Here is a 57,671-nt window from a genome sequence, read left to right as displayed (position 1 = left end):
GTTTCAGCGACATTCGCGTTAATATGACCGCCGGCCAACCCGAAATTGCGATTTACTTTGACCATGATCGCCTTGCCGCTTATGGTCTTACCGCGCCAGCGGTGGCGGATGTCGTTGCCAGTCAAGTCGGCGGTAACGTGGCGACCCAATACAACTTACGCGATAGAAAAATTGATGTATTGGTACGCAGTCAAGCAGAGAACCGCGATAGCGTCGCCGATATGCAACGATTGATCATTAACCCCGGTCAAGCACAAGAAATCAGTTTGGCAGCGGTGGCTGATATTCGTGTTATCAACGGCCCCAGCGAAATTACCCGCATCGGCCAGCAACGTACCGCGATTGTCGAAGCCAACTTAAATTATGGTGACTTGGCAGCAGCCGCCAGTGCGACCGAGCAATTACTTCAACAGTTGACCCTACCGAGCACCGTAAAAGCGAGCATCGCTGGCCAAAACGAAGAAATGCAGCAGTCGTTCCGCTCACTTAAGTTTGCACTAGCGCTAGCGGTATTTTTGGTTTATTTGGTGATGGCGTCACAGTTCGAATCACTGTTACACCCATTGTTGATTCTATTCACCGTACCCTTAGCCGCAGCAGGCTCGATACTCGGCTTAGTGTTAACCAACACCCCGCTCAGTATCATCGTATTTATCGGCCTGATCATGCTCGCCGGTATTGTGGTAAACAACGCCATCGTGTTGGTCGACCGTATTAATCAATTGCGCCAACAAGGCGAATCGCGCTGGCAAGCCGTTTACCAATCGGCAGCGAGTCGCCTACGGCCGATTTTGATGACGACGCTTACCACTGTACTGGGTTTGTTACCACTAGCCATTGGCGGCGGTGACGGTGCCGAAATTCGGACGCCGATGGCAATTACAGTCATCAGTGGCTTGCTGTTTGCGACCTTATTGACGTTATTTTTAATTCCCGCTTTATATCTGCTGGCTGACCGTAAAAGCGACAGTAATTCAGCACCCTCAATGCATCCTCAAGGAGTGAGCCATGACTAGCAGCAATTTTGCCGCGCGCCTAGCGCAGGCGGCGTTGGCGCGGCCGGTGACCACCCTCATGCTGGTGCTGTCGTTTTTGCTACTCGGCGCTATTGCCAGCCGTTTACTGCCGCTGGAAAAGTTTCCGGGTATCGAAATTCCCGAAATCATGGTGCAAACCCCCTATCCTAATTCCACACCCGCCGAAGTGGAGCGCTTGATCACACGCCCACTGGAGGAGGGTTTAGCCACTATTTCAGGGATCCGCGAGATACGTTCTAGTTCGACCGAGAATGGCAGCAATATCAGTATTCAATTTGACTGGGATGCCGCCATCAATGCCAAGAGTATTGAAGCACGAGAGAAGATCGATAGCGTGCGACACCTGCTACCCGACGACTTAGAGCGGGTGCATGTGTTCCAATTCAACACCAATGATTTACCCATTTTTCAATTACGTATTTCTAGTAACCGCGATCTGCGTTACGCCTACGATTTACTCGATCGTAGCCTGCGTAAACCGATTGAACGAGTCGCCGGTGTTTCCAGCGCTATTCTATATGGTGTGCAAAAACCACAGATCATGATCCGCTTGCAACACGAAAAACTGATCAGTCACGGCTTGAATAGCGATACTATCGTTGCCCTACTACGCGCCAGTAACTTTGCCAAAAGTGCCGGCTATGTGCGCACCGAACGCGATAAGATCCGGGTCAATCCGGTTGGCGAATTTCGCTCGCTGAATGATATTCGGCAGCTGCCAATCGGCTCGCAACTGCGACTGGCAGACATCGCCGAGGTCAGCATGGAAAGTCCGCGCGCGATTGAAGGCCGTCATCTTGACCAGACTTTCGCCATCGGTATGAACGTGTTTAAAGAGTCTAACGCCAATTTAGTCGACGTCTCGCAACGGGTGATGGCTGTCATTGACGAGGTCCGCAACGATCCGCAATTTAACGGGATTAATTTGTATGTGATGGATGACTTGGCAAACGGTGTCACGACATCGCTTAGCGATTTGTTAAACGCCGGCTTACTCGGTGCATTACTGTCTTTTGTCGTGCTGTATGCATTTTTGCGTAACATCACCACGACCCTCATCGTTGTCACCAGCGTGCCGATTGCGATTTTCATTACGCTCGGCATGATGTACCTGCTCGGTTATAGCCTCAATATTCTATCCTTGATGGGCTTAATGCTAGCGGTAGGTATGTTGGTTGATAACGCGGTGGTCGTCACCGAAAGTATTCAGTACGAACGCGACCAGGGTTACGACGGTGAGCAAGCCACACAACGCGGTATTAGCAAAGTCGCGATGGCGGTTATTGCGGGCACGTTGACGACAGCCATTGTATTTTTGCCTAACATTGTCGGTGAAAAAATCGACGTGACTATCTTTTTAGAGCACGTCGCGGTGGCGATTTGTATTTCGCTGCTAGCCTCGCTCATACTATCGCAAACGCTTATTCCGCTACTGGCCACACGCTTACTCAAACAGCGTCAAACCAACACCCAGCAAGCACCAGCACAACATCGCTGGTATCGGCGCAGTTTGGCGTGGACCCAGCGCCACCGCAAAGTCACTACCCTTCTGGGCTTACTCTTGTTCGGCAGCATCGTTATCCCGCTGCAGTTTGTTAGCGGCGATCAAGATAATGGTGCTTTTAACAATCGGCTATTCATCGACTATCGCTTACAAGGACAATATCGTTTGGCTGACGTCGAGGCCGAGGTGACACGTATGGAGCAATACCTATATGCTCACCAACAAGATTTCGGCATCGACTCGGTGTATAGCTACTACAACAGTACCGAAGCCACTTCTACCGTGATTTTGGTCGAGCCTATGCGTGAACCCGTGGCGCAGCTGATGGAACGAATTCGCGAGGGCTTTCCAGCATTATCGCGCAGTAAGCCACAGTTTGGCTTTAACGGCGGCAGTAACGGTAATGTGCAAGTCACGCTAAGTGGTCCATCGACCGATGTCTTACAGCAACTCAGTAGTACAGTGGAAGCAATGCTAGCCGGTATTGATGGTTTAACCGATGTGCGCTCAGAAATGGCAAGCGCGCAAAAGGAACTACAAATTCATATCAACCGCCAGCAAGTACACCGGTTAGGCTTGAGCAGTGCCACGGTTGCAGCCCAAGTCGGCACCGCTTTACGAGGCCAGCGTTTACGTTCATATCGAGCCGATGCTAATGGTGAAATTGATATTTATGTCGCACTGGATAAAGATTTTGAAAGCTCATTACGACGCCTGCAAGGGCTAGTCATCGACCAGCAACAGCAAGTGATTACTTTAGCAACCGTAGCTAATTTTGTGGTCGCTCCCAGACTCGGCGAGATCCGCCGCTTAGATCGACAAACCTCAATCAGCATTGGTGCTAACCGTGGCGATATGCCACTAGCTGACGCCCGCCAAGCGATTACCGAGGTGCTATCACAACTGCAACTACCCAGCGGCTATCGTTGGAGTTTAGACGGCGCCTTTAAACGTCAACACGAAGCCGAAAATGTCATGCAGGTGAATATGTTACTGGCACTTTGCATGATTTATATTGTGATGGCGGCGCTATTCGAATCCGTACTGCTGCCTACCGCGGTTTTAAGCTCGTTAATGCTCTCGGCCACCGGCGTCTTCTGGGCCTTGATGTTAAGCGGTGAATCAATGTCAATTATGGCGATGATTGGGATTTTAATACTAATGGGCATAGTGGTGAATAACGGCATTGTGCTGGTCGACCGAATCAATCAGCTGCAACAGGAGGGTATGACCCTGCACGAGGCTGTCATAGAGGGTTGTGCCAGCCGACTAAGACCGATTCTGATGACTGTCGCGACCACCATATTGGGGCTGCTGCCGCTGGCTTTTGGTAGCACTCAAATGGGGGGTGACGGCCCTCCTTACGCTCCCATGGCGATCTCCATTATCGGCGGTTTGTTATTTTCAACCATCACCAGTTTATATTTAGTACCGCATAGTTATGTGCGTTTAATTGCCTGGCGTGATGGTTGGCGGCAGCTACAGCAGCGTAGCCGTCGTCAGGTCAGCCGGATATTGCACGCTGCCGACCAGGGAAATAGTATGTAGTCAATCGATTAATTCCGGCGAATGTCCGTAAACTGACTGAAATTTGATCTTAACTCCGTTATAATGCGGCGCTTTATTCTCAGTCCGCTGAGTATTGTTGATTGATTAGAATACAACCTAATGGTGAGCTTCTTGGTCGATCAACGCACAGCCAGCAACGCGATTTAAAGGTGAGTTAGAGCCTATGCAGCAAGTTATTAACGTACAGCCGCCGGAAATAATGCCACGCAAGTTTAAGGTTTATCAGCATCGTCAGTTAGATAAAATCGAGGCTTTGCAACGTGTACCCGACGACATGCGCTTTGAAATGAAAGTGGTCGCCAATGTACTACCCTTTCGTGTCAACGAATACGTCTTTAACGAGTTAATTGACTGGGAAAACGTTCCTAACGATCCAATATTTCAGCTAACCTTTCCACAAAAGGATATGCTCGACCCGTCGGCCTACCAACGGATGGCCGATTTGATGTCGGCTAAGCACAGCACTAACGATGTGTTTGATCTGGCGACACAATTACGCGAGGAAATGAACCCGCATCCAGCCGGTCAAATGCAAATGAATGTGCCGCATGTCGATGGTATTCCGTTACCCGGTATGCAACATAAGTACCGTGAAACGGTATTATTTTTTCCTTCGCAAGGCCAGTATTGCCATTCTTATTGCACCTTTTGCTTTCGCTGGGCGCAGTTTGTCGGTAAAGCGATGCGCTTCAACTCTAATGACGCCGAACTATTGCACCGCTACTTAGCTTCGCACAAAGAAATCAGTGATTTGCTGGTTACCGGTGGCGATCCGATGGTAATGCGGACGCGGAAATTGGCACAGTATCTAGAAAAGCTGACCGAGCCTGAGTTTGAGCATGTTCAAACCATTCGTATTGGTACTAAGTCATTAACCTTCTGGCCTTACCGTTATTTGACCGATCCTGATGCCGATCAATTACTGGCACTACTCGAGCGCTTAGTCAACGCTGGCAAGCACGTCTCGATCATGGCGCACTTTAATCACCACCACGAAATGCGTACCGACGTCTGCCAAGAAGCCATTCGCCGACTGCGCAAAACCGGCGTACAAATTCGTTGTCAGGCACCGCTTTTACGCCATATCAACGACGATGCCGACGCTTGGGCGACAATGTGGAACCAACAAGTGAAACTGGGTATGGTGCCCTATTACATGTTTGTCGAGCGCGATACCGGCGCTAAACGTTACTTTGAGGTGCCGCTGGAACGCACTTGGGAGATCTTCCGTGACGCCTATAAGCAGGTGTCGGGTATTGCTCGTACCGTACGCGGTCCGTCAATGAGTGCAGGACCGGGCAAGGTCGAAGTACAGGGTGTGACCGAGATTGCCGGCGAAAAGGTATTTGCACTGCGCTTTATTCAAGGTCGTAACCCCGACTGGGTTCAGCGCCCATTCTTTGCTAAATACAATCCTGATGCCACTTGGTTGCATCATTTAGAGCCCGCTTTCGGCGAGAAAAAGTTCTTTTTCGAAGACGAGTATGCACAAATGTCGCAGATGGATTAAACGCCATCGACATCACTAAAAAAGCCCGGTGAAGCGTTTTCACCGGGCTTTTTAATCAGTCACTAGCAAGCTTGTTCCTCACTACCTACTGTTTTATCTCACTACCATCCCCTGCTTTTGGCGAGTTGGATAGCATCGCTTAAATCATCAGGCGTATCGATGCCTGCCGGTGGCGGTAAAATAGCCTCGGCGACATGAATGCGTTCGCCATGCCACAACACTCGTAACTGTTCCAGCGACTCAATACCCTCAATAGGGCTGGCACACCAGTCAGCATAACGACCGATAAAACCTGCACGATAAGCATAAATGCCGATGTGACGGCGATAAATGTCGCTATCTAAAACACGTTGCTTGGCGCCCTGCTCAAACCCGCCACGTTGCCAAGGAATCGGTGCCCGACTGAAATACAGCGCATAACCAGCGGCATCGGTGACCACTTTCACGCAATGCGGGTTAAATAATTCAGTGTCGTTGCTGATCGGCACAGCCAAGGTTGCCATTGGTGCCAAACGTTGATTAGCGAGATTATCGGCGACTTGGCGAATGATTTCCGGCGGAATGAAAGGCTCATCACCTTGTACGTTCACCACCACTTCTTGCTCCGCCAGCGCTAATTGTTCGACCACTTCGGCTAGACGCTCGGTGCCGGACTGGTGCTCGCTAGCGGTCATCATGGCATGCCCACCAAACTGCTGTACCGCATCGAACACACGCTGATCATCGGTAGCAACGATCACTTCAGCGGCGCCGCTAGCTTGCGCCCGCTGATAAACATGTTCGATCATCAACTTACCGTTGATGTCAGCCAACGGCTTGCCCGGTAATCGACTTGAGCCATAACGTGCCGGAATAACAACGGTAAAACTCATGATGGCACCTGCGCAAGTTCGGCCTGATCTAAATGCCGAGCTTTACTCGCCATGAGCACCGGAATATCGTTTTCAATGGCGTACGCCAATTGGTCTCCACGACAAACTAATTCTTGTTTTTCGGCATACCAAACCAATTTGCCCTTGCATAAAGGGCACGCCAGTAATGCCAATGTTTGTTTATCAACGGCCATAAAAAGTCCTTGTACTTACTCTTGATGAGAATATTTACGCCGTAACGCGGTATTTAGTTCGGTCAACAAATCGTCAGGTAATTGCGCCTCGACCGGCAAATAATACCAGTGAGATGGCGCAAAACCCGCACACTTAGCCGCGTCTTTTTCGGTCATTACGATCGGGTAACGACGATTAAAACGCTCAAAATCGACCTGACTGTAGGCATAATGATCGGCAAAAATACCGGTTTCAACGATCTCGATGCCTTGTTGCTTTAGCGTATTAAAAAAGCGCTGGGGGTTACCGATGCCCGCGATAGCGATAACGGCTTCGCCGTCCGGTAGTTCGATTTCGCGGTCATCTTTTACCCGCCGCCATGGCAACGCTTGCAATTGCATCTCAAAGCGCGCAAACGGGTGCTGCGCAGAGTTTGCCACCACCCATTCGGCTTGCTTCAAACGCGCCGCAGGCTCGCGTAATGGCCCAGCTGGCAGCAATAAACCATTACCCAAACCGCGTTGAGCATCAATAATGATAATTTCGGCGTCGCGTGACAGCGCATAATGTTGCAGACCGTCATCACTGACGACGACATCGATGTTCGGGGTTTCTTGCAGTAAATGCTCAATCGCTTGGCGACGTTTTGGAGCAACGACTACCGGCACTTGTGACCGACGCTGCAATAGTTTGGGTTCATCGCCGACCGCGCTGGCCGCGCTGGTGGCACTGACGGTTTGCGGAAACGGCCCCTGCCCACCGTAGCCCCGGCTAATAATAGCAGGCTGCCAGCCCTGTGACTGTAATGACTTCACTATCGCTAGCACAGCTGGCGTCTTACCGGTACCACCCACCGAGATATTACCAACCACCACCACCGGCAGCGGCGCTCGATAAGGCTTCAGTATACGCAATCGATAAAGGTTACGGCGTAACGAACTGAGTAACCAAAACAATAACGATAACGGCAATAATAGATATAAAAATGGCGCTAAACGTGGTCGATACCAAGCTTGTTCTAGCCACTTCATGACATCACGCCGCCATACTGCAAACTGTGTAACTGATAGTAAGCGCCCTGCTGTTCAATCAGGGTTTGGTGACTGCCACGTTCAACCACTTGGCCATGATCCATGACCAAAATCTCATCGGCATTTTCAATGGTGCTCAAACGGTGAGCAATGACAATCGAGGTACGGTCTTGTCGTAGCGCATTAAGCGCTTCTTGAATATGGCGTTCAGACTCGGTGTCTAATGCTGATGTCGCCTCATCTAAAATGAGGATCGGTGCGTTACGTAATAGCGCCCGAGCGATGGCGATACGTTGTCGCTGTCCGCCCGAGAGCATCACGCCATTCTCGCCGACAATGGTGTCTAAGCCTTCACTCAGATTATCGGTGAATTCGGTTACATAAGCTTGTTCAGCAACTCGACGAATATCCTCAGGGCCGACATCGCTGTGAGCGCCATAAGCAATATTGTTAGCAATACTGTCATTGAATAACGTGACATGCTGCGAGACCACGGCAAATTGGCGGCGTAAACACTTTAATTGATAATCACGAATATCGACGCCATCGAGTAGAATTTCGCCGTCCTGAATATCGTAAAAACGGGTCAATAAATTAGAAATAGTCGACTTACCGCTGCCTGAACGCCCGACTAACGCCAGTGTTTTACCGCTATCAACAGCAAAAGAGACATCGGCTAAAGCGGGCTCTTTATCGTCGTTATACCAAAATCTTACGTGTTCGAAGCGAATATCACCTTTTGCCCGTTGAATCGTTTTAGTACCGTTATCGATTTCGGCTTGTTCATCGAGCACGTTAAAAATACTCTGCGCAGCCGCTACGCCGCGCTGGAAATCACTGTTAACACTGGTTAACTGCTTTAACGGCCGCAACAACATGATCATCGACGTCAACAACACCGTAAACGCCCCCGCTGAGAGGGTTTGCAGCATTTCCGGAAAGCTAGCAATAATAAACACCGTGGCTAAGCTTAGCGAGGCAATGAATTGGATCACCGAGGTGCTGACCGCGCGCGTGTGCACCAGCTTCATATTTTGGTTACGGGTGACATTGTTCACTTCGGCAAAACGCTCGGCTTCACGCTGCTGCCCTTCGTGCATCATAACCACTTTGTGACCGTTGATCATTTGCTCGGAAGTACTGGTGACATTACCCATTGCCACTTGAATTCGACCACTGACCTTGCGAAAACGCTTAGACACGCTGGCCACCACCTTGGCAATCAACGGCCCGATCACTAAAAACACCAACGATAGTTGCCAGCTTTGATAAAACATCAGAAAAATTAGGCCGATAACAAACGCCCCTTCGCGCACCAACACAAGTAGTGCACGGCTACAAGCTTCCGCAACTTGCTGCGAATCGTAAGTAATTTTTGAAATCAGATCGCCGGTTGAATGTTGATCGTGAAACTTAACCGGTAGCCGCATCATGTGCTCAAACAATTGCTGACGCATGCTCATCACAACCCGAAAACCGACCCAGTTAAGCAAGTAGTTAGAAGCAATGTTCAAGATGCCACGTACAATAAAGAACACTGGCACGATCAAACCGGCATAAAATAGCACCGAGGAATTTTGTTCGGTAAAACCTTCGTCGATGAGAGTCTCGATTTGTGAGAAGAATAAAGTATCAACCGCGGCGTATCCCATCATTGCTAAAATGGCGCCAATAAAGGCTGCGCGGTAAGGTTTAATGTAGCTGAGCAAGCGTTTAAATACTTGCTGTTTTTGTTCTGTAGCGTCCATGTAAAACGTCGTTACGTTAATGATGTCGGCTATTCTACCTGCTTTGTCACAGGTGTGGCTAGTTTAGCCGACGCCATCGCCGAGTTTGACTCGCGTAAGGCAACTGCAATTGCCAACGATAGCCATCGCTGATCACGCTTAATTGACCCCAACGCGCGGTATCGGCCACGACTACCGATTGCTCCGCTAAGCGCTGCAATACGGCGGCGTGTGGAAAACCATAACGATTATTTGCAGCTCGGCTAAGCAGTGCTAAGGACGGTTTGACCTGCCGTAGAAAAGCCTGGCTAGAGGAACTACGGCTACCATGGTGTGGTAACACCAACACGTCACTATCGAGTTGTTGTGGTCTAGTTTTGACCAAATGCTGTTCTGCTGTCCGCAGCAGATCGCCCGGTAGCAGTAACTTAAATTGATGGAAGCGTAATGCTAAGACGCAAGAATCATCATTCGCGGCTGGGTATTTTGCTTGCTGCGGCCACAGCACTTGCCATTGTACTCCGCGCCAAACACCCGCCTGCCCTTGTTGACAAGGATGTTGCTGGTCGCCAGACCAGCGCAACTGAGGATATTGTTCAGTTAAGCGTAGGTAACCACCTGCATGGTCGCGATCATGGTGCGATAACCAAGCTACCTCGGGTTGCAACTGCCGCTGTTGTAAAAACGGTATGATAACCGCGGCGGCCATACTAAAGCCGGAGCCATAAGCAATCCCGGTATCGACCAACATGGCTTTGCCTTGGCGTTCAATCACCAAAGCCTGACTTTGCCCCACATCCAAGACATGAAGGCGCAGATAAGGATCGCGCTCGCGCCGATAAGTGATACTCAGCTGTATGACGCTAAGTAAGGTCAACATCGCTAAACGCAAACGCCAGTTTAGCGGCATGGCTAGCACCACTATCGCAGCACTGGCCAGCCACAACGACGGTTGCTGAGCCAGCGGCCACCAACTCCATGGCTGCTCGGCAACATGACTTAGCAATGGTTGCAGATAAATCATCGGTTGTTCAGCCAACTGCCAACAGAACTGTGCTGCAAGCGGTATTCCAGCCAACGCGAGCAAGCTACCAATTAACACTAACGGCACTAACCAAAAGCTAAATAACGGCACCCAAAGCAGATTAATCCAAGGCGCCAGCGGCGATACCCCATGGAATAAGCTGTTCTGCAAAGGCCATAAGCCGAGTAATAAAATAAATTCAACGCGTAGCAAGGCCAACACCGGTTTAAACCATCGCCAACTAGCGCTCGATGACTGTTGTTGCCAGCGCCAATGACTCCACATTAGAGCGATGACTGCAGTCAGTGATAACCAAAAGCCGCTGTCGAGCCATAACCAAGGGTCTAGCAGCAACAATAGGCTAAGTACTACCAGTATGAGTCGTACCCGAGTGAAGGTTAAACCGAGCAATTGCGTAGCAAACAGTACGGTCCATAACCCCATAGCTCGCAGCACCGATGTCGGAAACCCGGCTAAGCCAGCGTAAAACCACCCCATCAACCATGCCAGTATTAGCGTGTAACGCCATACTTGGCTAACTTCCTGCGCCGCACGACGGCGGCCACTTAAACGTCGTAATAACCATCGCAAGCCATAACTGACGCCAATAGCGACCAATCCCAGATGCAAGCCTGATATCGCTAATAAATGTGCAACCCCGGTGCGTTGCCATATCGTCCAAGTACTGTCATCAATATCGCCACGATAAGCGATGGCTAACGCTGCAACCAACCACGGCAGCTTTAAATCAGCTTGTTGCAACTGTTGATAAAGACGTTGTCGGAGCGTGTTAGTGGCCGTCGGTTGATGCAGTAACACACCTTCTCGAATGCTGCCTTGTGCACGAACTTGATGTCGCCAAAGATAACGAGGATAGTTAAAACCTCCTTGGTTAAACAGACCATCCGGAGCTTTTAAACGTACCTTAAAACGCCATTGCTGCCCTGCTTGAGGAGTTTGCGCCAAGTTTTGCTGATCAACATACCAAGTCAAACGTACGCGCGGCACACTTGCCCACCACGGCCAGCAAACCGGATCTTGTAAACGTCCGTAGATAATTAAACGACCCGGCTTTTTTGCTGGGATGTCATCAATTAGCAATGTTATACTTGCAGACTGCGCGTTGAGCATCGCCAAGGGTAACGGTGTCGCTCGCAACGTCTGCCATTGAATATAGCTAAAGCCTATTAGTGCGGCCATCATAAGCCAATAGACATGGTGAGGCAGTACTGTCTTACGAGCACAGCATGACTTGAGCTTGTAAGGCTTTAGCCAAGTAGCACGCTTTAGCCAAGCAGAAATTACAGTTAATGACAGTGATAATGACAGGCTATAAACCAATAATTGTGGTGCAGCGGGTTGGGTCGCTAAATAAAGTGCTAATGTAGCACCCACTAACCCAGCTAACAGGCATCGTTCCATCGATGTTAGGCCTACATATTAAGTCGCCGAGCCAACACCAGGCGTGAACCCGATTTGCCCGGAAGTGAGTTGAATGGCTAGAAAATTCATTCAAAAATTAATGCCCAACCACCAAAAAATTAAGGACAATAAGAACCTGCGGTTTTTTGGTCGTTTAACGCAAGACGCTAATTTATGGCATCTTAATCGGCGCTCGGCATCGGGGGCTTTTGCCGTTGGCTTATTTTGCGCGTTTATCCCCATTCCCTTTCAAATGGTGTTAGCAGCAGCTCTGGCTATTTTATTTCGAGTTAATATGCCGCTATCCATTGCTTTGGTTTGGGTATCCAACCCGATTACCATGCCGCCGTTATTTTACTTATGTTATGTGATCGGCACTTTAGTGCTCGGTAAACCCGCGCAGCATTTTGCTTTTTCTCCCACTTGGCAGTGGTTAGTTGAAAGTATTGGCAGCATTGGCCCGGCATTCTTAATCGGTTGTTTGGTCATGGCTATCAGTTGCAGCTTACTCGGCTACATCGCCATTCGTTTACTCTGGCGATGGTCAGTGGTGCGCTCATGGCGGCGGCGCCCACAATCGGCTAGCAACGACCTGATGGAACCCTAAGTCATCGCTTGCACAGGCAAACGATAGAGCGCTATTGGGTTACCGATGTAGTGCCTGTGCAGGTTGTAGCTGGCTCGCACGCCATGCCGGATAAAGTGTCGCCAGTAAGCTCATGAGCAAAGCAACGGCGGCGACTAATAGCACATCTAGCCAGCGTAACTGAGAGGGAATTTGTGCAATAAAGTAAATATCCGCCGCCAACAGCTTAACCTGTAGCGCCTGCTCAATAACCTGAATCACGTTGGGTAATTGCCAGGCCAGCAATACCCCGACTAGCACGCCACCAGCCGTTCCCCACAAGCCATTTTGCAACCCTTGCCAAATAAAGACCCGAATAACCGCTCGTCGCTGCATCCCCATGGTGCGTAGTATGGCAATTTGTGACTGCTTTTCTTGCACCGTCATGACCAAGGTTGAGACAATATTGAAACAAGCCACGGCCATCACCAGCACCAAGACAATATAAATGACGAGCTTGACCAGCATAATATCGCGGTAAACATGCCCCTGGCTGCGAGTCCAGTCGTCTAAATAGACAAAGTCCTGCACATGACGCCCCAATTCACGCGCGACTTTTGGCGCTTGGTAAGCATCGTTGAGGAGTAGCCGCACACTACTAACCTGATCGCCAAGTCCGGTTAATTGTTGCGCCGTCGCTAAACTGACATAAGCCTGCTGATAATCTAGCTGACCGCCAAAGGCAAAAGTACCCACCACGGTTAACCGCTGTCGGCGCGGTGCTTGCCAGTTATTAGCCGCGCCCTTAGCCGAACTTTTAGCCGCCGTTAACAGCGTGACACCATCACCCGGCGACACTTGTAAGCGCTCGGCTAAACCCTGTCCTAATAACACGCCATGGGTGGTTTCTTGCAAACGTCGCCAACTGGCTTGGTCGGTATAGCGGTGCAATTGCGTTACGGTCTGATTCTGCTGTAAATCGATGCCAGTCAATTGTAAACCGACAAACTCACTTCCTCGCTGAATCATACCTTGGGTATTGATGATAGGTTCAGCGGCAACTACCTGAGGGTGTTGCCGGCTGACTTGCAACAGTTGCGCGGCATGCTTTAATGGGCCTTCCACCGCACTAAACTCTACCTGCGGGACCAATTGCAGTAACCGTTCTTCCAAGGCTTTTTGAAAGCCGTTCATCATCGACAAAGCAGCAATTAATACCGCACAGCCGAGGCCTATACCTAAGGTTGAAGAGGCCGAGATGAAAGACAAAAAGCCGGTTTTACTGCGGCTTTTACGAAATCGCCGCGCCAGTTGCCAAGTCAGGCTCATGGCGCTACCTCGGTGACCGGCGCTAATTCCAACAGACGCCCCTGTTGCAGAGTTTCAATACGATCTAAGCGCTGTGCCAGTGCGCGGTCATGGGTGACAACCACAAATGCTGTGCGCAATTGTTGATTGAGTGACCGCATGAGTTCATAAATGGCGATCGCTGATTGATCATCGAGATTACCGGTCGGCTCATCGGCCAACACCACCTGCGGCTGATTAACCAGTGCCCGCGCAATCGCCACACGCTGTCGCTCGCCGCCAGAAAGCTGGCTAGGACGATGCTTGGCGCGATGGCTCAAGCCGACTTGCTCAAGCAACTCGCGCGCTCTAGTTGACGCTTGAGCAGGCGTTTGACCGGCGATAAGCTGCGGCATCGCAACGTTCTCTAGCGCACTGAATTCCGGTAATAAATGATGAAATTGATAGATAAAACCCAGTTCCTGATTACGCCACTTAGCAATATTAGCGGCCGACTGTTGATAAATCGCTTGCTGTTGAAAATAGACCTCGCCGGCTGTCGGGTTATCAAGCCCACCCAATAAGTGCAATAAAGTACTTTTGCCAGATCCCGATGAGCCAACAATAGCCAGCATCTCACCCGCTTGAACATCGATATCGACTTGCCGTAATACCGCCACTTCACCTTCGCCGTCCTGATAAATTTTACTTAATTGCCGGCCTCGCAATAACGGGCTGGTCTGCTCAACATCAGTCATAACGTAACGCCTCAGACGGTTTGATGCGCGCGGCGCGCGCGGCTGGATAGAGAGTAGCTAACAACGTCAGTAGCACCGCACCAACGCAGATGAATAAGACTTGTAACGGCTCAATTTTAATCGGTAGCGGTTGTTGGCTACCTTGAATGACTTCAACCCCTAAAAACGCCAAAATATCATTCAACCAAAACACGGTGATCAATCCTAATAGTAAGCCCAACAAGGTGCCCACCACGCCGTTAAACGAACCTTGTACTAAAAATAGCCGGCGCAACTGTGCTGGCGCCATGCCCATGGTCTGTAAAATGGCGATATCCTGACGCTTGTCGTTGATTACCATTACCAACGCCGACACCACATTAAAAGCGGCTACCGCAATAATCAGTGCCAGCATCAGCCAAATCATGCGTTTTTCCATGCCGACAGCATCGAACAAACGACCATAGCGCTGCCGCCAATCAGCCACCTGATAGTCGGCGCCTAATTGTTGCCGTAATTGCGCGGCGACCGCGGGAGCTTGAAACGCATCATCGAGAAACAAGCGTAGACTACTGACCTGGCCCGGCGCCATTCTAAATAAGCGTGCGCTATCGTCGCCATGTAGCAGCACCAATTGAGTATCCACTTCGGCATCCAGCTCAAACCAACCGACTAAAGTAAATCGTCGTTGCGCTGGCATCATTCCCAATGGCGTATAAACACCACCAGCGGCAGCAATCAGACGCACTTGGTCGCCTAACGCTAGGTTCATGCGGCGCGCTAACGGACGTCCCATCACAATGCCGTATTCGCCCGCTTTTAAATTATCGATGCGACCGCCCACCATCGCTTCCGCCACAATCGGATCAGCACTTTGCAACTGTGGATATATACCGTTAATGGCGACCGCTTGCAGACGATCGCCATGTTGCACCACCCCTTGCGCACTGACCAATGGCGTGGCCGCTTGAATATGTCGATTAGCGGGCAGTTGCTGACGTAACTGCTGCCAATTGTCGAGGCGTTGCGCAGCGGTACTAATAGTAACCTGCGGCACCACGCCTAAAATACGCTGCTTAAGTTGCTGTTCAAACCCGTTCATCACCGACATCATTACCACCAAGGCAAACACACCGATGGCGATGCCAATCAAGGCAAAACGATTGATAAAGGCGGTAAAAGCAGACCCCTGACGCGCGCGGCTATAGCGTAAACCGATGTAAAGCGCCGCTGGTTGAAACATGTTTTATTACCTTTATCAGAGGAAATTGCTACAGTAGGGGTAGCAGGATAATCAGTTGCGTTCGAGCTGACAAGCCAAAGCAACGCATCTGTTTAACAGAACAAGGTGAAGCATAAGGTGAAGCAAACTAGCGAGCAGTCCAATCAAGCGCCAATTGATGAGCAGCAATTACGCGAGCAATTTGACGAATATTTTATGGTGCAGCAGCCGTTCACGGTCACGCTTGAACCCGTTAACGCCGCGCAAGTACCTGCGCCACATGCGTTCATTGACGATATTCCCGAGGTGTTTATTTTAGCTAGCGATATGCAGCAAGGGGACCAAGCCACGCTCAGCCGGCTACGCTATGAAAACGAACGGCTTGCGCCACTGTTTGATATTGTGCAGCAACAAAGCCAACGCTTGAATATCATGTTGGGCTATTTACTCCGCCATCAGCAAGATGCTGCGCAGCAATATCAGGGTATAGCTTTCGGTGCCGGCGGTATTCGCGTACATAGCGATAAACCGCTTCAGGTCGGTGCCACTTTCCGTTGCAAGCTATTTATTCAAGAAGACGCTATCGCGTTGTACAGTTATGTCTATGTTCTCGATAGCCAAAGCGCCGATGAAGCGGGACTGTCGCAAACAGCTTTAGCCTTTGTTCGTATTCGTGAAGATGATCAGGAGCTGATCATTCGCGCCAGCTTGCACAGTCAGTCGCGTCAACTGAAGCAGCGTGCCGAGCAAAAGCGCCTGCAACAAAGCGATGCAGTGGTTGATGACAAGCATACCGAGCAACCGTTGAATAACGAAGAATAAGTTCGACTAACGATGAATGCTCGGGAGGCTGGCAAGGCATCCATTCGCGGCATTTTTTCGTTATAATAGCCTCTTTAAATGCCGTTACGAGATGTATCAATGAGCACAGCGTCGATTTTTACGCCGCCAATCGCACCGTCCGTTAATCAAGATATCACCTGGCAAAACCTGCATGGCAGTGCGCCAGCACTAGCCTTAGCCCAAGTCATCGCGCAGCAGCAACAGATGCTACTGGTGGTTACCGCCGACACGCCACAAGCGCTGCGGCTGGAACAAGAAATTAAAAGCTTTTTAGCGCATCAACCACACCTACGCGACAATGTGATGGTATTCCCTGATTGGGAAACGCTTCCTTATGACAACTTTTCCCCGCATCAAGACATTACCTCGGAGCGCTTAACGGTATTATCACGCTTGCCTGAAACTCACCGTGGCGCGCTGATTGTCTCGCTGAACACGCTGTTGCATCGTTTGTCGCCGGTTGATTATGTCGCCGGGCAGACGTTGCAGTTGGCGACCGGCCAGCGCTTAGATGGCATTGCCTTACGCCAGCGACTAGAACGCGCTGGCTACCGTGCCGTCGAACAGGTCATGGAGCATGGCGAGTTCTGCGCTCGCGGCGCGATCTTAGATTTGTTTCCGATGGGCTCACGAACGCCGCTGCGCATCGACTTTTTTGATGACGAAATCGACAGTATCAGACGTTTTGATCCAGAAACACAACGCTCTGAAGAGACCATCGACAGCGTTAATCTATTACCAGCTCGTGAGTTTGCTACCGATAAGACTGCGATTGAGCGTTTTCGCGCCAATTATCGCGAACGCTTTGATGCCAACAACGCCGCCGAGTCAATTTATCAACAAGTCAGCAAAGGTTTATTTCCGGCCGGCATTGAGTATTACTTACCGCTGTTTTTTGAGCACACCGCCACCTTGTTTGACTACTTACCCAACGATGCCTTGCTGGTCAGCTTTGGTAATATTCAAGGTAGTTTGGAGCGCCTTTGGCACGATATTAATTATCGCTACGAGCAACGCCGTTATGATATTCAACGGCCATTATTGACACCCAATGAGCTGTTTTTGGCCGCCGACCAAGTACATGCCGGATTTAAACGCCTGCAACGTATTCGGGCGATGGTACCCGAGCAACAGGCGCAACCCGGTAGCATTAGTTTTAACACTCAGGCCATCGACGATATCGCCGCCGATACTCGCAGTAAAGAGCCTCTCAAAGCGTTGCGGCAATTTATTGAGAGCAGTCTTGCTAAGCGCCAGCGTATTTTATTTTATGCCGAAACCGCGGGCCGCCGCGAAACCTTAAGAGAACTCTTATCGCGCATCCATATTAGCGCTCCCGAGTTCGAACATTTTTCCGCCTTTTATAACGCCGACGCCAGTATCGGTTTAACCATTGGTGCGGTAGTTAACTCATTCTTTAGCGGTAATGACGAACAAGGACAAGGCATTTGGGTTGTTACCGAAACCGAGTTGCTGGGCCAAAAAGTTGCGCAGCGGCGACGCCGCGAACAAAAGGCCAGCGTCAGTGCCGACACGTTAATACGCAACCTAGCCGAGCTACAACAAGGCCAACCGGTGGTTCATATCGATCATGGTGTTGGCCGTTACCAGGGATTAACAACGTTAGATGCTGGCGGCATTACCACCGAATTTGTCACCATCGAATATGCAGGCGGTTCGACCCTATATGTACCGGTGTCCTCCCTACACGTACTCAGTCGCTATAGCGGTGGCGAACAAAGTAGCGCACCACTGCATAAACTGGGTAACGATAGCTGGGAAAAAGCCAAACGCCGTGCTGCCGAGAAAATCCGCGACGTTGCCGCCGAATTACTGGATATATATGCCCGCCGGGCGGTCAAGCAAGGCCATGCCTTTGCCGTAGACGCTAATGAGTACCAACGCTTTGCCGATAGCTTTCCGTTTGAAGAAACCGCCGACCAACAACAGGCGATTCAAGCCACCCTTGCCGATATGCAAGCACCGCGGGCGATGGATCGCCTAGTCTGTGGCGATGTCGGCTTTGGCAAAACCGAAGTCGCCATGCGCGCCGCCTTTGTCGCCGTTAACGACGGCAAGCAGGTCGCAGTATTGGTGCCTACTACGCTGTTAGCACAGCAGCATTACGAAAACTTTAAAGACCGCTTTGCCGATTGGCCGGTGAAAGTTGAGGTGTTATCGCGTTTTCGCACCGCCAAGCAAACTCAACAAATTCTGGCGCAGTTAGCCGATGGCAAAATTGATATTTTGATTGGTACGCATAAGTTACTGCAAAAAGATATCGTCAGTCATGACTTGGGCTTGCTGATTGTCGATGAGGAACACCGCTTTGGCGTACGCCAAAAGGATGCCATCAAAAAACTGCGCGCCAATGTCGATATTCTTACGCTGACGGCAACGCCTATCCCACGTACGCTGAATATGGCGATGAATAACATTCGTGATTTATCTATCATTGCCACGCCACCAGCCAAACGCTTAGCCGTCAAAACTTTTGTCCGGGAATACGATAATGCGCTGATCCGCGAGGCGATTCTGCGCGAGATATTGCGTGGCGGTCAGGCCTATTTTTTACACAACAATGTCGACACTATTGATAAGACAGCGCGGGATATTGCCGAACTGGTTCCCGAGGCACGGGTGACCGTAGCCCACGGACAAATGCGTGAACGCGAGCTAGAGCGCATCATGTCAGACTTTTATCATCAACGTTTTAACGTTCTGGTCTGTACCACTATCGTTGAAACCGGCATCGACATTCCCAGTGCTAATACCATCATTATGGATAGAGCCGACCACTTAGGTTTAGCACAGATGCACCAATTGCGTGGCCGCGTTGGCCGTTCACACCATCAAGCATATGCTTATTTATTAACGCCACATCCGAAGCGCCTGAGCAAAGATGCCAGCAAGCGCTTGGAAGCGATCTCACAGCTTGAGGATTTAGGCGCTGGCTTCATGTTAGCCACCCATGACCTGGAAATTCGCGGCGCGGGCGAATTACTGGGCGACGATCAAAGTGGTCAAATCGAATCGATTGGTTTTACCCTTTATATGGATATGCTAGATGACGCCGTGGCGGCATTGCGCGAAGGACGTGAACCATCCTTAAACGGTGCGCTAAGTCACAAAGCTGAAGTTGATTTGCGGATTGCTGCATTATTGCCGGACGATTACATCGCCGACGTGAACATCCGCCTAAGTCTGTATAAGCGAATAGCCAGTTGTGAGGATGACGCTCAGCTTGATGAGCTGCAAGTTGAAATGATCGACCGCTTCGGGTTGTTACCGCAAGCGGCTAAGCAACTTATCGAAGTCACCCGTATTCGTAATCAAGCACAAGCGCTAGGTATTCGTAAAATTGATATGGGCAGACAAGGCGGGGCCATTGAGTTCGCCGATAAAACGTCAATTGAACCTCAGCACATCATTGCACTCATACAACAAGCGCCTAATCGATATAAGCTCGACGGTCCCAACCGCTTGCGCCTATCAATGGCAGTTGAAGATACTCAAGCTCGTTTAAAACTGATACAGTCACTGCTAGCCGAGTTTGATGCTAACAGGCAAGGAAACGCTGATTAATATGACCCTGACAATATCTACCCGACGGTTATGTTTAACGTTGCTAGTGGCAGCCAGTTCGCTGCTACTGCCACTAGTACCGGCTACCGCTAGTGCACAAAGCGCCGCGTCGACGACCCAACCAGCAACGCCCACCAATAACTGGCGCTGGTTTGAAGTTGAAGTACTGGTATTTCGTCACACTATCGGACAAACCGTTGCCGAACGCTTTCCACTCGCCATTCAGCCGCAAAAAATCAGTGGTAGCGACGATTTACTCAGCCCCTACTTTGAAGATACCTATCGCCGTGCGCTGTTGGCTGGTTTAGATGACTGCCAAGTGGCCGAGTTAATGTTAGAAACGCCACTACTGAGCTGCCGTTATCACGATGAGTTAGAGTTATTGCCTTTACCTGGCGCATGGCAAGGCGAAAAGCCCAGCGCTCTGCGTGGCCTTGCAAAAACTGACGTTGTCATCGACGGTGCCGGCGGTGATATCTATCAGGCTCAAGGGCCATTTTTGCTGCCAGCGGATAGCTTAGAACTCGATGATATGCGGCAGCAGCTGGTACGTTCAGGGCAGGCTGAACCCATTTTGCACCTCGCTTGGCGGCAACCGGTGTTTAATCGTAACAGCAACAATAAAATTCGACTGTTTGGCGGTGTCAATTTTAGCGAGGATTATGATTATTTAGGTTATCAACGAGATGATACCGATAACTTATCAACCATGGCTCAGCAAAACGGTGAGCAACCACTGACGCGGATGCAGCGTATTGATAAACTGCTCAGTGCCGTCGATCAGCAACAGTTGAACTTTACTCTGGGCGAACATAATTCAGCGCTGAACAGCCCTGCCTTACCGCCCAAACCGGCTTACCGTAGCGCTGGTTTACCACAACAAGTGTGGGAGCTAGACGGTTTAATGCATATTTTTCTAGTCGGCAACTACTTGCATATTGATAGTGATTTAAACTTACGGGAAGAAGCCTTTGCGACACCCGCAGCAGGCACGCTCGCCGAGCAAGCAGAACAAGCATTAGCTGGGCAAACAGCGCAGCAACGGTTCCTACGCGCTTATCATTTTGCTCAGCTACGCCGTGTGATCAGTCACGAAACGCACTACTTTGACCATCCCAAGTTTGGCGTTGTGGTGCAAATTCGTCGTACTGATTTATCCGCCAGACGTTAGTGTCAAGAATCGGCTTTGCGGGCTCATTCAGATCCATTCCTTAGCTTGCTGCGTAACACTAAGAGCAAGTTGTAAATCAATGGAAGGAGGAATGATGAGCAAGGGTAATCCATCAAGCAAAGTCGCAGGTTTTACTGCCCCAGGCATGAGCGATAAGGCTGCACAACAGGTCATTGAGTTATTAGATCAGCGCATGGTAGCACTGATTGACCTGCAATTGACGTTAAAACACATCCATTGGAATGTGGTTGGCCCTAACTTTATTGGTGTGCACGAGATGCTCGATCCGCAAGTAGAGACCATTCGTGAAATGACCGATACCGTTGCCGAACGCATTGCGACTTTGGGTGGTGTCCCAGTCGGCACACCAAAAGCGTTAGTCGAACGTCGTTCATGGCAAGACTATGAAGTCGGTAAAGGTTTGGTGAGCGAACACTTAACGGCGCTCGATAAAGTTTATAACGGCGTTAACGCTGACCATCGTCAGGCTATCGAGAAATTGGCAGAACTCGATGCGGTGTCGGAAGACATATTAACCGGCCAATTGGCTGATTTAGAGCAATTCCAATGGTTCGTGCGAGCGCACATTGAATCATCGTCAGGCCAATTAAAAGGTTAGTTAAATCGCCACCTATCAACACTAAGCCCGACCACAATGTCGGGCTTTTTTTTGCTTTTTTAGTGAGTGTCTGGGCGTCGACGGCAATAATGACGTCTCATAACTGCGGTAAGCACGACGATTAGTCCTCAAATAGTTGCCACGATAACCACTTTGCGGTTCACTTTTGCCCACTTTCTGGTTAAATTAGCCAGTATCGGACGCTTACTGGGTAAGCTTGTTAGCTAGGTTTAGCAGGTGGTGAAGGCAATGCAAAAATACGAAGAGCTGTTACTCGCATTGCGCAAAGTCATTCGCGCGATTGATTTGTACTCGAAGCAGTTAAATAAACACTCAGGCCTGACCGGTCCGCAACTGATGATCATGCGCGAAATTGACGCTCATGACGGCATTACCGCGAGCCACATCGCGCATACCATTAACTTAAGCCCTGCCACGGTCAGTAATATCATTGACCGCTTGGAACACCGCCAACTGTTGCAACGACAGCGTAGTAATCAAGATAAGCGGCGTGTCTCGCTACACTTAACCGAGGCAGGACAAGCGCTACTCAACAACGCTCCACAGCCGCTACAAGAGCATTTTATTGAGAAGTTCTGTGCGTTGGAAGAATGGGAACAGTCGCAGCTGTTGTCATCGATGCAACGTGTCGCGGCGATGATGGATGCCGAGCGACTGGAAGCTGCACCGGTATTAGAAGTCGGCAGTTATCAACAAGCTAGCACGCACAAGCCACAATAACAGCTATTAGTCACGGCAATGGGCTGCCAGCGACAGCCCCAATATGATAAATCCACTTTAGCGCTGGTTAATCATAGTAATCGGCGCCAAAATGCAGTTCAAACTCGATACCCAGCATCCACTTGGCCGAGCGATGGTCTTCAAATTCATAACGTGGCCAATGTAGCCCTGCCCACGTTTCGATATAGAACCACTCACGCCAAAGCTGCTGCCGGTGATTAACCCGAAAACCATAATCGTTAAGCGTTTCAGCCTCGTTATCGGTTTGCCCGTAGAGCCAAAACTCAGACGATATTGCGCGTTGTTCATCGTACAAATAAAAAATGGTATAGCCGTTGTACCATTCTAGGCCCTTAGTGCGTTCGGCAAACTTACCGTGTAACGACCAGCGCCCCAACCAGAGGCTAGAAAACTGCTGTTCGATATCAATATATTGCTCGACGCCAAAGCCGTCGCTATCACGCCAGAATGCATCGGAACGAGCACGTAATTGATGATTATCGTTAAAGGGTAAGTCGAAGCGATAACGCGCCCGAGTGTAAGGGTCTAAATGAATACCGCCACGCACACCGACACTGAATGAGACCGGATTGCCATCATGCAGATAAGGGTCAAAACCAAACCCCAATAGCCAGTCGTCGTCACGACTACTACGAACGACCGAGCGTCTAGCGCTGGAAGGGCCGCGCAAATCGTCCTCACCATCACTACCGAAGAAGGCACTGAAACGTTGCTCAGCCTGCGGCAAACGGACTTTCGCGCGTAAGCTGGTATCGACTTCGAAACCGTCGTATTGGTCCCATTGCGGCGCCACCGACAGACGCCCGGTACTGCCTTGGCTATCATCAAAGCTTCGTTTATCGCCAAAAAAATCGTCTAACCAACGTGCGGTGGCGTCAACACTGTTATTTAACCCACTACGAAAGTCATCCAACCACGCTTGATCGCCGTCTTTTTCCTGTTGTTGTTGATTATCAGTAGCTTTTTGTTGAGCGGGTTCGGCTGCAACTGCCGACGTGATTGTCAGCAGCCCAAACATGCAACCCGCCAGACTACGATGATCCATGTCGCTTCACCCGGCTACTCGCCTTTTCACCAGCGTCATCCATGCCAGTTCCTATTTTATTGTTATTGTTTAGGCCTGTTAACGTTTTAGCATAGCTGACGCAACAAAACGAGTAGCAAGTGTGATCATACTGTTAACTTTACAATTGCTGCGCGGCATCCATCTCGCGCTGCAAGCGTTCACCTTCATCGGCGCGCGGTTTACTAAAACGCGCTAACCATTGGTACAGCACAGGCGTCAGATAAAGGGTAAACAAAACCGCTAAACCTAAGCCACCAAACACCACCCAGCCTATGGCATTGCGTGACTCAGCACCGGCACCACTGGATAGAATCAACGGCAACCCACCCAAGATAGTGGAAATCAATGTCATGGTGATAGGTCGTAAACGAATCAACGCCGCTTGTTCGGTAGCGTCGGCGACACTGTATCCTTGGTCACGCAACTGGTCGGCAAACTCCACCATCAAAATCGAGTTCTTAGCCACTAAACCGATCAACATGACGAGGCCAATTTGCGAATAAATATTGATCGACGTGCCCGTCAAAAATAACGCATAAATTGCCGCTGCAATACCAAAAGGAACGGTCAGAATAACCACGGTTGCTGAGTTAAAGCTTTCAAACTGCGCTGCGAGCACCAGCAACACCACCAAAAATGCCAATACATAAGTTAATGTTAGCTCGTGCGCGGTATCTTCAAACGTCGCCGCCTCGCCTAAAAACACCACGCCGATATCGTCAGGCAACACTTGTTGACCGATTTCACGCAAGCCATCTACCGCTTGCTGAATAGGGACATCGCTGGGTAGCGACATATTGATTTCGATAGCACGACGCTGCGCATGACGCTCTAACTCAGCAGCAACGCCTTCTTCGACGATGCTCGTTAACGTCGCCAGCGGCACCAACTCAGCGCTGTTACTTTTAACATACAGATTCTCTAAATCACTCGGATCACGGATATTCATCCGTTCCGCCTGCACCATCACTGGAATCGCCTGATCACCCACGTTTAAGTCAGCCACGTCATAGCCATTAGTGACCGCTCGTAAGGTCGATGAAATCTCGGTCAATGGCACACCGAGTTCGGCTGCACGAATACGGTCAATATTGACACGTAATTGCGGCTGAGTCGGTTGATAAGAAATACGGGGTTGGTCTAACTCTGGCATTTGCTCTTGAATCGCTTGCTGAAACGTTAGCGCTGCCTGATAGATATCTTCATAGTTTTCGCCGGTTAAGGCTAACTCTAAGCCGCCACCTTGACCGCGAATATTCAAACTATTCGAACCAAAAGCACGCGCCGGTGCGCCAGCGATATCGTTTAATGGTGCACGTAGTTCACTGATGATTTGCTGTTGGCTCTTATCGCGTTCCGACCAATCGGCTAAAGGTGCCGTAATAAAGGTTAAGTTAGGGTCCCATTGGCCAACAACGGTAAACAATGACTCGATTTCACCGCTGTCTACATAAGGACGCAAGACATCCTCTATTTGACGCGCTTGACGGTTCATGAAATCTAAACCAACCCCGTCCGGGCCGCGGGCAAAGACATTGATGACACCGCGATCTTCATCCGGTAATAATTGATTATTAAGGTACTGGTAAGTGACACCGGCACCGACCGCGGCTAATAACGATAACGACACCACTAACGCCGGTACCTGTAGCACCCAACGTAGGCTGCGCCGATACAAACTTAAACAGCGCTCGCCAACATCACTCAAGCGATTGCGCCGTTCACTGATACGCAACTTCGAGGCGAAGGCAGGCACCAACGACAAAGCCACAAACGACGAGATGATCACGCTGGCGGCTAATACACCGCCAAACTCGCGGAACAGGCGACCAGCCGTTGATGGCAGAAAAGCAATCGGCACAAACACCGAGACTAATACCGCAGTGGTCGCGACTACGGCGAAGAACACCTCTCGCGTACCAATCACCGCCGCCGCCCGACGCCCTAAGCCCATGGCGCGGCGACGTTGGATATTCTCGGTCACCACAATAGCGTCATCAACAATCAAACCGGTCGCCAGTACCAACGCCAGCAGTGTCAAAATATTAATGGAAAAGCCAAACAGCCAGATTGCGGCTACCGCACCGACCAGCGCCACAGGAATACTTAACGCAGGAATTAGCGTGGCACGAAAAGAACCGATAAATAGCCATAAAGTGCCGATCACTAGCACGATGGTAAACGCTAACGAGGTTAACACCTCGCTGACCGAGCCGCGAATAAACTCAGCATCGTCATTGGTGATGGTGATCGACATTTCAGGAAAGCGTTCACGTAGCTGCTCAACCTTTGCCAATACCCGGTCAGAAATTTCAATAGTGTTCGAGCCCGCTTGACGAATGATGCCGAGACCAATAACCGGTAGCCCGTCCAGACGCACCAAACTACTGGCATCAGCCGGACCAAAATAGACTTGGGCAACATCGCCCACTCGAACATTATCGCGCAGAATGATTGCCGAGGCTTGCTCCGCGGTGACCGTGGTGGCATCGGCGCGTACAATTAACTGATGGTCAACCGATTGTAGATTGCCTGCGGGGACATCAAAAGGCGCCTGACGCATAGCCTCAACCACATCGTTAATCGACAAACCGTAACTGGATAAACGTAATGGATTAATGACTACCCGTAAGACCTGTTCGCGATCACCGTTTAAACGTACGTCGGCAACGCCGGATATGGATAAAAATTCCGGCGCAATATCGGTGTCGACGCGACGCGTTAACGCTTCGGTAGAATAAGCTTCACTAGAAATAGCCAAACTCACCACCGCCTCGGCGTCATCGTCGGCCTTGACCACCCCAACCTGTTCAATATCGTCCGGTAATTCGCGTTCCACCTGCGCCACGGCTTCGCGCATCTCTGATGCGGCGTCATCCAAATCGACGCCGGGCTGAAATTCCACCACAATACGGCTAGAGTTTTCTTCACTGGACGAGCGAATCGATTTAACCCCGCTCACTCGCGCTGCTGCGCCTTCCAGCTTACTACTGACCTCAGCATCCATGGTTTCTGGCGATGCCCCAGGTAACACCGCCCGTACCGTTACCATTGGCCGATCGACGTCAGGCAGTTCACGCACTTCAACGCCAAATACTGCAGCAAAACCCGCTAATACAATCAGTAAGTTAATAACGACAATCAAGATTGGTCGACGAATCGACAACGACGGTAAGTCGGTCAGGCTTTGATTGACTAAACCTTTGTCGTCATGCTGCTTAGCCGTGCTCATTGTCGTGCTCCCAAAGACGCCTGTGGTTGCGAACTGTCGGCGCTGTTGTTACTTTCCAGCGCCGCTTCGCTATAACGAATCGGCTGACCATGGCGTAAGCGCTGCACCCCTTCGACAATTAATAAATCATCCAGAGCAATATCACCGGCGACCAACACATAGCCCGCCTGACGCTGCTGAATTTGCACATCGACGCGCCTCGCCTGCCCCTTTTCAACCACCCAAATATAGGGTGTCCGCGGCCCCCATAATAGTGCCGACTCCGGGATTGACGCGTATTGACGACCTTTGACTTGCAGGCGAATACGAAAACTCATACCGGGGATCAACTGTTCATCGGGGTTTTGCAATTCGGCGCGGGCGCGAATGCTACGCGTATCGGTGTTTAAACGGGAGTCAACTTGCACGATTTCAGCCGCAATCTGCTGTTGGGGACGTTGCCAAGGAGTCACCATTAATGATGCGTTGTCCGTTTGTAACAGACTCAAAGCCGACTCTGGGGCAACGAAGTCGAGCAATAACGAAGACCGATCATCAATGCTGGTAATAACGGTTTGCTCGTTAATACGATCACCCACTTCAATATCGGTAATGCCGACCACCCCATCAAAGGGTGCGCGTACATAGCGATCCTCTAACTCGGTTTGCGCGCGCTGCAACTCGATTTCTGCCATATCCCGCTGCGTAATGGCATCGTCTAATTCTTGTTGGGGGATGGCGCCCTCACCGGGTTGGCGACGTAAACGTTGCAAGCGTTCAACGCTGCGCTGAGCGTCGGCTAATTGGACTTTAGCCAGATTTACCGCTACCTGTTGCCGACGCGAATCCAGCTCGACCAGAATATCACCGGCTTGAACGCGTTGCCCGGCACTAAAATTAACGTCAACCACTTTATCGGCAACGGCTGGATAAATGGTCACCGAGCGTTTTGCGCGCGCCGAGCCTACCGCCTCGACACTAAATTGCTCGGGTTTAAATTGTACCCGTTCAACGGTCACTTTCAGACGTTGATCGGCTCCCTGCTGAGCCTGTGTTGGCGTGACCCACAACGTAGTCAGCAACGTTAAGCCAAGCGCTACACTGGCATGAACAATGGTGGTCAACGAACGTGAAAGCATGTCTGGCATGTTAAAATCCATCAATAAACGGTGTCTTATACGGCTTCAGCTAGCATAACCGAGTCGATCTAGGCTACGTAGTCAACAATGTGTCAGATCAGTTTACATTTGTTAATAATGACAAGAAGTGTGAAGGGTCGTGAATAAAAAAGCCGCGGTCAATGCCGCGGCTAAAGGTTACGCAAAGGTCGAGTTTTAGGCTCGCCAATTTAGCTCCTGCGCTCGTGCAGCGGCCATCGCCGGCACGTCGGTCTCGACGAAATGGTGATGTAGAACCTGCACGCCAAGCAGGTGGTTGATAACCGCATCAAGCTGCACTTTTTCTTCACTAGGCACATCCGGGTCTTCATGCCGTGCAAAGGTACGTACCACCTCATCGTAGTCCAATAGTCCGGCGGCCTCGACCGCTTCACGGTTAAGAAACTGCTCAGCTAACAACTCGACCGCTTTCCACTTTTCTGGATCGGTATGCGCTGGTGGCGCCATAAAGGCAAACTTTTCGCGCTTATAAAGCGTCTCGGGTAACAGACCTTTCATCGCCTCACGTAACACGTACTTTTCTTTATTACCCTTAATACGTAAATGTGGTGGTACGGTAAACGCATACTCGGCTAAGTGATGGTCTAAAAACGCTGGGCGTGCTTCCATTGAGTTGGCCATATCCACGCGGTCACCGCCCCAGGTTAAGATTTGCCCTTCTAACATGGTTTTTATCCACACATATTGCGCGCGGTCGAGCGGATGTCTGTCACTTAACATGTCAGCGTCGAGGGTATCGGCGATGGCTTTACCGGCATCGTAATGTTGCAGTTTCTCGCGGTGTGATGCCGACACTAATTGCAACGCTACCGGCGAACACGAGAGCCACGGCTGTACACAACTCGGAGTAAAACCCATTTTTTCGTTAAAGGCTTCGCTGACGTACTCTTCGCGCGCCAACATAGCGCCCTTAAACAGTTGATTGCTCTCTTCCAAAATGGCTTGCTCCCCCTGCCGTTCATGCTCAGGTAAATGGTCCAAGCCGTGTAAGAACATATCCTTACGGAACGCCGGATAACCAGCAAACAACTCGTCAGAACCCTCGCCAGTCATCACCACTTTATAACCGGCTTGTTTCACTTGCTGGCTCATCAAATATTTTGCCACACCCAAAGTGTTATAGATGGTGCGCTCGGTGTGCCATAGCGTTTGTACAAAATGATCGTATAAATCGTTCGCCTTCAGCGCCATGATATGATGGTCAGCGCCGGTCGCCTCGGCCATTTCGCGAGCAATCGGCGTTTCGTCATAGGCATCAGAATCAAAACCGATGGTGAAGGCTTTCACCGAATACTGGGTGGCCGCCGCCGCTAACCCCAAAATTGAACAAGAGTCGATACCACCGGATAAATAACAACCCACCGGCACGTCGGCCACCATGCGTTGCTGAACCGCGTCAAGCAAGTGTTCGCGCACACCGTCGATGTATTGCTGTTCATCGACCTCATCACCAGGATACTCGTTAGCAAGCGGGAAGTTTACATCCCAATATTTACTCGTATCGATATTTAAGCCGTCTGCTGTCCGGGTAATTTTGACTACATGCCCGGGCATCACCTGCTGTACCCCCTCAAAAGCGGTCGAGCCTGGCACCATGACCTGTATTAACTGATGGTATAAACCCTCGGCCGAGAACTGGCGTTTCACCGCAGGATGTGCAAACAACACTTTGAGTTCAGAGCCGAATACCACGCCTTGTTCGGTTTGTGTCCAATACAGCGGTTTGATACCAAAACGGTCACGCACTAAGTACAAGGCATCCTCTTGCTTATCGTAAAAGCTAAAAGCAAATTCGCCTCGCAGATGCTTAAGCGTTTCGGTAAGGCCATAACGTTGATACAGGTGGATGACAATTTCGGAATCACTCTTACTCTGAAAACGCGTACCCTGCGCGGTTAAATCGGCTCGAATGCGCTGAAAATCGTAGAACTCACCATTATGCGCCAACATCAGCTGCTCATCCGCTGACATAAAAGGTTGCCGTCCGCGCTGTTCGTTTAAATCAATGATAGATAAACGCGCATGGCTAAAACCAACGCCGTGTTCATCCAAAACCTGGTAACCAAAACCATCGGGACCACGATGGTGCATGATCGCGGCCATATTGACCAATGTCTGCGCGTCGATCGGGCTGTTTGACTGCTGATTAAAAACGCCTGCAATGCCACACATAGGCTACTACTCTCCCTTGATGAATCTTTGCGTGAAATATTTCACCGGTTAAACCACGTCAATGACACGCTCAGCGCGTTGTACCATGCAGGTTAACAACGCCATGCGCAAAAATACCGCGCCCCGTGCCTGGCTGAAGTACCAGTTGTGTGGGGTTTGGTCGAGGTCACACGACAACTCATCGCCGCGCGCCAATGGGTGCAAAATGATGGCGTCATCTTTTAACGGTGACGCCGCCGATAGCTGAAACTCGCTGCCATAGGTACTAAAGGTGTCGCCCTCCCAAGAGATGGCATTAATGTACACCACATCTAAACGAGGCAACTCGGCATTCATGTCTTGGCTGGTACTAATACGGATACCTGCCGACTCCAATTGTTCACGTTGATCGGCACCAAAGAGCTCATCCGCGTTACCTTGCGCATGAATCACCACCAACTCTTCAACGGCATCGGGAAACTTCGATAAGATTTTTAAAAAGCTGCGCACAGTACGCATTTTGTTGGGCACACCCACCACACCAATGCGGATCTTTTGCTTTTGCTCGTCATCACTGACTAACTCGGGGCGCCATTTAAACAACGCGTACATATCCGCCATGGCTTGGGTCGGATGCTCATCGGCACCATTACCCGCGTTAATGATCGGAATTCGCAGCGAGCCTAACATTTCTTCGATGGAATGCTCGTTGTTATCGCGTAATACCACACAGTCGCCATAATTATTAAACATTTCGGCAACATCAGAGAGACTCTCGCCCTTGGCAATACCGGTCGTGGAGCGGTCGGTGATTGACATGATATCGCCGCCTAGACGATGCCAAGCACTCTCAAACGATAAGCGCGTGCGAGTGCTCGGCTCATAAAACGCACTGATCAAGATTTTACCCTGCAGAGGGGTACTAAAACGGTTCGGGTTGGCCTCATATTTAGCCGCCAAACGAAACAACTGACGCAGCGTCTCACGGCTAAATTGGTCGACCGATACCACGTGCTGATCAGCCAGTTTGAGTAAAAAATCGCCGTCTTCTTGCACCGCGCGCAATAACGCCTTTGGGTGTGCGTCACCACACACATCGGGCCGCTCTCGATGTAACGAAACATCATTCATGTTCATAACGGGTTACCATAAGTCTTTTGCAAATAAATCTTTAACATACAGCGCCAATAAAATGAGTGGCGCCAGCGAACTGAGTATCAGTGCTGTCACAATAAGTAGTTGGAAAGTCTCGGCTGACATCATCATGCGCTTGGCTCCTGCTCGCTCAGGCGTTGCCAATCAAAGGGTTGCCGGTTGCGGAGCACACCGACACCACAAACCGCGCCGGATACCGCCGCCGACAATAAGGCTGCGACGTAAAAGCCAATCACGAAATAGCCGGTCAAGCCAATAGCGGTGCCTAATACCATTGCGGCACAGGCATAGCGGCCTGTCAGTCGACGCTGATATAACCCCAATAAAATCGGAAAAATGGTGCTTGCCACAAAAGCGCCAGTGAAATTAAGCAACGCGCCCAATGACGATAACTGTGGCAAACAAAGTAGCCAAGTTAGTACACCTAATAGCAACACAGTATAGCGGTTAACTTTTAGCAACTGAGCATCGCCAGCCTGTGGTTTCAGTAATTTATGGTAAACATCTCGCGTTAATAAGTCGGCGGTAGCCGCCAATAACGAGTCTAGGCTCGAGGCTAATGCCGAAAATACCACGATAAAAACAATCACCGCGCCCACTTCACCTAACACCGATGCCGCCACCGTCGGCCCGACCATATCGGGGCTAGGTGGGAAGATGCCTAATTGTGGCGCCGCTAATGCAATAAAGCCGGTAACAATCGGGATTGGTAGCCATAATAAGCCACCGAGGAAAAACGCTTTAAACGCGACCCGCTTTTTAAACGCTAGCGCCCGAGACCACCAAACGTTGGAATGAAAAATCTCACCCAAGCCAAAAAAGATGTTGTTGAAGAGAAACATCATCGCCGCCGGAAACAACAAATCTAATAACTGCGGATGGTCATTACTGAGATTTTGATGAATAGATTCAAGTCCAACTTTATCCATCAATAAATAAGCAACTAAGACCACCCCTACGATGATGATCAACGCCTGAATAAAGTCGGTAGCGATAACGGCACGCAAGCCGCCGAATAACGTGTAGAACACACAAATGAGCAATATCGCACTCATACCAATGTGATACTCGAGACCACTGAGTGCTTGCAACAAAATACCGCCAGCCATGCCCAGACTGACCAACCAGCCAAACGCATAAACCGTCGAAATGACAATAAACACATACCAAGCTGCGCGGCCATAGCGTAAACGGATAAAGTCGCCCGAGGTATAGCCATGCGGCAACAGCTCTTTGATACGTTTTGCCAGCGGCGCAAATAAGATCAAGCCGAGTGCCGCAAAGGAGTAACCGATCATACCCCAGACGCCGAATTGATAAGTCAACTGCGGTGCAACTAAAGTGGTGTTGCTGGTCACCCAAGTCGCCATAGCGGTCGCTGCGGCAAAGGCAAAACCGACGTTACGCCCAGCCAAGGCATAATCTTCATGGCTTTTATTAGCGCGCCCAAGCCACCAGCCAAAAGCTATCCAAGCCAGTCCAAACACGGCAACGATGGTAAAGGCTAATTGACTGGATAACGCAAATTCGGTCATTACACGTCCCTGTTAACCGTGATTATCCGTGTTTCGAGTACGGTGTAAGCACAGTACCAGGATCACCAGAATGGAAAATAACAATGCGCCAGCAATAAACAAACCGTAAGCTTGAGCATGAGAATAATGTTTAACGTCGACACGAACGATATCGCTTAACAGAGGCTCGGCAGCGTCGTTACCCGCATCGTCTAGACGGGCTTGAAAGTAATAACTACCGTCGGCAAAGCCACTTAATGTCAACTGCTGAAAATCACCTAACGGCCGATAAGTGGCGCTTACCGCGCTCATGTCAGCATGCTCACTCATGGCAATTTGCAGCGGTTGAGCGGCTTGTCCGACAGACACGGGTACACCTACCTGTAAGGTAAAATAGCCTTCTTTGCTGACCACCCCGGGCCCACTCAATGTTAACTCATTGTTAGCATCAGTCCGCTGAGATAGCGCTTGCAAAGGCAAGCTTAGTAACAATACCCACAATGCTAACCATGGTAATGGTCGCCTCATGGTCTGACCCGTCCGTTGGCAGCGAATAGTTAAGTTCAGGCTAACAACCCATCGATTTATTTTCAACTCAAAACATTTTACGAAATGAATGCTTGTTTTTTAAACAAGATAAAGGCGAGAAAGAACCCGATAGAAATAAAAAAGCAGCCCTTTTAAGCGTTGCTGTATGCACGCAAAGGGCTGCGAAAAGCACGGTCTATCTGAAAGGTTCCAGGGAGACAGAAAACCGGGTCATGCAATTGATGACGGCGCTTAGCTTAAGCTGTTGATATGACAGTTTTACGACAGGCGAGTGAAATCCCTGCGACAAACAACTGCCGTGGAAAAACTTTTTCGACGGCATGTAAAACGGTATGCTGTTAGCCGTCGTATGAGTATCTATTGATTTGCGTACTTTAGCCGTTTCTGGAATTCATCTATGCGTTATTTATGTAGTTTGGGCAGCAACCTGCAAGCGGCCTTTAATATTGAGCGGGCACAGCAAGCCTTGGCTCAGTTGCCGGGACAGCTATACACTAGCGCGGTGATCAAAACCAAACCGGTGGCTATTGATACCGATAACGACTTTTTAAATGCGTTATTTATTATCGATACCCCGCTCAACGCGACACAATTAAAACAGTATTTTAACGCCATTGAAATTGCTCAAGGGCGCGACCGTGATGACCCTCGTTGTAGCGAAAAAGATAGACCTATCGACATTGATATTCTCAGCGACGATATTCACGATAATCGCCAAGTGCCGGATTATTTACAGGCGCTTTATCAGGACTTTTACGCAGCGATTAAAACACAGCTAGGAGCATCTTGCGCATGAGTAAAACGGCACTTGTTACCGGCGCTGGACGGCGCCTAGGGCTGGCCTTAGCCCATCAATTAATCGACCAATCGTACCAAGTGTTTGCGCACTATAATCGCTCACGTGATGGCATTGATGAACTGACCGAGCGCGGCGCTATCGCCATTCAGGCCGATTTTAACGACAGTGATGCCGTTACTCGCTTAATCAGTAGCTTGCGAGCGCATAGCGAGCAGTTGGACTTGCTGGTCAACAATGCGTCGTGCTTTTTTAACAACCAGCGGGTCGATGACGACGAGCACGCCCTACAAGCGCTATTCAACGTACATGCCATGACCCCTTATAAACTTATCCGCGACTGCCAGCCGTTGCTTGCAGCCGCTGACGACGGCTTAGTTATTAATATCACTGACATATATGCAGCGCGGCCTAACACCGACTATATCGCTTACTGTGCGGCAAAAGCGGCGCTGGCAAGTTTAACCGCCGCCTTTGCCAAGCAATTAGCACCAGCGGTGCGGGTTAACGCTATCGAACCCGGCCCCATTTTATTTTTGCCAGAACACGACGATAAGCACCAACAACAAGTCTTGTCTGAAACCCTGCTACAACGCGAAGGCGGCTTACAGCCGGTTATCGATGCTATTTTTAGCCTGCGTGATAATCAGTTCATTACCGGCACCAGCATTAAAGTCGATGGCGGTCGAAGCTGGATGATCTAACGATGATCTAACTATGCCGTCAATAGCCCGCGGGCTTACACGTTGGCGCATCATGCGGTACTAAAATGGTCACATTTTCTGCGGCTAAACCACTAAGCTGCGCCATGCTAAGTTTTGCTAAATCAGCCACTCGCCATGGATATTTCGTGCACTCATGCGTAGCACCGCTGTCGTTAGCCGGATTAAAAGGATAATACTCGACCAAGCCCGGATGTTGCTCGACAAACTGCCATACTGGACGAATATCTTCGCCTAGCAATAAACGATAATACCACTTGTCGTAAGGATGTTTTTTACTACCCAAATGACGCTCAAGCAGTAACGGTTTATCGCCAAAGCCATCTGTTTCACCGATACCAGAAACGCCATACAGTAGCGATGCGGCATAAATGCCGCCAAATAACTCATCGCGGCGTTCATAGCTGTCGGCTAAAACATAGGCCTTTAACTTACCCACCCGCTCGGGATACTTCATAAATGACTGCTGGAATAGTTCTAAACTGATGGCGGGCACCAATAACACCGTATTGTCTAATTTACCGTCACCGTTAGCGGCCAAATGTTTTAGTAAATCGCCGATAACAATCGAACCCGCCGAGTGCGATATGGCGCTGATCTTAAAGTCGCTATGTTCGGCTTGGTGAGCGAGTAACTGGGCTATTAAACGAGCGCCATTGCTGCCATCTTGCCAACATTCTTCACTATGCTTTTTAACCTTAGTCCAATGTGACTGCATCACCGCCCCCGCATTGATCACATTAAACAGGCTCAGCTCTCTAACGACTTCTTCAAAAATAGTGGGTTCAATTTGATGGTTGAGGGTCAATGCAAAGCGCGCAAAAATCTTTGCCAGCATCTTGCTCGCGTTGATACCAATGAATAAGCTTTTCGCTTTTTTCTGCGCAGGATCGGTTTCTAACTCGTTATACAGCTCAGCAAACTGTTGCGCCGCTTTATACAACTCAGGGTCACGTTGCTGAATATTACTGGCAGCAATCGCTAACTCCTTTTGCTCTGCCAATACCGCTGCAGCAAAACGTTCGTTGTCGTCCACAGCGTTTTGTTTAAAGTTACTTTTCAGATTGCTACCATCGGCACCAACACCAATTAATACACTCATCGCCGCTTGTTGCACGTCAACCTGATTATTGAGTTTCAAGCCCTTATTATTTGACTCAAGATTGAGTCGTGATAACACTCGACTTTGTAAGTTTTGATAGGCAGCACTGGTGATCAAGTCCCCCACAGAAACATCGTCTAACACACCGGCATCATAATTGACAAAAATCGGATATAAGCCATTTAAATTGGCCTCGGTAAACATCGACTCCAACAGCGCTGGACCTAGGTTAGTGCGCATATAGTTATCAGAGCTTAAGCCACCGTGAAAGTAAAGAATCACGCCCGTAGACGATAGGGCCTTATTTAGCACCGATTGTAATTGCCCCGCGTCGTTACCGCGACAACGTAAAAAATGCGCGTCGTAGGCACTGGTCATCACAACCTCAGTAGCGGCCTGAGTTTGTATATCGTTTGTTTGATTCGATTGCTGCCGCGCCGAGCAGCCGGCCAGTACACTGAAAACCGTAAAAAAAAGCATCCATCTGTTCATGACCTGCCTCTCTCGTTAAGTAAAATGATAGCGAACGGAAAGACCCAACAGCATAATAGGCGGTAAAACGTATCGATTAAAAATAGTACAGATTGGTGGATGTGCTAGTTTCGTTCTTTGTTTAAGGACGGGTTTAAAACTTACTAGCTTGTTTCATGCAGGAAAGCATTGTCGGAGGCCAATCCGCTTATCAGCTTGACGATGGAACTTTCGCGATTGATGTTGGGGAAAACGGTATTCGGGCTATCTATAATGAAGAGAATGCAGTCATAAAATTCTTTTGCCGCTACCACCGGATATGAGCTTTTACGGCAAAAAAGCTCAGTCCTTTGCCATCCAGCATGGCATTGTCACGAAGCCATGCACGTCTCATCTGAATATTGAACAGTTATAATTTTTCTTGATGTGAGCAGAAAGCAAAGCTCCGCGAGGACGAGGCTTTGGATTCAAACTAATGAAGAGGATATGCAAATAATCAATCCTATTACGAAGTGAAAAACTCGTAATGATTTGTATTTATCACTGTCAGCATATAATGGCTCTCCCACATATAGAGTGTACATATTCTTATTAAGTATAAATAAATGAACCCACTGATAGCCAATCAAGAACAATATTGCAGCCCAGACCCAGTCCTCTGACATTGTCCTTTCAGCAACATACACACCTTCCAAGAAAAAGAGTAAAAATGAAATGCTAATTAGTACTAGTGCTTTCAATTTATTTATCTTCCTTTTTCTTATTTTGATGTTCTTGTGTATCACCTACCGCTTGATTTGTTAATATATTTGTAGCAGCACCTCGCTTAGCAGATTCTGCTACATTAACAGCTGTTTTTGTAGCTTTATGAGCCACAGATACAGCTTCACCAGTTGCTCCCGGCAACATTGTCAAAGTAGCGCTTTTAATATCTCCTTGACTTAAATGGTCCGCGGCAACTGCCAGCCTTTACCTGATTATAGGTTTTGGTATCCATCGCGCGCCACCATTAGTGTATTGCCTTACTGGTATTATAGTACGCAGTTACAGGTGAGTCGAAGACAGCTTTAGCCCCCTCAATACACTTTGAAACCAAAGTTCCAAAGCGGGAATAGACTGCCATTTATTGCTTTTCAGAAAAAACAAAACCTCGCTCCCTGAGCACGAAGTTTTCGAATATTATGGAGCACTCGCTCAATAGCCCTTTGATTTGTCATTCAACCACGACAACATAGCCAGTCCAGCAAAAAACAATAACCCGGTCACAAGAATGGCTATCGCTCTTCCGAAATCAAAAGTATCTCTTTCCGCAAAATACCAGATAAATGGAACCGTTATTGCTATTCCGCTCATGAGACGATAAATACCTAGCAGGCCAGAGCCTACTCCCTCAAACACTTCCTCTGCAAACAGCATGTTATCTCTAAAGTGATATACCCTGTTTCCGTACGTTCGCCTTATCCAACGACTAACAATGGCTAGTCCAAGAAAAGCAAGTAACGTGTAAATTACTGTTGAATTAGTTTCTACCCCTTTAGCCATACTGTTTACTGATATCATTCCATTTTCACTGTACCTAACCAGCGTCAATAGTACTCCCGTGATCATTACAAGAATGGTCTCTATTAATACTACTTTTTTCAAATGCACCTCGTTTTTAAATTATTAAAATGCCACATAACGAAGTGATGTTAGGGCTAATTATAAACTAAACCTAACCTCGATTATGCTTGGAAAATGCTTGGTACGGAATTAAACAGAAAAACAAAGCCCCGCGAGTGCAATGCGATATAATTGGATTCAATTCGGGAAAGCCCGTTCCCCCGGCTTTGGTAACAACCCTCACCAGCATTCCAAGGCGAAAAAAACCCACCATCTAAGGCGGGGCTTTGGATTCAAAATTAAATTCTATCAGTGAGAATTATCTAGTTCACGGAAGTTTTCCCAGACCCACAATAGTGTCCCTCTTCAAACTCCCATACGCCCTGACTCTCCTTTTCCTCCATGATATTGTACGCTTTGAATACATCAACGTTTGGAGGCATATCGATGGCATAGAGCCGTTTATTACTTGCAGAAGAGCCTTCAAATGAGCATCCTAGCTCTTCGAGAGGTTTCCAATGCTCCAAAAAGTACTGATGATCCTTTCCAGATGGTGTACGAATCCGATAAGTAGAATGCCCAGCACGGGCACTAACACCATCAAATACTAATTCACCGTTTACATTTTTCGCTCTAAATTCATCGCAATAGCTAATTCCAAATGCGTAAAAGGGTGAATTATCCAGAACAAAACAGTTCTCATCCGTAGGCATGGCATACATAACTTCGATTTCTTGGCTGCCTTCTTCCAACGGAAATTTTACTTTAATTCGATCTACCATGTTTAATGCTGCTCTCTTTGTGGTGGTTTCCACTCATCAGGATTTCTTGCTCCTTTTGATCTATTACAAGTCCGACAAGATTGACCTTCATTCTCTGATGAATTATTACCACCTCGACTTTTCGGGTCAATATGATCTCTTTCTCTAGAGTTTGGATGTCCCGGCTCATTCGTTGTCTCGGTTCCACAGTATCGACAAGGTGCGCCTTCATTTTCGGCTTTCTGCTCAGGAGTTTCTGGCTTAAATCTCTTCCCCGCTCCCGGTCCCCCTGTTGAACCTTTCTTACCATCTGAACCAGCTTCTCGATCCGATGATGTTGCTCCATCCCCATTATTTGTTGATTGATCAGTATCACCCGGTGTGGACATAATTGCAGCAATTCCGGCACCAATAAGTAAATCAGCTCCAGTTACTGTGATTCCCCACTCAATAATAGGTACTAGTAGAAATGCAAATTGACCATCAGGATCTGTATATTTGTAAGGATTATTGTTGGCGTATGTATAACGGTTAAACCCGTTGACGATGTTTCCTTGATTCAAATGCCCCACTGAACCAACCGGATCATTCGAATAAAACCGACCTATGACTGGATCATAGTATCGTGCCTGCATATACACTAAACCAGTATCGCTGTCGGCGACGTGGCCGGTGTAGCCGACGTCGTTGATGCTACCTTCGATGCTTTCGCCAAAGGCGCGGTAATGTTGCTTACCGGCATAAGCGTCGATATGCCCACTTTTGGCAATCAACTGTCCTTGTAAATGTATATAATTGGTTGTTTTACCGTTGCGCCACTCGCTTAGTAGTTGCCCATCACGACTATAAAATGGATAGCGCGTACCGCCACTATATTGAATCTGCGCCCGGCGCCCTAGGCCATCATAACGATAATGATGACTGCCCGCCTGTATCAACTGGTTGGCTTTATCATAAGTTAGGCTATAGCGACCATTATCGACCACCCGACCACGGCTATCATAGCTAAAGTTCATCGTACCGTTGGCTAGCCCGTCAACTGATATGAGCTGTTGACGGTCATTATAATGGTAGCTCAGATCCCGTCCTAAGCTTTGATAATGCAGAATATTGCCTAATCCATCGTAAGATAACTCAGTATCCCCCTCAATGAGTGCCATATTGATACCGACTAAACGATTTAAGCCATCATAACTTAGTGCTACCAACGATTGTTCAAACTCAGCGACATCTTGACGAGTTATCAGGTTATCTCGTGAGTCATAGTAATACTGTCTCCACACGGCAACCTGACTACCTTTGACGACCCTGAGCTCAGAAGGTCGCTGACGACGGTCCAACATGCGCAGGTATTGCATACCATTACCATAGCTAAACGATTTAAGTTGGCCGTCGGCATGATAGGTAACCGCCGAGGCATATACTTGTTCGCTCTCATCATCAGCAGCGGCTGCAGTTACTTGTGTTGCTTGACCCAAGCCGTTGGGCGCATAATTGACTCGTTCACCATTGGGAAAGGTTAGCGCCCGTTTATTTCCTAACGCATCGTACTCATAAACGACGTTAGCACTATAGCTACCAACACTCATTTGTTCAGCAGTTAACAACTGCTTGCTGTTGTAAAAATAGTGTCGTTCTACTCGGGGCGTGTTCACCGACACTAATAGCCCCAAAGCGTCATATTGATAAGTTACGTTATCGCTGAGGTTATCCTGATAATCAACTTGCCATAAACCACCTACGTTATCATAGCGATATTCGGTAAAATCGCTCGCCGACGTCGATGCTGCACAGCTGTATGGACTATTACTACTAACCCCCTCTGCCAGCCTCACGACCTCGCCCAGCGCATTGTATTCGAGCACCTGTGTGCCGACATCGTCGCGGCTCACTTTACAAAGCAGCCCTTGCTGATTATAAGTGCGATATTCGCTGGCCGAGACGCTTGCTCCGGACTGAGTAATACGGGTCGGGCGTGCTAATACATCACGTTCGATAAACGTTTGCACGCCTTCGGGCGAGTCTATCGATAGCGCATCCTCATAAGCCGGTTGTCCAAAGGCCTGATAACGGTTGGTAGTGATATAGCCGCGCTCATCCGTAATCTGAGTTTGGTGGCCATCGCTGTAACCGTACCGGCGTGTGCCGCCACCGCTGCTAGACTGTGACAACAAACGTCCCCACGCGTCATAAACTTGGCTCAAACCATCGGCATTCGACGGCGAGGTCGACCAATAGCTTTTAAAGATTTGTTGCTGGTCGCTGTTCCAGCGGTATTGTTGATAACGGCTGTACTGACCATCACTTTCTTGTCGTTGCAGCAGGTTTAGCTGGTTATCAAAACGGTCTTTTTGGGTCAACGCAATCGAGCCTGAACAGGCGTTCCCCGTGCTGTTTAGACGGCAGTGGCGAATGGTGCGCTGTGGCTGTACAGCAAAATCCCATGTAATAGCAATATCTAGCCAATGGTTGCCGTCTTGATGTGAGCGTATACCCTGTAAACGCCCTATATAGTCATAATACAGTTGCCGAGTGTAGCCTTTAAAGTCGGTAATACGGGTCACTTCGCCATAGTCGTTAACGTCGCGCACCAACTCAACGGTGTTGCTGCTGTGATAACGTGCAGGTAATTGTATCCGCTGCGCCTGCCCTCTGTGGTAGTCAGCAAATAGGATATACGAATTAGTACCCGTGGTTTGCCCGTTTTCGCCCCGCAAGGCGCGGTTCCGTTCGACCTTTTTAAGGTTACCGTCTGGCCAATAACTGACCGCCCGTCGCTGCCAGACGCCGTTATGCAGCGTCTTATCCGGCACTAACACATTGTACTGCGTGTTATTATTGCTCGCCGCCAAACGACGGTAACTGGTTGCGCTGCTATCCAACTCGTTACTGCTGCTACTGCCGATGACTTTGTTGGTCAACAGGTTGAGCTGCCAGGCCGCTAAATCGTGCAGATAGGTATAGCTTGTATAGCGCTTCCCCGAAGGACCGGTTTCTACCTTGGTACCATACTGACCAAACACATTGTAATTAAGATAGTCGGTGCGGAACTGTTGCCCACCCGCCAATGAAATGACCGCCGACTGACGATTAACCTGATGATTAAATGCGCGAATGTTCTGGAACGGCACTTCCAAATCAACGTCGCCGATTTTCTCGCCCTGCTGATAGGAAAAGATTGTCGTACGATAATCGCTTGAATCGGCGCTGTCCGACTCAACCACTGCTATCTGCGAGCCTTCCAGAAAGCTACGAACATCACGATTATAGAAATAACGGGTACTACGGCCGTTGGGCGCTACTACGGTGACCGATTTACTGAGTACCGGATCCACACCGGCGGGCACGTTACTAAGTCGGGCAGCTGCTGGCGGCGACGCCACTTTATCGCTGTAAACACCGATATTTTGCGAGTATTGGTAGCGCCATTGTTGCGTTTCAAAATGAGAGCCACTGAGCGCTTTTTTCACCAAAGATAACGTTGAGTAACAGATACCGTGAGGCTCGTTCGTCATCATATAGTTAGTACTGACACCCGCCCAACCGTGTCGGACTTCTTTCACCGTGTATGTTCCGGTTAGCCCGGTTGGACTGGTAATGGTGCCTGAAATTTCGCCCAACATTTGTGTTTGTGAACAACTCTGGTCAAAAGTCCCGATGGGGCTTTTTCGGTTAAGTGCGGCTAGCGAAAACTGCCAAGCGTTACCGTCGGGTAATTGCACCGATGTTAATTGGGCGTTTTGGTACTGGCCGTCATACTGATAATACCAAGTTCGGTTGCCGACTTGTGCCGAGGCAATTAGTTGTGTCTGGCCCGCTCCTTGATGATAGGTAAACTGCACCGCGCGCCCGTCTGAAGCAGAAATTGACAGTAAACGAGCACTATCATCGTAGTGGTAGGTTACTTCGTTACCAAAACGGTCACGAACTCGCGAAACCAGCATAAAGAGATCGTACTTTCTGGTGGCACCATAAACCTTACCCGCTCTTAACGGCGTTTCAATCATCTTAGGGACATCAAAATAATACACACTGCCATCGGGAGCGCGAGCCTTAAACCCCTCGCCAGTGACTTGTCCTTGGCCATCATAAATATCAATACAGGACATTATCCAACCAGTTTTGGTACGACGAGTATAACGCTCGTTAGCCTCTGGCTCGGGTGCTGGGCCATTTGGCCTTAACAGCTTTTCATTGGTTTTCCCTGCAACATTTAGCGAGTCACCGTTCCAATACTGAGCACTACTGACGGTTTGACTGTTATATAAAAAATATCCCGGGTTTAATCCCCCACTACATGCTTTCCCTTTACCCCAGCTGCCAGACATACCGCCCGGCACCACGATGACGTTAGTATGAATGTTAGGGATCTCTAACGACCAGTCGCCTAAATTCCGTAAACTCTGTCCGGCTAAATAACGACCTCGATAGGTTCGCGTAACCTCAACGGGTAATGCAAAGTTTCCCGGTACCGCAACGTCGGTATGCTGAAAACTCAAACCCCCGCTATTCAAATCAATGCGCTCACCCAGTAGTTGACTGTTATCTGGCGTCTGCCGTTCATCGACTTTCATTAAGCTAATGGCACTTTCATCAATATAATTATCAAAATTGATCGAACCGCCTTGCGGCGGCGCTTGTGGTTGCATTAGCCCGTTCGCGGTTATGACGTGGCTGCTGGTGCGCGATGCCACATAATTTAACCAACGTTCGCTGATATCTTTGCCCATCGCTGATGGCGACTGAAGCAACATCCACAACATTAAATACAGTGTGAGTTTTAAGAATTTCATTGCAGCACTCCTTGCTGATCAGATTCGGCTATCGGAGAGCCCAACAAATCGCTGTGAATAAAAATGACCTCGTTAGCACTGTCAAGACTCTCAAAATAAACTCGAATCTGGCAGTCCATAGCAACAGGGGCTGTTTTATAGTGACTGCCATCGCGTACCCCATCGCAACCTAGCGCATTTTTAATTTGGTAACCGTCATCGGCATGAATGGTAAAATTAACCTGTTCGCCAGCAAATGCTTCTTGATAGCTTGGACTAACGGTGCCACCTTGTGAGGCCAAGGCCTGTACTCGATACCATCGAGCAAAATTTGCTTGTACCGTGCAATGACTGGTAACAGTGTTGATTCGATAGATATTGTCTAGCAAAACACCTTGGCAACCGCTGATGTTGACCAGCTTGGCGCCGCTATTAGGCAGCACAGTAAATTCAGCAGAACTGCCAGCGTCTACCACCAAATTATCAGGAGATAACCGACCCGGTCCGTTAACCGATGCAGCTACGTTAATCCTCTTGATAAAGCTCGCTTCAACTTGGCAATTAGCGCTAGCGGCTGCCGACGTATAGCGATTACCATTTAATGAGCCACCACAGCCACTGACTTTAAGTACGCGATAACCATTATTGGGTGTCACTTGGAAAACGGCTTTTTGCCCACTGTCGACCGTTATCGAGGTAGGTGATATTGCTCCTCCGGCATTTGCCTTGGCCGTCAATTGATACTGACGTATAAATGTCGCTTTTATTTGGCAGTTATCAGCAACAGCTCCGGTGCTATAGGTGGTGCCCGAAAGTTGACCACCACAACCAGTGACCAGAGCGATACGATAACCACTATTTGGCTTGATTGAAAAGGTTGATCGCTGTGCAAGCTTAACCACTCGAGAAGTCGGTGAAATGGTTCCGCCGCTACCAGCTTGCGTACTAATTTCATAACGCTCAATAAAACGCGCGCCAACTTCACAAGGCGCAGTGATGGCCGCCGTTTTATAGGTATTACCTGATAGCGAACCACCACAGCCAACGATGTCATTCACCATATAGCCAGGCTGCGACGTCACCGTGAAAGTTGCGGTTTTGCCGCGCTCTACCATCCTCGACGTCGGCGATAACGTGCCACCGCCGACAATCAAGCGGGTGGTCACCGCATAGGTCGGTTTGACCGTATACGTGTTGGTTATTTTTGCGCTGTCGGCGGTTCCCGACTTACTCGTCCAAGCGGTAATTTTGAACTGCTTATCGGCCGAGCCGTGATTACTGAGCCGAATAGGCGAGCCATTATAAGTCGATGTTTGCCCATTATTAGTGACATGTATCGTAGCGCCGCTAGACGCCGTCGATAGACGTAACGTCGCTTCTCCCACATAAGTCCCCGCGTTAATGGAAAACGACGGTGGCGCGGCGGTGACGTTAAAGTTTTTGGTCACGGTGTTGCTGGCTTGGTAACCCAGTTTGCGGGCGCGAAACTTGATGGTTGTCGGCTGCGTCAAGGTGAGCGGTGCACTGTATTTTTTTTCCGCGGGGCTGTTATTCAGCGCATAATAAATATCGGCACCCGACGTCGACGATTTCAACGTCACGCTAACACGCTCGTTATAACGCGTTGCGGCGCTAGGGGAAGCAGTCGGAGCCCCTAGTTTCGGCAAAGTGATGGTGGTGTACCCAGCGTACGTATGTGAACAGTAAGCTCGATTTGCACTATTACAGGCGGTCACCCGATACCAGAGTTTACCGTGCGGCATGCCGACAGCTTTGTAACTCGTGCGAGTAGTATCAACCTGCTTATAGTATTTCTTATTGTCCGTTGATGTCCAAAGCTCATAAACCGAGGCGCCAACATTTTTCCAACTGATGGTGAATGAGCCGGTATTGCTGGACGAGGGGAAATTCACCGGCGCAACCTGTGAAGGCGTGCTCGGAATCCCGCCACCATCGCCAGGCAACTTGATAGCCGTAGGCTGTACTTGCGTGTCGACATCGACCTCAACTGATTGAGCAAATGCAACGTTAACTTGAATCATTGCAACGAGAAAGCTAGCAGCAGAAAAAATTAACTTCATATTATTATGTTTATTTTATGTTTCAAACATATTTATCAGACTTAGTTTCTCACCGCAATAATTTTGCTCAATTAATTATTTCCACGCACAAAAAAGCCAGTCCGAAGACTGGCTTTGGTCAGGGCTAACGCGCTGAGTTAGGCGGCTAGCATTTGGCGTAATACGTAATGCAAGATACCGCCGTTTTTGTAGTACTGCATTTCGTTACCGGTGTCGATGCGGCATTTAGCCTCAAACTTGACTTCGTTACCGTCGTCTTTCTTAGCGATAACTTGCAGGGTTTGCCCCGGCTTCAAGTCGCCGTCGATACCGATAATGCTAATTTGCTCATCACCGGTCAGGCCATGTTTAGCGATACCTTCACCGTCGACAAATTGCAGCGGCAGTACGCCCATACCGATCAAGTTTGAACGGTGAATACGTTCAAAACTTTCTGCGATAACGGCTTTAACACCCAGTAAACGTGTACCCTTCGCGGCCCAGTCACGACTCGAGCCGGTGCCGTACTCTTTCCCGGCTAGTACCACCAGCGGCGTGCCCTGCTCTTGGTACTTCATGGCCGCGTCGTAAATCGACATCTGTTCACCCGATGGCACAAAGCGGGTATAGCCACCCTCAACGTCGTCAAGCATTTGGTTCTTGATACGGATGTTGGCAAAGGTGCCACGCATCATCACTTCGTGGTTACCCCGTCGTGAACCATAGGAGTTGAAGTCTTTCACTTCGACGCCATTGGCTTGCAGGTACTTGCCCGCAGGAGAGTCGGGTTTAATCGAACCGGCCGGTGAAATGTGGTCGGTGGTAATGGAATCGCCGAACACCGCAAGTACCCGTGCGTCTTTGACGTCACCGATAGTCTCTAACGGCTTATCGATACCACTGAAGAAGGGTGGGTTTTTCACGTACGTTGACTGGTCTTGCCAATCGTAAGTTTTACCCTCGCCGACACTGATACTGCGCCAGGTTTCGTCACCTTTAAAGACTTCGCCGTATTCTTTGCGGAACATATCGCCATCAACAGCACGCACGGCGTCGGCAATTTCTTGGCTACTAGGCCAAATATCGCTGAGATATACTGGCTTGCCGTCTTTATCTTCGCCCAACGGGTCATTTTTTAAGTCGGTACGGGTTGTACCCGCTAACGCGTAAGCAACGACCAACGGTGGCGACGCTAACCAGTTAGCTTTCACCTCGGGGTGAACGCGACCTTCAAAGTTACGGTTACCCGACAATACCGACGAGACGGTTAAATTACCTTCATTAATCGCCGCACTAATAGGGTCAGGTAACGGACCTGAGTTACCAATACACGTAGTACAACCGTAACCAACCAGGTTAAAGCCCAACTCGTTTAAGTAAGGAGTAAAGCCAGCCTTCGCGAGGTAATCGGTAACCACTTTAGAGCCCGGCGCCAATGACGATTTGACCCAAGGTTTACGCTGTAAGCCTTTCTCTACCGCCTTTTTCGCAACCAAGCCAGCAGCCATTAGTACACTGGGGTTTGAAGTATTGGTGCAAGACGTAATGGCAGCAATCACCACATCACCATGTGATAAGCTATAATCTTCACCTTTCACCGCAACCGCTTTATCTTTTTCGGCGCTCTGGCCGGCGGTTTCCAGCAATAAGTCAAAATTACTACCCAACTGCTCCATATTGACCCGGTCTTGTGGGCGTTTTGGACCAGCCAGCGATGCCGTCACTTGGCTTAAATCTAACTCTAGGGTATCGGTGAATTCCGGCTCGTTCTTAGTCTCCCGCCATAACCCCTGAGCACGACTATATTGCTCGACCAGTTCGATGGTGTCTTCGTCGCGACCCGATAAACGCAGATAATTAATGGTTTCTTGGTCAACCGGGAAGAAACCACAGGTCGCACCGTATTCTGGCGCCATGTTAGAAATTGTCGCGCGGTCAGCTAACGGCAAGTTATCTAAGCCTGGACCATAAAATTCGACAAATTTACCCACTACGCCTTTTTTACGTAGCATCTGGGTGACGGTTAATACCAAGTCGGTTGCCGTCACGCCTTCATTCAATTTACCCGTCATGCGGAAGCCGATCACTTCCGGGATCAGCATCGAAACTGGCTGCCCCAGCATCGCGGCTTCGGCCTCAATACCACCGACGCCCCACCCCAATACGCCTAAACCATTGATCATGGTGGTATGCGAGTCGGTGCCGACTAAGGTGTCTGGATACGCATAAGTTTTACCACCGCGGCTATGGCTCCAAACCACTTTAGCCAAATATTCTAAGTTAACTTGGTGACAAATACCGGTACCTGGCGGCACTACACGGAAGTTCTCAAACGCCGTTTGTCCCCAACGTAAAAACTCGTAACGCTCTTTATTACGTTCCATCTCAATGCGCACGTTTTCTTCAAACGCTTCGGGAGAGGCAAACTTATCGACCATGACCGAGTGGTCAATAACTAGGTCGACGTTTGATAACGGATTGATTTGCTCGGGATCTTGACCCGCTTTAGCGACCGCATCTCGCATCGCCGCTAGGTCGACAATACCGGGTACGCCAGTGAAATCCTGCATCAATACACGCGCCGGACGGTATTGAATTTCGCGATCAGAACTGCGCGTTTTTAACCACGCCGCCATGGCTTCAAAGTCATCTTTGCTAACCGTGGTGCCGTCTTCATTGCGCAGCAGGTTTTCTAATAATACTTTCATCGACGCCGGTAGCTTGCTGATGTCACCGAGGTGCTCGGCGGCTTTTGGCAAACTGTAGTAATGGAAGGTCTTTCCATTGACTTCCAGCGTACTTAATGTCTTCAGACTATCGTTGCCTGACTTATCATTACCTGACATCGTACTCTCCTGTTCGCGTGTTGTGCGTCATTGCATCAGCCGCCTATTACATTCATCTTTGGTCGGTGCGAGCTGACGCCATCCTCATTACCTATAACAACATAATCGGGGGGACAACGCCAATCTGCAACGCTGTCGTCGATTATGCTCGGTATCAGTAACTTTTATAATAGATCATGGCGCTGATTAGAGTTTAACTATTTATCAGTTACGCATAATTTTCTGAACAGGATCAATAACTTTAGCGGTTTTCTGATTTTTTTAAACGTAATTCAATCACATACACAGTGCTGTACCACACGTCATTACGTTCGAAGATGCGCATCACGCCAGCTTGGGCCAGCTCTTGATAAAACGTTAAGTTATCGGTAACAAAGGCTTTGACCGGTAAGTCGTTCATCGCCACCAAACTCACATGATAACGCCGTAGTGCTTGTGTTAGCGTGTGCTGATAATCACTTAAGGTATGCAGTGGCAAGTACAAGCGACTTTCTGGGTGCATATAATCCGGCGCTTGTCGTAACAATTCTAACACCAGGTCATTACCTCGCTGGCCACCATCAATGGCCATCGCCGCCGCACCGAGTTGGCTGGCGTGTTGGCTAGCAACGATTTCTTGCGGCAGATTAGCGACGATGACATCCAGCTTCTCGCTTAAACCAGCAAAAAAGCCACCAGCATGGCCCATGACGCTAACACCATTGCGACGTGCGTTAGCTTCGGTTAATGCTACCGCATCGGCGCTAATATCGGTTGCCCACACTTGTGCGCCCTGCAAGGCAGCATAAATCGCTAAAATGCCAGCACCACAACCAATGTCGATGACGCGTTCGCCATTATTGATGGGTAAATGCTCGGCGAATAAACGCCCGTGTTGACTGGGTTCAAACACGGTTTCTGCTAATGCCAGTTCGATACTGGTTTGTTGTACTTGATAATGCTTAATTGAGGCCACAACTCATCCATTTGTCATCACACGATTAATGGATAGCAGTGTACTCAGAATTAACGACAACGCTTTAGTTTGTTTGGCTATGGAGCATAGCGTTCGGTTATTAGGCCCTGCTGATGGCTAAACCGCTGACGTCGATAAGGTTAATTATCGACGTCGCTGCTGGTCAGAATGGTCTGACGCTGGCGGTTCAACCACCAAAACTTTGCACACTGGCGCCATTTGACATAAGTGCGTTCACGCTTAACTCGCGGAATATAGTCAGCGACATGCGCATCGCGGCCTAAACGATGGCTTAGCTTAACCGGATAGGGTTTCAAGCCGACTACGTTTAAACCAAATTCCCACCACCACTGCATATCAACATCCAGCGGCCGATAAATTTGCTCGGTCCGTTGTAGCAACGATGTGGCCGCCTCGCGATTGACCACATAACCGCAGCAACCGCGCGGCACCACATCATAACGAACCACAGTAGCACCGCCACTCGGCGCATGCGCTTTGGTTCGTGAGCGCCCATAGGGTTCGGCCAGTTTAATGGTGTTCCAAGGCACGTTAATATCGGCGATACGTTTCGGTAATAAGTTAAAGCCGTCACTCAATACCACGTCATCTTCCAGAATAATGGCGTAGTCAACACCACTATCTAACAGTTCTTGCCAAGCTCGGCGATGACTTAAATAGCGTGCCACTTCGGCGGGTCGTAGGTCGTGAAAATAATCTTGGCGGTTACGTTGCCAATCGACGTGTTGCTCGATGAGGTCGCTGCTCAGATGACGATGATCCACCGCCTCAACACGACTGTAATGAACACCGGCTCGATTAAACTGAGTACGCATTTGCTCTAAGCGCGACGATGCTCGATCGGTGTTTAACAATAGGGTTTGGTAGCGCATTACGTAATTGCCCAACTTTATTTATTGAAGTAAGTAGCTTTTTATAAAAATCGTTAGCGAATGAAATTTTGTCTGACCAAGGTAAATCAGGGTATTCTTGATAGAGAGTCCAGCACAGGCAGCAAGTTCAGCGCTTCAGGGCGCTTTTACAGATTCTTTACGAGACCATTAAAATATGGCTGAAATCGGCGTTGCCGGCCCACGATTAGGTGCAGCAACTTACAGGGAGAAAGTATGAGCAAGGTACTTACCGACTTACTCAATTTATTAAGTTTAGAAACCATCGAACAAGGCATTTATCGAGGTCAAAGTCAGGATTTAGGTTTTGGTGCGGTGTTTGGTGGTCAAGTTATCGGTCAGGCACTATCGGCGGCTAAAGAGACGCTACCCGCCGACCGTCACTCGCACTCCTTGCACAGCTATTTTTTACGCCCCGGCGATGCCACTAAACCCATCGTTTATGATGTCGAAGTGATCCGTGATGGCCACAGCTTTTCGGCCAGGCGCGTCAAAGCCGTGCAACACGGCAAACCTATCTTTTACATGACGGCATCATTTCAAGAACCGGAGCAAGGCTTTGAACATCAGGACAGTATGCCTGACGTGCCGGGTCCCGATGGCCTCATTTCCGATTTAGATATATATCGCGAACACGCCGATCAAATACCACCGAGCATTCGTAATAAACTGACCGCCGAAAAGCCCATCGAAATGCGTTTTGTGACCGCCTGCAACCCGTTCAAACCCGAAGTTCAGCCTGCGCAACGTTATGTTTGGTTTCGGGCTAATGGTGACATGCCCGACGATCCGCGCATCCATAAATATTTGCTGGCTTATGCCTCCGACTTTAATTTCTTACCAACCGCATTACAGCCGCATGGTGTCAGTTATGCGCAGCCGAACATGCAGGTCGCAACCATTGATCATGCCATGTGGTTCCATCGTGAGTTCCGCTTGGATGACTGGTTACTCTACGCCATTGATAGTCCCAGCGCCTCGGGCGGCCGTGGACTGGTGCGCGGGCAGTTCTTTAACCGTGCCGGTAAGCTGGTTGCCTCAACCGCACAAGAGGGTGTCATTCGTCAGCGTGAGCAGAGAAAGCCCTGACCCCAAGGTGGCACGCCACAGACAAAAAAGCCCCGGACAAACGGGGCTTTTGAGTAGTTTCGAAGAATGACTTCGCTATCGGCGTTAGCCCAACGAGACAAAGAAGCCTGCAATGGCGGCACTCATCATGTTGGCCAGTGTCGCCGCTAATAGCGCACGCATACCCAAGCGCGCAATATCATGGCGTCGACTAGGCGCCATGCCGCCTAATCCACCTAATAAAATGGCAATGGAAGAGAAGTTTGCGAAGCCACACAACACAAAGGTAATGATGACTTGCGAATGCTCGCTCAGCACGTCTTTGTATTTGACGAAATCGAGAAATGCAACGAACTCGTTGATCACCAATTTTTGCCCGATAAAGCTACCGGCTAATTGGGCTTCTTGCCAATCAACACCGAGCACATAAGCAACCGGCTGGAATACATAACCGAAGATAGCTTGTAAAGTCAGGTCGTCATAACCAAACCAGCCGCCAACCCAACCAAAAATGCCGTTGATCAACGCAATCAAGGCAACAAACGCCAGCAACATGGCGCCTACGTTCATCGCTAATTGCAGGCCGCTAGATGCGCCAGAAGCGGCAGCGTCGATGATGTTGACTGCACTTTCGTCAACCTCAACTTCATCTAAATCGTTGCGCGGTTTTTCGGTTTCTGGAATGAGCATTTTGGCCATCAAAAAACCGCCAGGAGCGGCCATAAAGCTTGCCGCGATCAAATACTTAAGCTCTACCCCAACACCCGCATAACCCGCTAATACCGAACCCGATACGGTCGCCATACCGCCGACCATCACAGCGAACAATTCCGAACGTGTCATCGACGCAATAAAGGGTCTTACCATCATCGGCGCTTCGGTTTGTCCTACAAAAATATTAGCCGCCGCCGACATCGATTCGGGTCTGCTGGTACGCAGCATCCACTGTAAACCACCGCCCAAAATGCGAATGACCCATTTCATGATGCCTAGATAATACAGCACCGCGATCAATGAGGAGAAAAAGACAATGACGCTCAATACGTGAATAGCAAACACAAAGCCGATATTTTCTGCCGCCAAGTTGCCGAACATAAAAGCAATACCGGCATTCGTGAAGGCGATAACGGTAGATACTGCAGTGGCGACGCTAGCCAATACTTGCTGCCCAACTGGCACATAAATGACAAAACCGGCGAGCGCAATTTGAATGGCCAGTGCGCCTAAAACGGTTCGCCAATTAATATGACGACGATGCGCCGAGCATAAATAGGCGATCAAAAAGATGATGGCAATGCCAATAATACTATTCATAAATCTTAACCCGGGTTACTCCGCCAGCAACTGACGAATCTTCGTTTTTATAATGTCGATAGCAATTTCGTTTTGCCCGCCACGAGTAACGACGAGGTCAGCAAATTGTTTTGAAGGAAAAATAAAATCAAAAAACGCCGGCCGCACATATTGCTCGTACTGCTCGGTAATCGATTGCACTGTTCTACCGCGTTCTTCTAAGTCACGCTTCATGCGGCGTAACAAACAGATATCTAAAGGCGTATCCATGAACACAGAAATATCGAAACGTTCACGCAAGGCATTGTCACTCAGTAGCAAAATACCCTCGACCATGATCACCCGTGCAGGTTGAACATGAATAGTTTCTGCTAAGCGGGTATGCGTGGTGTAACTATACTGCGGCATGGCAATGGCTTCGCCGCGATGCAGTGCGTCTAAATGATTAGCTAATAATTCGTGTTCGAAAGCGGAAGGATGGTCATAATTGGTTAACGTGCGTTGCTCCAAAGTCAGATGACTTTGATCACGGTAATAGGCATCTTCGGCTAAAATGGCAATACCGTCACTGCCTAGCTCGGCCACCAGCTCCTGGTAAACCGTCGATGCAAATAAGCTTTTACCCGAAGCAGAAGCTCCGGCTATCGCAATAATAGTTGTCTTACCCACGCGCATTCATCATTAGGTTGGCCAATAACAGCGCGCAATTATCCTTGATTAGCCTGCAAATTAAAAGGCTTGATTATCGGCACTAAACAGGTTAGCCATCACCATCAAGGTGAACATTATCGTTTGTTGTTAAGTAACTACAAACAGTTACTATCATTATGAGGAATTATTAATGCGATATATTGTGCTCACACTAGCCTGCATCGGTGGGCTATTTACGGTATTTGTCAGCCAACCAACTGTGGCCGATACGGGCAATAACGATAAACCCGTTTACGATGCTACCCTAACTCAGTTTGATTACCCGTTTAGCGTCGAGTACTTCACCTTTGATAGCCAGCAACAATCATTAGACATGGCTTACATGCTGCTTGAAGGCAACAATCAAAAGCCGCCAATACTGTTGTTACATGGTAAAAATTTTTCCGGGGCTTACTGGGAAACCACAGCCCGCTGGTTACATGAGCGCGGCTACACGGTGATCATTCCCGATCAAATTGGCTTCGGTAAATCCAGCAAACCGGTGCACTATCAATTTACTTTTAGTGGGTTAGCCGACAACACCAAACGTTTACTGAACCACCTAAATATCAACAAGGTCATGGTTGTCGGTCATTCCATGGGGGGCATGTTAGCCAGTCGCTTTGCGCTAAATTATCCCAGCGCCAGCGAAAAGCTTATTTTGATCAATCCGATTGGCCTCGAGAACTATTTAGCGCATGTGCACTATAAGCCCATTGAATTTTTCTATCAGAAAGAGCTCGCGGCTAAGCCCGACAGCGTTAAGCAGTATCAGCAAAAAAATTATTACGATGGCAAATGGGCCGACCGTTATCAGCCTTGGGTCGATATGCAAGCTGGTTGGATAAACGGCCCTGATTGGGAGCGAGTTGCTTGGAATAACGCCTTAACTTACGACATGGTATTTACGCAACCGGTGATCACCGAATTTGATCGCTTACAGACCCCGACAGCACTTATTATTGGTACTCGTGACACCACGGGTCCCGGCCGTGGTTGGCAACGTCAGGACAGCGATTATCAGTTAGGTCAGTATGATCAGCTAGGAAAAATAGCCGCAGACAAACTCCCGAACGCTAAATTATATGAATTATCCGATTTAGGCCACTTGCCACAAATAGAAGATTTTGAGCGGTTTATTGACGTTTTTGAGCAGTCCATCATGAATATTGAAAAACCGTAACATTTCTTCACAAATTCATTGTTGCGACCCCCTTGTAGGCCGTTATAGTACTGACTTCATCGCTATAACGGAGAACAACAATGCGCCCTATGAAAACACTGACCGCGGTCGCCATTGCCGCGGTTTTATTAGGCGGCTGTCAAGCAACCGGACAACAAACAACTGGGCAAGCCAGCGCCGTTGTTAATCAACAACAATTACCGGTTGTCGACATTGATTATCAAAGCTTTACCTTGGATAACGGCCTACGCGTTATCGTCCATGAAGATCATAAGGCGCCAATTGTTGCCGTCAATGTGTGGTATGCGGTCGGCTCTAAAGACGAAAAACCCGGTAAAACCGGCTTTGCCCACTTATTTGAACATTTAATGTTTAACGGCAGCAAAAACTACGACGACGAATATTTTGGGCCATTTGAGCGTGCCGGCGCCACCGACATGAATGGCACCACTAACAACGATCGCACCAATTACTTCGAAAACGTTCCAACCCCGGCATTAGACATGGCACTGTGGATGGAATCAGACCGCATGGGTCATATGAATGCTGCCATCACACAAGCCAAATTGGATGAACAACGCGGTGTGGTACAGAACGAAAAACGTCAAGGCGAAGCACAACCCTACGGACGCGCTTTTACCTATATTGCCGAGCAAACCTTTCCTGAAGGCCACCCCTATTCTTGGACTACCATTGGCTCCATGGACGACCTCAATGCGGCCAGCTTAGACGACGTACATCAGTGGTTTACCGATTACTACGGCGCCGCCAATGCAGTACTTGTTTTAGCCGGTGATATCGATTTGGCTACTGCGAAAGAAAAAGCACAGCTTTATTTTGGCGACATCGCGCCGGGCAAGCCGCTGATCAAACAAGACAGCTGGGTCGCCAAGCGCCATGAAACGAAGCGCATGACTATGCAAGATAACGTGCCTGCCGCACGTATTTATAAAGTCTGGAACACCGCTGAGATGGGTAAGGCCGACGCCACCTACTTAACGCTGATGGCCGATATTTTGGGTAACGGAAAGAATTCCCGCTTATATCAACGTTTGGTTTATAACGAGCAATTAGCGTCTAGTGTGTTTGCTTTTCAATACGATCGTTTATTAGCCGGTCAATTCATTCTAGCAGCCGATGCCTTGCCGGGTGTCGAACTGACGAAAATTGAGAAGATTATCGACGAAGAAGTGCAGCGACTAATGCAAGAAGGGCCTACCGCCGAGGAACTAGCCCGCGTTAAGTTCGCCACCGCAGCCGGTTTTGTTCGTGGCGCCGAACGTATCGGTGGATTTGGTGGTAAATCTGACATTTTGGCTTCGGGTGCCGTTTATCACAACGATCCCGGCTTTTATCAACAAGAGCTAGCGTACATCAACGAGACTTCTGGCAACGACATTCAAAACGCCATGCGCACTTGGTTAAGTGACGGCGACTTTATCTTGAATGTCGAGCCACAACCGCGTTATCAAGCCAGCGCAGACGGCGCTGACCGCAGTCAATTACCCGCTGTTGGCGAGCTACCAACATTAGCATTGCCAGCGCTTGAGCAATTTACACTCAGTAACGGTCTGCAAGTAGCGTTGGCCGAACGTCATGATATTCCTAACGTGCAAATGAGCTTAGTATTTGATAGCGGTTATGCAGCAGATATCAATAACAAAGCCGGCGCGGCCAGCTTTACCATGGATATGCTGACCGAGGGTACTGAGGGTCGCGACGCGTTGACATTAGCCGCTGAACTAGAGCGTTTAGGGGCGCGCATTAGCAGTAACGCCAGTATTGACCGCTCGACGGTAAAACTGGACGCGCTGACCACTAATTTAGCTGCCAGCTTGGACGTGTTTGCCGACGTAATCATGCGCCCTGCTTTTTCAACAGACGAAATCGAACGTAAGCGCGCGCTCTGGTTAGCCCACCTCAGCAAAGAAAAAGCCGACCCGCGTTCACAAGCTTTACGCATTTTGCCAAAGCTGATGTTTGACGCTAATCATCCGTACAGTGTGCCGTTAACCGGCTCTGGCACCGAGCAATCGATTAGCGCGTTACAGCGTGATGATTTGGTCGCCCATCAACAAACTTGGTTACGGCCTGATAATGCGCGTTTGGTGGTGGTCGGTGATACCAGCGTCGCCGAACTGCAACCGTTACTTGAGCAATATCTCAGTGATTGGCAAGCACCGGCCTCAGCAAAACCCGAAAAAGTATTCCCCGCAGTCACTGCACCGCAGCAACCGCGAATTTATTTGATTGATCAACCGGGTACGCCGCAATCGACTATTTTTGCCGGTCAACTAGCACCCAACGGTGAAGCTCCTAATGCCGAACAAGTGGATGTGATGAACACCATTTTAGGCGGTAGCTTCACTAGTCGCTTGAACATGAACTTGCGCGAAGATAAGGGTTGGTCTTATGGCGCGCGTAGCATTTGGTTCGATGCCGAAGCGGAAGGACTTTGGTTCGCGATGGCACCGGTACAAACCGATAAAACCGCTGAATCCATGCAAGAGATCTTGCGCGAACTGTCGCAATATCAACAACAACAGCCTGCGACAGCGGACGAGTTAAAAAAAGTTCAAGACAATAAAACGGCCAAATTACCAGGGGCTTACGAAACTAAGTCAGCGTTATTGTCGGCCTTGGTTGATACTTTAGATAAAGGACACGACGTGCAGTGGCTTGAGCAATACGCTCAGCGTGTGAAAGCAATTACCCTAAGCGAGGTAAAACAAACCGCAAGCTCGGTATTGAAGCCGAATGCGTTAACTTGGGTCATTGTTGGTGACCGCAGCCAAATCGAAGATGATATTAAAGCGCTAGGCATTGCCGATGTACAAGTAGTGGATAGTGATGGCAATCTGCTTTAATCATTAATGATAATTGACTAAGCCGGACCCTGGTCCGGCTTTTTTATTTACGCTTAATTAACAAGTCAGAAAAATCTAACAATAAGT

Annotated in this window: 42 protein-coding genes (2 of these 42 cut by a window edge); 14 read left to right on the top strand and 28 right to left on the bottom strand. The window is 49.2% G+C overall.

The window, feature by feature from the left end; all coding sequences use genetic code 11:
• The 3 genes from A10D4_RS08915 to A10D4_RS08905 all read left to right on the top strand — a co-directional run.
• Positions 1-1,016: the 3' end of an efflux RND transporter permease subunit gene (locus A10D4_RS08915; protein WP_008489069.1), read on the top strand. The gene continues 2,293 nt to the left of window position 1, outside the view; only the last 1,016 of its 3,309 coding nucleotides appear in the window; the start codon falls outside the window, past its left edge; it ends in the stop codon at positions 1,014-1,016.
• Positions 1,009-4,089, top strand: coding sequence for an efflux RND transporter permease subunit (locus A10D4_RS08910; protein WP_008489068.1), 3,081 nt, complete (start codon positions 1,009-1,011; stop codon positions 4,087-4,089). The genes A10D4_RS08915 and A10D4_RS08910 overlap by 8 nt, the downstream gene beginning before the upstream one ends.
• A gap of 184 nt (positions 4,090-4,273) precedes the next feature.
• Positions 4,274-5,620 (top strand): KamA family radical SAM protein, encoded by a 1,347-nt coding sequence (locus A10D4_RS08905; protein ID WP_008489067.1) that lies wholly within the window; start codon positions 4,274-4,276, stop codon positions 5,618-5,620.
• 101 nt (positions 5,621-5,721) lie between these two features.
• Here the strand turns inward: A10D4_RS08905 and kdsB are convergent, their stop codons facing one another.
• From kdsB to A10D4_RS08880, 5 genes are read right to left on the bottom strand one after another with little or no spacing between them, the layout of a single operon-like run.
• Positions 5,722-6,492, bottom strand: a complete 771-nt coding sequence (gene kdsB / locus A10D4_RS08900; RefSeq protein WP_008489066.1) for a 3-deoxy-manno-octulosonate cytidylyltransferase — start codon at positions 6,490-6,492, stop codon at positions 5,722-5,724.
• Positions 6,489-6,686, bottom strand: coding sequence for a Trm112 family protein (locus A10D4_RS08895; RefSeq protein WP_008489065.1), 198 nt, complete (start codon positions 6,684-6,686; stop codon positions 6,489-6,491). The genes kdsB and A10D4_RS08895 overlap by 4 nt, the downstream gene beginning before the upstream one ends.
• 15 nt (positions 6,687-6,701) lie before the next feature.
• Positions 6,702-7,697 (bottom strand): tetraacyldisaccharide 4'-kinase, encoded by a 996-nt coding sequence (lpxK, locus tag A10D4_RS08890; protein ID WP_008489063.1) that lies wholly within the window; start codon positions 7,695-7,697, stop codon positions 6,702-6,704.
• Complete coding sequence (msbA, locus tag A10D4_RS08885; protein WP_008489062.1) at positions 7,694-9,445, bottom strand: lipid A export permease/ATP-binding protein MsbA; 1,752 nt, start codon at positions 9,443-9,445, stop codon at positions 7,694-7,696. Before msbA ends, lpxK begins: the two co-directional genes overlap by 4 nt.
• A gap of 58 nt (positions 9,446-9,503) precedes the next feature.
• On the bottom strand, positions 9,504-11,870 hold the full coding sequence (locus A10D4_RS08880; RefSeq protein WP_008489061.1) for a DNA internalization-related competence protein ComEC/Rec2: 2,367 nt from the start codon (positions 11,868-11,870) through the stop codon (positions 9,504-9,506).
• Positions 11,871-11,943: 73 nt separating this feature from the next.
• Here A10D4_RS08880 and A10D4_RS08875 point away from each other — a divergent pair, with 73 nt between their 5' ends.
• Complete coding sequence (locus tag A10D4_RS08875) at positions 11,944-12,477, top strand: DUF2062 domain-containing protein (RefSeq protein ID WP_008489060.1); 534 nt, start codon at positions 11,944-11,946, stop codon at positions 12,475-12,477.
• 39 nt (positions 12,478-12,516) lie between these two features.
• Here A10D4_RS08875 and A10D4_RS08870 read toward each other — a convergent pair whose 3' ends face one another.
• The 3 genes from A10D4_RS08870 to A10D4_RS08860 are packed head-to-tail and all read right to left on the bottom strand — an operon-like array spanning position 12,517 to position 15,702.
• A complete protein-coding gene (locus A10D4_RS08870; RefSeq protein WP_008489059.1) occupies positions 12,517-13,764 on the bottom strand; it encodes a lipoprotein-releasing ABC transporter permease subunit in 1,248 nt (415 codons plus the stop codon).
• Positions 13,761-14,480 carry a lipoprotein-releasing ABC transporter ATP-binding protein LolD gene (lolD, locus tag A10D4_RS08865; protein ID WP_008489057.1) on the bottom strand — a complete coding sequence of 240 codons (720 nt, stop codon included), beginning with the start codon at positions 14,478-14,480 and terminating at the stop codon, positions 13,761-13,763. Before lolD ends, A10D4_RS08870 begins: the two co-directional genes overlap by 4 nt.
• Entirely contained in the window at positions 14,473-15,702 is a 1,230-nt protein-coding gene (locus A10D4_RS08860; protein WP_008489055.1) for a lipoprotein-releasing ABC transporter permease subunit, read from the bottom strand. The genes lolD and A10D4_RS08860 overlap by 8 nt, the downstream gene beginning before the upstream one ends.
• Before the next feature lie 117 nt (positions 15,703-15,819).
• Here A10D4_RS08860 and A10D4_RS08855 point away from each other — a divergent pair, with 117 nt between their 5' ends.
• The 5 genes from A10D4_RS08855 to A10D4_RS08835 all read left to right on the top strand — a co-directional run bounded on the left by A10D4_RS08855 (position 15,820) and on the right by A10D4_RS08835 (position 22,640).
• On the top strand, positions 15,820-16,503 hold the full coding sequence (locus tag A10D4_RS08855) for a hypothetical protein (RefSeq protein ID WP_008489053.1): 684 nt from the start codon (positions 15,820-15,822) through the stop codon (positions 16,501-16,503).
• 99 nt (positions 16,504-16,602) lie between these two features.
• Entirely contained in the window at positions 16,603-20,109 is a 3,507-nt protein-coding gene (gene mfd / locus A10D4_RS08850) for a transcription-repair coupling factor (RefSeq protein ID WP_008489052.1), read from the top strand.
• Position 20,110: 1 nt separating this feature from the next.
• Positions 20,111-21,280: a CsiV family protein gene (locus A10D4_RS08845; protein WP_008489051.1), complete on the top strand. Its 1,170-nt coding sequence runs from the start codon at positions 20,111-20,113 to the stop codon at positions 21,278-21,280.
• Between the two features lie 94 nt (positions 21,281-21,374).
• The gene (gene dps, locus A10D4_RS08840; RefSeq protein ID WP_008489050.1) at positions 21,375-21,899 is read left to right on the top strand and encodes a DNA starvation/stationary phase protection protein Dps; all 525 of its coding nucleotides are present in this window, start codon (positions 21,375-21,377) and stop codon (positions 21,897-21,899) included.
• 249 nt (positions 21,900-22,148) lie between these two features.
• Positions 22,149-22,640, top strand: a complete 492-nt coding sequence (locus A10D4_RS08835; RefSeq protein ID WP_008489049.1) for a MarR family winged helix-turn-helix transcriptional regulator — start codon at positions 22,149-22,151, stop codon at positions 22,638-22,640.
• Between the two features lie 67 nt (positions 22,641-22,707).
• On the opposite strand, the gene A10D4_RS08830 is transcribed toward A10D4_RS08835, so the two are convergent.
• The 8 genes from A10D4_RS08830 to A10D4_RS13675 all read right to left on the bottom strand — a co-directional run bounded on the left by A10D4_RS08830 (position 22,708) and on the right by A10D4_RS13675 (position 33,464).
• Complete coding sequence (locus tag A10D4_RS08830) at positions 22,708-23,706, bottom strand: hypothetical protein (RefSeq protein ID WP_008489048.1); 999 nt, start codon at positions 23,704-23,706, stop codon at positions 22,708-22,710.
• A 139-nt stretch (positions 23,707-23,845) separates the two neighbouring features.
• Positions 23,846-26,959 (bottom strand): efflux RND transporter permease subunit, encoded by a 3,114-nt coding sequence (locus A10D4_RS08825; protein ID WP_008489046.1) that lies wholly within the window; start codon positions 26,957-26,959, stop codon positions 23,846-23,848.
• Positions 26,956-28,086: an efflux RND transporter periplasmic adaptor subunit gene (locus A10D4_RS08820; protein ID WP_008489045.1), complete on the bottom strand. Its 1,131-nt coding sequence runs from the start codon at positions 28,084-28,086 to the stop codon at positions 26,956-26,958. The genes A10D4_RS08825 and A10D4_RS08820 overlap by 4 nt, the downstream gene beginning before the upstream one ends.
• A gap of 186 nt (positions 28,087-28,272) precedes the next feature.
• A complete protein-coding gene (asnB, locus tag A10D4_RS08815) occupies positions 28,273-30,288 on the bottom strand; it encodes an asparagine synthase (glutamine-hydrolyzing) (protein ID WP_008489044.1) in 2,016 nt (671 codons plus the stop codon).
• Positions 30,289-30,336: 48 nt separating this feature from the next.
• Entirely contained in the window at positions 30,337-31,404 is a 1,068-nt protein-coding gene (locus tag A10D4_RS08810) for an aspartate/ornithine carbamoyltransferase family protein (RefSeq protein ID WP_008489043.1), read from the bottom strand.
• Positions 31,405-31,410: 6 nt separating this feature from the next.
• Positions 31,411-31,533 (bottom strand): hypothetical protein, encoded by a 123-nt coding sequence (locus A10D4_RS14475; RefSeq protein ID WP_272942932.1) that lies wholly within the window; start codon positions 31,531-31,533, stop codon positions 31,411-31,413.
• Positions 31,530-32,957, bottom strand: coding sequence for a sodium:solute symporter family protein (locus tag A10D4_RS08805; protein ID WP_008489042.1), 1,428 nt, complete (start codon positions 32,955-32,957; stop codon positions 31,530-31,532). Before A10D4_RS08805 ends, A10D4_RS14475 begins: the two co-directional genes overlap by 4 nt.
• Positions 32,958-32,969: 12 nt before the next feature.
• Positions 32,970-33,464 carry a hypothetical protein gene (locus A10D4_RS13675; RefSeq protein ID WP_008489041.1) on the bottom strand — a complete coding sequence of 165 codons (495 nt, stop codon included), beginning with the start codon at positions 33,462-33,464 and terminating at the stop codon, positions 32,970-32,972.
• Positions 33,465-33,882: 418 nt separating this feature from the next.
• On the opposite strand from A10D4_RS13675, the gene folK reads away from it, so the two are divergent.
• Together folK and A10D4_RS08790 are read left to right on the top strand one after the other, a co-directional pair.
• Entirely contained in the window at positions 33,883-34,281 is a 399-nt protein-coding gene (gene folK / locus A10D4_RS08795) for a 2-amino-4-hydroxy-6-hydroxymethyldihydropteridine diphosphokinase (protein WP_008489040.1), read from the top strand.
• Positions 34,278-34,985, top strand: a complete 708-nt coding sequence (locus A10D4_RS08790; protein WP_008489039.1) for an SDR family NAD(P)-dependent oxidoreductase — start codon at positions 34,278-34,280, stop codon at positions 34,983-34,985. Before folK ends, A10D4_RS08790 begins: the two co-directional genes overlap by 4 nt.
• Positions 34,986-35,004: 19 nt before the next feature.
• Here A10D4_RS08790 and A10D4_RS08785 read toward each other — a convergent pair whose 3' ends face one another.
• From A10D4_RS08785 to A10D4_RS08745, 9 genes are all read right to left on the bottom strand, one after another.
• The gene (locus A10D4_RS08785) at positions 35,005-36,597 is read right to left on the bottom strand and encodes a hypothetical protein (RefSeq protein ID WP_156812122.1); all 1,593 of its coding nucleotides are present in this window, start codon (positions 36,595-36,597) and stop codon (positions 35,005-35,007) included.
• A gap of 720 nt (positions 36,598-37,317) precedes the next feature.
• A complete protein-coding gene (locus A10D4_RS14100) occupies positions 37,318-37,491 on the bottom strand; it encodes a hypothetical protein (RefSeq protein ID WP_156812121.1) in 174 nt (57 codons plus the stop codon).
• Positions 37,492-37,770: 279 nt separating this feature from the next.
• Complete coding sequence (locus A10D4_RS08775; RefSeq protein WP_008489036.1) at positions 37,771-38,220, bottom strand: hypothetical protein; 450 nt, start codon at positions 38,218-38,220, stop codon at positions 37,771-37,773.
• A gap of 281 nt (positions 38,221-38,501) precedes the next feature.
• Positions 38,502-38,960: a DUF4265 domain-containing protein gene (locus tag A10D4_RS08770; RefSeq protein WP_008489035.1), complete on the bottom strand. Its 459-nt coding sequence runs from the start codon at positions 38,958-38,960 to the stop codon at positions 38,502-38,504.
• A 2-nt stretch (positions 38,961-38,962) separates the two neighbouring features.
• Positions 38,963-43,732 carry an RHS repeat-associated core domain-containing protein gene (locus tag A10D4_RS08765; protein ID WP_008489034.1) on the bottom strand — a complete coding sequence of 1,590 codons (4,770 nt, stop codon included), beginning with the start codon at positions 43,730-43,732 and terminating at the stop codon, positions 38,963-38,965.
• Positions 43,729-45,792, bottom strand: a complete 2,064-nt coding sequence (locus A10D4_RS08760; RefSeq protein ID WP_008489033.1) for a chitobiase/beta-hexosaminidase C-terminal domain-containing protein — start codon at positions 45,790-45,792, stop codon at positions 43,729-43,731. Before A10D4_RS08760 ends, A10D4_RS08765 begins: the two co-directional genes overlap by 4 nt.
• 137 nt (positions 45,793-45,929) lie before the next feature.
• On the bottom strand, positions 45,930-48,617 hold the full coding sequence (acnA, locus tag A10D4_RS08755) for an aconitate hydratase AcnA (RefSeq protein WP_008489032.1): 2,688 nt from the start codon (positions 48,615-48,617) through the stop codon (positions 45,930-45,932).
• 241 nt (positions 48,618-48,858) lie between these two features.
• Positions 48,859-49,572, bottom strand: coding sequence for a methyltransferase (locus A10D4_RS08750; protein WP_008489031.1), 714 nt, complete (start codon positions 49,570-49,572; stop codon positions 48,859-48,861).
• Positions 49,573-49,712: 140 nt separating this feature from the next.
• The gene (locus A10D4_RS08745) at positions 49,713-50,465 is read right to left on the bottom strand and encodes a glycosyltransferase family 25 protein (RefSeq protein WP_008489030.1); all 753 of its coding nucleotides are present in this window, start codon (positions 50,463-50,465) and stop codon (positions 49,713-49,715) included.
• A 234-nt stretch (positions 50,466-50,699) separates the two neighbouring features.
• Here A10D4_RS08745 and tesB point away from each other — a divergent pair, with 234 nt between their 5' ends.
• A complete protein-coding gene (gene tesB, locus A10D4_RS08740) occupies positions 50,700-51,572 on the top strand; it encodes an acyl-CoA thioesterase II (protein ID WP_008489029.1) in 873 nt (290 codons plus the stop codon).
• Positions 51,573-51,656: 84 nt separating this feature from the next.
• On the opposite strand, the gene A10D4_RS08735 is transcribed toward tesB, so the two are convergent.
• Positions 51,657-52,865 carry a NupC/NupG family nucleoside CNT transporter gene (locus tag A10D4_RS08735; RefSeq protein WP_008489028.1) on the bottom strand — a complete coding sequence of 403 codons (1,209 nt, stop codon included), beginning with the start codon at positions 52,863-52,865 and terminating at the stop codon, positions 51,657-51,659.
• 15 nt (positions 52,866-52,880) lie between these two features.
• The gene (udk, locus tag A10D4_RS08730) at positions 52,881-53,513 is read right to left on the bottom strand and encodes a uridine kinase (RefSeq protein ID WP_083849643.1); all 633 of its coding nucleotides are present in this window, start codon (positions 53,511-53,513) and stop codon (positions 52,881-52,883) included.
• 172 nt (positions 53,514-53,685) lie between these two features.
• Here udk and A10D4_RS08725 point away from each other — a divergent pair, with 172 nt between their 5' ends.
• Both A10D4_RS08725 and A10D4_RS08720 read left to right on the top strand, forming a co-directional pair.
• Positions 53,686-54,717, top strand: a complete 1,032-nt coding sequence (locus A10D4_RS08725) for an alpha/beta fold hydrolase (protein ID WP_008489025.1) — start codon at positions 53,686-53,688, stop codon at positions 54,715-54,717.
• Positions 54,718-54,797: 80 nt separating this feature from the next.
• A complete protein-coding gene (locus tag A10D4_RS08720) occupies positions 54,798-57,584 on the top strand; it encodes a M16 family metallopeptidase (RefSeq protein WP_008489024.1) in 2,787 nt (928 codons plus the stop codon).
• 43 nt (positions 57,585-57,627) lie between these two features.
• Here the strand turns inward: A10D4_RS08720 and A10D4_RS14095 are convergent, their stop codons facing one another.
• Positions 57,628-57,671: the 3' end of a helix-turn-helix domain-containing protein gene (locus A10D4_RS14095; protein WP_008489022.1), read on the bottom strand. It continues 286 nt past the right edge of the window; the window shows 44 of its 330 coding nt (coding positions 287-330); its start codon lies beyond the right edge, outside the window; it ends in the stop codon at positions 57,628-57,630.

Source organism: Idiomarina xiamenensis 10-D-4 (genome assembly GCF_000299895.1).
Taxonomy (GTDB): Bacteria; Pseudomonadota; Gammaproteobacteria; order Enterobacterales; family Alteromonadaceae; genus Idiomarina; species Idiomarina xiamenensis.
The sequence above is the reverse complement of the archived record's forward strand: the minus strand, read 5'-3'. Positions and strand labels throughout refer to the sequence as shown.

What these genes read in the sequence shown, in the direction of transcription:
- A10D4_RS08910 (WP_008489068.1), top strand. Translation starts at nt 1,009, where the DNA reads ATGACTAGCAGCAATTTTGCCGCGCGCCTAGCGCAGGCGGCGTTGGCG.
- A10D4_RS08905 (WP_008489067.1), top strand. Translation starts at nt 4,274, where the DNA reads ATGCAGCAAGTTATTAACGTACAGCCGCCGGAAATAATGCCACGCAAG.
- kdsB (WP_008489066.1), bottom strand. Translation starts at nt 6,492, where the DNA reads ATGAGTTTTACCGTTGTTATTCCGGCACGTTATGGCTCAAGTCGATTA.
- A10D4_RS08895 (WP_008489065.1), bottom strand. Translation starts at nt 6,686, where the DNA reads ATGGCCGTTGATAAACAAACATTGGCATTACTGGCGTGCCCTTTATGC.
- lpxK (WP_008489063.1), bottom strand. Translation starts at nt 7,697, where the DNA reads ATGAAGTGGCTAGAACAAGCTTGGTATCGACCACGTTTAGCGCCATTT.
- msbA (WP_008489062.1), bottom strand. Translation starts at nt 9,445, where the DNA reads ATGGACGCTACAGAACAAAAACAGCAAGTATTTAAACGCTTGCTCAGC.
- A10D4_RS08880 (WP_008489061.1), bottom strand. Translation starts at nt 11,870, where the DNA reads ATGGAACGATGCCTGTTAGCTGGGTTAGTGGGTGCTACATTAGCACTT.
- A10D4_RS08875 (WP_008489060.1), top strand. Translation starts at nt 11,944, where the DNA reads ATGGCTAGAAAATTCATTCAAAAATTAATGCCCAACCACCAAAAAATT.
- A10D4_RS08870 (WP_008489059.1), bottom strand. Translation starts at nt 13,764, where the DNA reads ATGAGCCTGACTTGGCAACTGGCGCGGCGATTTCGTAAAAGCCGCAGT.
- lolD (WP_008489057.1), bottom strand. Translation starts at nt 14,480, where the DNA reads ATGACTGATGTTGAGCAGACCAGCCCGTTATTGCGAGGCCGGCAATTA.
- A10D4_RS08860 (WP_008489055.1), bottom strand. Translation starts at nt 15,702, where the DNA reads ATGTTTCAACCAGCGGCGCTTTACATCGGTTTACGCTATAGCCGCGCG.
- mfd (WP_008489052.1), top strand. Translation starts at nt 16,603, where the DNA reads ATGAGCACAGCGTCGATTTTTACGCCGCCAATCGCACCGTCCGTTAAT.
- A10D4_RS08845 (WP_008489051.1), top strand. Translation starts at nt 20,111, where the DNA reads ATGACCCTGACAATATCTACCCGACGGTTATGTTTAACGTTGCTAGTG.
- dps (WP_008489050.1), top strand. Translation starts at nt 21,375, where the DNA reads ATGAGCAAGGGTAATCCATCAAGCAAAGTCGCAGGTTTTACTGCCCCA.
- A10D4_RS08835 (WP_008489049.1), top strand. Translation starts at nt 22,149, where the DNA reads ATGCAAAAATACGAAGAGCTGTTACTCGCATTGCGCAAAGTCATTCGC.
- A10D4_RS08830 (WP_008489048.1), bottom strand. Translation starts at nt 23,706, where the DNA reads ATGGATCATCGTAGTCTGGCGGGTTGCATGTTTGGGCTGCTGACAATC.
- A10D4_RS08825 (WP_008489046.1), bottom strand. Translation starts at nt 26,959, where the DNA reads ATGAGCACGGCTAAGCAGCATGACGACAAAGGTTTAGTCAATCAAAGC.
- A10D4_RS08820 (WP_008489045.1), bottom strand. Translation starts at nt 28,086, where the DNA reads ATGCCAGACATGCTTTCACGTTCGTTGACCACCATTGTTCATGCCAGT.
- asnB (WP_008489044.1), bottom strand. Translation starts at nt 30,288, where the DNA reads ATGTGTGGCATTGCAGGCGTTTTTAATCAGCAGTCAAACAGCCCGATC.
- A10D4_RS08810 (WP_008489043.1), bottom strand. Translation starts at nt 31,404, where the DNA reads ATGAACATGAATGATGTTTCGTTACATCGAGAGCGGCCCGATGTGTGT.
- A10D4_RS14475 (WP_272942932.1), bottom strand. Translation starts at nt 31,533, where the DNA reads ATGATGATGTCAGCCGAGACTTTCCAACTACTTATTGTGACAGCACTG.
- A10D4_RS08805 (WP_008489042.1), bottom strand. Translation starts at nt 32,957, where the DNA reads ATGACCGAATTTGCGTTATCCAGTCAATTAGCCTTTACCATCGTTGCC.
- A10D4_RS13675 (WP_008489041.1), bottom strand. Translation starts at nt 33,464, where the DNA reads ATGAGGCGACCATTACCATGGTTAGCATTGTGGGTATTGTTACTAAGC.
- folK (WP_008489040.1), top strand. Translation starts at nt 33,883, where the DNA reads ATGCGTTATTTATGTAGTTTGGGCAGCAACCTGCAAGCGGCCTTTAAT.
- A10D4_RS08790 (WP_008489039.1), top strand. Translation starts at nt 34,278, where the DNA reads ATGAGTAAAACGGCACTTGTTACCGGCGCTGGACGGCGCCTAGGGCTG.
- A10D4_RS08785 (WP_156812122.1), bottom strand. Translation starts at nt 36,597, where the DNA reads ATGAACAGATGGATGCTTTTTTTTACGGTTTTCAGTGTACTGGCCGGC.
- A10D4_RS08770 (WP_008489035.1), bottom strand. Translation starts at nt 38,960, where the DNA reads ATGGTAGATCGAATTAAAGTAAAATTTCCGTTGGAAGAAGGCAGCCAA.
- A10D4_RS08765 (WP_008489034.1), bottom strand. Translation starts at nt 43,732, where the DNA reads ATGAAATTCTTAAAACTCACACTGTATTTAATGTTGTGGATGTTGCTT.
- A10D4_RS08760 (WP_008489033.1), bottom strand. Translation starts at nt 45,792, where the DNA reads ATGAAGTTAATTTTTTCTGCTGCTAGCTTTCTCGTTGCAATGATTCAA.
- acnA (WP_008489032.1), bottom strand. Translation starts at nt 48,617, where the DNA reads ATGTCAGGTAATGATAAGTCAGGCAACGATAGTCTGAAGACATTAAGT.
- A10D4_RS08745 (WP_008489030.1), bottom strand. Translation starts at nt 50,465, where the DNA reads ATGCGCTACCAAACCCTATTGTTAAACACCGATCGAGCATCGTCGCGC.
- tesB (WP_008489029.1), top strand. Translation starts at nt 50,700, where the DNA reads ATGAGCAAGGTACTTACCGACTTACTCAATTTATTAAGTTTAGAAACC.
- A10D4_RS08735 (WP_008489028.1), bottom strand. Translation starts at nt 52,865, where the DNA reads ATGAATAGTATTATTGGCATTGCCATCATCTTTTTGATCGCCTATTTA.
- A10D4_RS08725 (WP_008489025.1), top strand. Translation starts at nt 53,686, where the DNA reads ATGCGATATATTGTGCTCACACTAGCCTGCATCGGTGGGCTATTTACG.
- A10D4_RS08720 (WP_008489024.1), top strand. Translation starts at nt 54,798, where the DNA reads ATGCGCCCTATGAAAACACTGACCGCGGTCGCCATTGCCGCGGTTTTA.